Here is a 54,373-nt window from a genome sequence, read left to right as displayed (position 1 = left end):
CTTCGGCGCGCGTGGCGAGGCCTCAGACTGGCCGGATGCCTCGGCGAGGCCCTTGCGCTCCTGGTTCGCCGCCCAGGCGAGCCCGATGAAGGCGAGCAGCGCGAAGACGTACCACTGCAGCGCGTACGACAGGTGCGGACCCTCGTCGCGCTCGGGGCGCGGGGCCGCGAGCGGCGGCTCGCCCGCATCGTCGCCCGACTGCACGAGGATGCCGTACGCGCCCGTGTAGGCCGGCTCGCCGACGCGTTCGGCGAGTTCGTCGAGGTCGATCGTCGCGAACTCGATGCCCGTCGAGGTGCGACCCTCGATGCGCCCCTCGCCGGCCTTGAGACGGGCGGTCACCTCGACCTCGCCCGCGGGCGGCGCCGGGATCTCGCTCGGGCGTCCGTCGGAGTTCTGGGCGATCCAGCCGCGGTCGACCATGAACACGGTGCCGTCGTCGAGCTGGAACGGGGTGATCACCTGGAAGCCCGTGCTGCCGCCCATCGGCCGGTTCCGCACGACGACCTCTTCGGCAGGCAGGTACTCGCCCGAGATCGCGACGACCTGCCAGCGCTGGTCGACATCGAACTCCGCGGGGTCGGGGAGCGCCTCGGCGAGCGGGATCGGTGCGGCGTCGTAGTTCGCGTCGATGCGGGCGACCTCGGCGAGCGCCTCGGCGCGACGGTTGAGCTGCCACGTGCCGAGCGCCGAGCAGGCGATGGCGAAGATCACGGTGAGCGCGAGGTAGCCGGCCCAGCGCGGCGCGAGGAGGAAGCGCCACTCGTTCATGCGCCGGCCTCCGCAGCAGAGTCCTCGGACGAGGCGTCGAACGGCGCGACGGCGACCGGGAACGACCGGGCCTCGAGGAAGCCGCGGAGGTAGTCGACGTGTTCGTCGCAGGCGAGCCACGTCTTGCCGCGGTCGCCCGTGTGGATGCGGGGGTTGCGCCAGTCGATGCGCCACAGGGCTGCCTCGCGGCATCCGGATCGCGAACACGTGCCCTGCTCGGGCGCGCCGCCCAATCCGCCGATCATGCGGCTCCTCGCTCGTCGTCGCGACGGTCGGTGGTCTCGGGGCCGCCGGGAGCGGCGGTCGGCGGGGGAGTGCGACGCACGAGGCCGCCGGGGCGGAGCACCCGGTTGGTGCGTCTCGGGCTTCCGACGTTCGCGAGGACGACCGCGAAGTAGGGGAGGAAGATCGCACCGGCCGCGCACACCGCGAGCCACCAGCCGTCGACGAAGAGCATCGCGACGATGCAGAGCACGCGGATCGACATGGCGATCGTGTACTTGATCATGCGCGAGCGCCGCTCCGCCTCGGGCGAAGGCGGCAGCGTGGTGATCGACTGCTGCTTCATGCTGGTCGCCGCAGGCCTGGCGGCGCTCCTCTTCACCTCAAGCCTACGTCGATTCCGGGCCGTCGGATGCCCCGTGGAGCGAGCATCTATGCTGGGACGGGCCGCACGGCCGAACCTGCAGAAACGGAGTCCAGAATGACGACGAGCCGCACCGTCCTCGTGACCGGTGGCAACCGTGGCATCGGCTACGCGATCGCCCGCGAGTTCCTCGCGCAGGGGCACCGCGTCGCGGTGACCGCCCGCTCGGGCGAAGGCCCCGAAGGCTCGCTCACGGTGCGTGCCGACGTCACCGACTCCGAGTCGGTCGACCGTGCGTTCTCCGAGATCGAGGCCGAGCTCGGCCCGGTCGAGGTCGTCGTGGCGAACGCCGGCATCACGCGCGACATGCTGCTCATGCGCATGAGCGACGACGACTTCACGAGCGTCGTCGACACGAACCTCACGGGCGCGTTCCGCGTCGTCAAGCGCGCCTCGAAGGGCATGCTCAAGGCGAAGTTCGGCCGCATCGTGCTGATCTCGAGCGTCGTGGGCCTCTACGGCTCGGCGGGGCAGGTGAACTACTCCTCGTCGAAGGCCGGCCTCGTCGGCATGGCCCGCTCGCTCACGCGCGAGCTCGGCGCCCGCAATATCACCGCCAACGTCGTCGCGCCCGGGTTCATCGAGACCGACATGACCGACGAGCTGCCCGAGGCGCAGCAGGCCGAGTACAAGAAGAACATTCCGCTCGGCCGCTTCGCCTCGCCCGACGAGGTCGCGCGCGTGGTCGCGTGGCTCGCCGACGACGACGCGGGCTACATCTCGGGCGCCGTCATCCCGGTCGACGGCGGCCTCGGCATGGGGCACTGACCCGAAGCGAGCTCTGACGTCCGAGGGCCGGCACGCGACCACGCGTGCCGGCCCTCCGGCGTCTGCCCGCGGCAGCTTGCGGGCTGAGTCAGCCGCGCAGGCCGAGCACCGCGAGCACCGCGCTGAGGTCGGGGCGGTCGATCGCGAGATCGGCCTGCGCCCGCACCACGGGCTTCGCGCAGAACGCGACGCCGAGTGCGGCGCGATCGAGCATCTGCAGGTCGTTCGCGCCGTCGCCGACGGCGACGGTGCGGCCGAGCGGGATGCCGCCGACCAACGCCCACTCCTCGAGCGCCGTCGCCTTCGCCCCGGCATCGATGATGGGGCCGTCGACGCGGCCGGTGAGCCGCCCGTCGGCGGTCTCGAGGCGGTTGGCCCGGCAGAAGTCGAGGCCGAGACGGTCGGCGAGCGGGTCGAGCAGCTCGTGGAATCCGCCGGAGACGACGCCGACGAGCCCTCCTGCCGCGTGCACGCCGTCGATGAGCTCCTGGACGCCGTCGGTGGGCGTCATCCGCTCACGGGCGGCGGCGAGCACCGCCGCATCGAGTCCGGCGAGCGTGGCGACGCGTTCGCGCAGGCTCGCGGCGAAGTCGAGCTCGCCGCGCATGGCACGTTCGGTGACGGCGGCGACGTGCTCGAGACTGCCCGCCTCCTCGGCGAGCAGTTCGATCGCCTCCTCGCGGATGAGGGTCGAGTCGGCGTCGAGCACCACGAGCGGGCCGCGCGAGCGGCCCGGGGCGGCGGGGCTCACGCGGTCGCCCGAACGCGCGAACCCTTGCCGACGACCGTGATGCCGCTGTCGGTCACGATGAAGCCGCGGGCGAGGTCCTCGCTGCGGTCGACGCCGATTCGCGCCCCCGCCTCGACGACGACCTCCTTGTCGAGGATGGCCCGCTGCACCGTCGCCCGGGCGTCGATGCGTGCGCGATCGAAGAGGATCGAGTCCGAGACGTGCGCACCCGAGCCGACGACCGCCCACGGGCCGATCACGCTGCGCTCGACGTGCGCCCCCGAGATCACCGAGCCGAGCGACACGATCGAGTCGATGACGGTGCCGAGCGTGCCGCGCGCGTCGCGGGTGAACTTCGCCGGCGGCGAGTTCAGCTGCTGGCTGAAGATCGGCCATTCGCGGTTGTAGAGGTTGAAGACCGGCATCACCGAGATCAGGTCCTGGTGCGCCTCGAAGAACGAGTCGATCGTTCCGACGTCGCGCCAGTAGTAGCGGTCGCGATCGGTCGAGCCGGGGACGTCGTTCTGCTGGAGGTCGTAGACGCCGGCGTCGCCCTGCGCGACGAACGCGGGGATGATGTCGCCGCCCATGTCGTGGCTCGAGGAGGCCTGTTCGCCGTCGCGGAGCACCGCGTCGATGAGTGCGTCGGCGTCGAACACGTAGTTGCCCATCGAGGCGAGCACCTCGCCGGGGGAGTCGGGGAGCCCGACGGGGTCGGTCGGCTTCTCGAGGAAGCGGTGGATGCGCCCCGGCCGCGCGGGGTCGACCTCGATCACGCCGAACTGGTCGGCGAGCGCGATCGGCTGGCGGATCGCCGCGACCGTCGCCGACGCACCCGATTCGACGTGCGCGTCGATCATCTGCGAGAAGTCCATGCGGTAGACGTGGTCGGCGCCGACGACCACGATGATGTCGGGCCGCTCGTCGTAGATCAGGTTGAGGCTCTGCAGGATCGCGTCGGCCGAGCCGGAGAACCAGCGCTTGCCGAGCCGCTGCTGCGCGGGCACCGAGGCGACGTAGGAATTCAGCAGGCCGTTGAGCCGCCAGGTCTGGGAGACGTGCCGGTCGAGCGAGTGCGATTTGTACTGGGTCAGCACGACCACCTGGCGCAGGCCCGAGTTCAAGAGGTTCGAGAGCGCGAAGTCGATCAATCGGTACTGCCCGCCGAACGGCACCGCCGGCTTGGCCCGGTCCTCCGTCAGGGGCATGAGTCGCTTGCCCTCACCACCTGCGAGGACGATTCCGAAGACCTTGCGCGCAACCATGAGGCAACTGTAACCAGCCGACGCGACTTTCCCGCGTTCGGGTTTCGGTCCGTGTCCTCCACCCCTGCGCTACCGTTGCCTGCATGCGCGTCGACCTCCTCACCCGTGAGTATCCGCCCGAGGTGTACGGCGGTGCCGGGGTGCACGCCGCAGAGCTCGTCCGCGCCCTGCGTGCCAGCATCGACGTGCGCGTCCGGTGCTTCGGCGCACCCCGCGACGAGCCCGGCACGCAGGCCTATCCGACCCCGAGCGCGTTCGACGAGGCCAACCCGGCGCTCTCGACGATGGCCGTCGACCTGCTGATGGCCGGCGACGCCGCCGGGGCCGACCTCGTGCACTCGCACACCTGGTACGCGAACTTCGCGGGCCTGACCGCCAAGCGCCTGCACGGCGTCCCGCACGTCGTGACCGCGCACAGCCTCGAGCCGCTGCGGCCCTGGAAGGCCGAGCAGCTCGGCGGCGGGTACCGACTGAGTTCGTGGGTCGAGCGCACCGCCTTCGAGGACGCCGACGCCGTGATCGCCGTGAGCGAGGGAATGCGACGCGACATCCTGCGCGCGTACCCCGCCCTCGACCCGTCGAAGGTCGACGTCGTCGTCAACGGCATCGACCTCGCCGACTGGGCGCCGTTGCACGACGACGCCGCGGTGCGCGCGCTCGGCGTCGACCCCGAGCGCCCCTCCATCGTGTTCGTCGGTCGCATCACCCGGCAGAAGGGGCTGCCGTACCTGTTGCGCGCGGCGCGGCTGCTGCCGCCCGAGGTGCAGCTCGTGCTCTGCGCCGGCGCACCCGACACCGACGAGATCATGGCCGAGGTCACCGCCCTCGTCGACGGCCTCCGCACCGAGCGCGACGGCGTCGTCTGGATCGACCGCCACCTTCCCCGCCACGAGCTGACCGCCCTGCTCACCGCGGCCACGACCTTCGTCTGCCCGTCGATCTACGAGCCCCTCGGCATCGTGAACCTCGAGGCGATGGCCTGCGGGGCACCGGTCGTGGGCACCGCGACCGGCGGCATCCCCGAGGTCGTCGACGACGGCGTCACCGGCGTGCTCGTGCCCATCGAGCAGGCCGACGACGGCACCGGCACGCCGCTCGACCCCGAGCGATTCGTGCGCGACCTCGCCGACGCGCTCACCCGCGTCGTCGCCGATCCGGCCCGCGCGGCCGAGATGGGCGCCGCGGGGCGCCGCCGCGCCGAGACGCACTTCGCGTGGGACACGATCGCCGCTCGCACGATCGAGGTGTACGAACGGGTGCTCGCGCGCTGATCGGGCGTGCGCCCCGTCGCGTGCGTCAGGCGGGCCTCCGGCTCCCGATAGCATTGACGCATGGCGAGTGCGAGTACGGTTCTGCAGTTCCGCGACGTGTCGGTGGTTCGTGACGGCAACACGATCCTCGACGCGGTGACGTGGAGCGTCGCCTCCGACGAACGCTGGGTGGTGCTCGGCCCGAACGGGGCGGGCAAGACCACGCTGCTGCAGATCGCCGCCGCGGCCATGCACCCGACCTCCGGCAAGGCCGAGGTCCTCCAGGAGGCGCTCGGCAAGGTCGACGTCTTCGAGCTCCGCCCGATGATCGGCTTCGCCTCGACGGCGATGGCGCGTCGCATCCCGCGCGATGAGACCGTGCTCGACGTCATCCTCACCGCCGCGTACTCGGTGACGGGCCGCTGGAACGAGGAGTACGAGAACATCGACCTCCGCCGCGCCGAGCGCGTGCTGAAGGAGTGGGGTCTCGACGGCTTCTCGGGCCGCCGCTTCGGCAGCCTCTCCGACGGCGAGCAGAAGCGCGTGCAGATCGCGCGCTCCGTCATGACCGACCCCGAACTGCTGCTCCTCGACGAGCCGGCGGCGAGCCTCGACCTCGGCGCACGCGAAGAGCTCGTCGGCCTCCTCGGCGGCTACGCCGCGTCGCCGGCGTCGCCCGCGATCGTCATGGTCACCCACCACGTCGAGGAGATCCCCGTCGGGTTCACCCACGCGCTCCTCGTCAAGCAGGGCGGCATCGTCGCGGCCGGTCCGCTCGCCGAGGCGCTCACCGCCGAGAACCTGAGCTCGACCTTCGACATGACGATCGAGCTCAGCGAGCGCGACGGCCGATACGCCGCGCGCGCCGTCTGAGAAGTTCTCCCTCCGATTCTGCTAAACTCGTTAGCTGGCCCTACGGCCAACATGCTTTCCCGCAGCTGAACGGCACCGCGAAGTGCCGCGTTCGCGCGGCGGGAGCTCCACAACCATCGTCCGCTCTCTCAATCGAAATCCAAGGAAGTCTCCATGAAGACCGACATCCACCCCGAGTACAACGCCATCGTCTTCCGCGACCTGGCTTCGGGCGCCACGTTCCTCACGCGTTCGACCGCGACGAGCGACAAGACGATCGAACTCGACGGTGTCACCTACCCGGTCATCGACGTCGAGATCTCGAGCGAGTCGCACCCGTTCTACACGGGCAAGCAGCGCATCATGGACTCGGCCGGCCGCGTCGAGAAGTTCAACCAGCGCTTCAAGGGCTTCGGCAAGTAATCCAGCCGAACCGAAGGGGCGGGCGACGCGAGTCGCCCGCCCCTTCGTCGTGCCCGGACCCGGCTGGTACGGTCGCCGGATGACCACGCGCGAATCCGACGGCCGCCGAGCCGGAATGCCGACGCTCGGCGACGGCGACGGCGACCGCGTGCGAGTGCGAGCCTTCGGGCCGCAGGATGTCCCGCTCATCCTCGAGGCGGCCGACGATCCGATGATCCCGCTCGTCACGACCGTGCCGCCGGTTGCCGACCCGAGAACGGCGAGGGGGTACCTCTCGCGGCAGGCGCGCCGGTTCGCGCGCGGCGAGGGCTACTCGTTCGCGATCGCCGACCGCGACGACAACGCCCGCGGACAGATCGGCCTGTGGCCGCGTCGCGACGACCGTGGGCGAGCGGGCATCGGCTACTGGCTGGCGCCGTCGGCGCGGGGGAGAGGCTTCGCGTCGGCCGCGGTCCGGCTCGTCGTCGACTGGGCCTGGACGCTCGGCACGATCGAGCGGCTCGAGCTGTTCATCGAGCCGTCGAACACCGCCTCGATCGCGGTCGCCGAGTCGACCGGCTTCGCCCGCGAGGGGCTCCTGCGGTCATGGATGCCCGTCGGCGGAACCCGACGCGACATGCTCGTGTACGCCTGCGTCCGCGATCGAGACGGGAACGGGCCAGCTCAGCGGACCGGCCACGCCCCCGAGGTCGTGAACTCGGGCTCGCCGTTGCGGCGGCGCCACGACTGGTAGCTCTCGGCCTGCTCGCGGCACCAGTCGACCTGGCGGGCGTGCAGCTCGGCGACGGCGATGGTCGCGAGCTCGGGGTGGGTGCGCGCGATCGCCTGCGCGACACGCCCCGCGGCGATCGCGTCGGCGCCGGCGTTGTGGGCATCCTCGAGCACGACCCCGTAGTGCTCGGCCGCGGCCGAGAGGGTGCGCTTGCCGCGACGGTACTTGTCGACCGCCTTGTCGATGACGAGCGGGTCGATGACCGGCCCGGGGCCCGGCAGGGGAGCGAGGCCGTACCGGGAGGCCTCGCGCTCGAGGATGGTGAGGTCGTAGGCCGCGTTGTAGGCGACGATCGGCAGGCCGCGGGCGGCGGCATCGGCGAGCGCCGCGATGATCTCGGCGACGGCGGTGGCCGCCGCCTGCCCCTCGAGACGGGCGCGCTCGGTCGTCACGCCGTGGATGAGCGAGGCGGCCGTCGGGATCTCGATGCCCGGGTCGACGAGCCACTCGCGCTGCTCGAGCACCTCGCCGTCGGCGCCGAGCACGCCGACGTGGGCCGTCACGATGCGGCTGACGTCGACGTCGATGCCGGTGGTCTCGAGGTCGAAGACGGCGAGGGTGTTCGCCCACAGGGCGGCATTCGTGGCATCCATGTGCGAAAGGCTATGCAGCGCCACCGTCATCGCCGCGGTGGCGCGGCGCGTGTCCGCGGCATCCGCGACGCGGCGACCCCCGCGGGGCTTCCGTGCAGGCGGGATCCGTAGAATGGCGGGGATGATCGATTCGCCCTACGCCGCCGCGCTCGCCCGCATCCCCGTCAGGGCCCACCGGGTCGACGTCGACGGTACCGAGACCGCATGGTGGGAGTACGGCGAGGCGGATGCCCCCGTGCTCGTGCTCGTGCACGGCTTCCGTGGCGACCACCACGGCCTCGAGCCGGTCGTGGCGCAGCTGCCCGGCTACCGGATCATCTCGCCCGACCTGCCCGGCTTCGGCGAGTCGGCGACCTTCGTCGACCGCGAGCACGACATCGACGGTTACGCGCGCTGGCTCGGCGCCTTCATCGCGGCCGTCGGCATCGAGGGCGACTACGACCTCCTGGGGCACTCGTTCGGGTCGATCGTGTCGTCGGCGGCCGTCGCGGGCGGGCTCGCCCCGCGACGACTCGTGCTCGTGAACCCGATCGGCGCTCCGGCGCTGCAGGGCCCCCGCGGCGTCATGACCCGGCTCGCGGTGCTCTACTACCGCGCCGCCGCCGCACTGCCCGAGAAGGCCGGCTTCGCGCTGCTGCGCAACGGCGTGGTCGTGCGCGTGATGAGCGTGACCATGGCGAAGACCGGCGAGCGCGACCTCCGCCGCTGGATCCACGACCAGCACGACCGGTACTTCTCCGACTTCGGCGACCGCGACCAGCTGCTCGAGGCGTTCCGGGCCTCGGTGAGCCACGACGTGAGCGAGTACGCCGAGCGCATCGCCGTGCCGACCCTGCTCGTCGCCGCCGAGCGCGACGACGTGACGCCGATCGAGGCGCAGCGTCGCCTCGTCGGCCGGTTCCCAGACGCGAAGCTCGAGGTGATCCCCGAGGTGGGGCACCTCATCCACTACGAGACCCCCGGCGACGCCGCCGCGCGCATCGGCCGCTTCCTGCGCACGGAGTCGCACGCATGAGGGTCGTCGTCGACTGCCGCTACACCCGCATCGGGCACCACGACGGCATCAGCCGGTTCACCGCGGGTCTCGTCACCGAGCTCGCGAAGCTGCACCCCGTCACGATGCTCGTGAGCGACCACCGCCAGCTCGACATGCTGCCCGACTTGCCGTGGCAGCTCGTGAGCGCGCCGACGAGCGCCCGCGAGCCATTCGTCGCCCGTCAGGTGCGCCGCCTGCGTCCCGACATCGTGTTCTCGCCGATGCAGACGATGGGCTCGATGGGCCGCGACTACCGGCTCCTCCTGACCCTGCACGACCTGATCTACTACGAGAACCGCACGCCGCCGCGCGATCTGCCCGCACCCGTGCGCCTGCTCTGGCGGCTCTACCACCTCGCGTGGTGGCCCCAGCGACTGCTGCTCAACCGGGCCGACGCCGTCGTCACCGTCTCCGAGACGACGGCGGGGCTCATCCGCGAGCACCACCTCACCGACCGTCCCATCACGGTCGTCTCCAACGCCAGCGACGACCTCGGCGTGCCCGAGCTGCCGCGCGTCCGCCCCGACGGCCATCGGCTCGTGTACATGGGCTCGTACATGCCGTACAAGAACGTCGACACGCTCGTGAAGGCCGTCGCGGCACTGCCCGACCACGAGCTGCACCTGCTCAGCCGGATCGGCCGCGAGGAGCGCGAGCGGCTCACACGGCTCGCCCCCGAGGCGCGGCTCGTCTTCCACGACGGCGTCACGGATGCCGCGTACGCCGAGCTGCTCGCGGGCGCCACCGCGCTCGTGCACGGCTCGAAGGCCGAAGGCTTCGGCATCCCGCTCATCGAGGCGATGCGCCTCGGCACGCCCGTCGTCGTGAGCGACATCCCGATCTTCCGGGAGATCGGCGGCGACGCGGCGCTGTACTTCGACCCGGGTGACGCCGACGACCTCGTGCGGGCGCTCGGCGACCTCGAGTCCGACGACATCTGGCAGGAGCACTCGGCCCGTTCGGTCGAACGCGCCGCGCAGTACACCTGGGCCGGGTCGGCGGCGACCCTGCTCGAGCTCATGCGGCGCACGGTCGCCGAGCACGGCGGGCGCAGGGGACGCGCGGGGCGCCGACGAGGCTGACGCGCCCGCGTCCGCGCCGCGCCGGCCTCAGGACTCGGTGCCCGTGAGCCGCTCGGGCTCGACGAGCTCGAGCGCGCCCGCGGCATGGCGCAGCAGGTGCACCGAGCCGTTCGTGATCGCGTAGCCCGCTCCCGGCAGCGTCCAGTCGCTGAGCTCGAGGATGAGCGAGTGGATGACGCCGCCGTGCGAGACGACGACGACGCTGCCGCCGGGGTGGGTCGCCGCGATCTCGTCGAGCGCGGCGCTCGCTCGCGCGATGACGGTGGAACGGGGCTCGAGCCCCTCGATCGTCGCCGCCTGCGCCTCGACCGCCATCCGGCCGGCGTGGTCCAGCCCCTCGAGCACGCCGTGGCTGCGCTCGGCGAGCGAGGGCATGAGCTGCGGCGCGGGCAGCTCGAGCACCCCGGCGATGATCTCGGCGGTCTCGGCCGCCCGCGAGAGGGTGCTCGCGTAGACGGCGTCCCATTGGTCGTCGGCGAGCCGACCGCCCGTCTCGGCGGCCTGTGCGCGCCCGGTGTCGTTCAGCGGGATGTCGGTCATGCCCTGGATGCGACGCTCGCGGTTCCACTCGGTCTCGCCGTGGCGGACGAGGGCGATCAGCGTCGGTTCGGGGTGGCGCGGGGCATCCGTCATGTCGAAGACTCTCGCATGTCGCGTGCCCGGTTCACGAACCGAGCGCCTCGGCGAAGGCGGTGAGCGTCTCGCTCGCACCGGCGTCGATCTTGACGGCCGCGCGGGAGTCGCCCTTCGTGACCCCGCGGTTCACGACGACGATCGGGAGCTTCCGCCGTCGCGCCTGCTCGATCAGCCGCACGCCCGAGTTCACCACGAGCGAGGAACCGGCGACGAGGAACACGTCGGCCCCCGCGACGAGGGAGGCGGCGGCCTGGAAGGTCGGCGCCGGCACGAACTCGCCGAAGAAGACGACGTCGGGCTTCAGGATGCCGCCGCAGACCGTGCACACGGGGATGACCATCGACTCGACGTCGTCGACGACGACATCGCCGTCGGGCGCCTGGCGGATCGACTGCTCCAGGTCCAGCCCCGGGTTCAGCAGGGTGAGCTCCTCCGCGACGGCCTGTCTTGCGTAGTGCTGGCCGCAGTCGAGGCAGACGACGCGGTCCATGCCGCCGTGGAGCTCTACGACGTGACGGCTGCCCGCCCGCCGGTGCAGCCCGTCGACGTTCTGCGTGACGACGCCCGTGACCGCACCCGCCGCCTCGAGCGAGGCGAGCGCGAGATGCCCGGCGTTCGGCCGGGCGCTGCCGAAGTGCCGCCAGCCGAGGTGGCTGCCGGCCCAGTAGCGCTTCCGCGCGTCCTCGGAGGCGAGGAACCGCTGCACGGTCATTGGCGTGCGCGCCGGTGCACCTTCGCCGCGGTAGTCGGGGATCCCGGAGTCGGTACTGACCCCCGCCCCGGTCAGCACCGCGATGCGCGCCCCGCGCATGAGTTCGATCGCCTCCCGCACCAGTTGCCCGGTGCCGGGCGTCGCGTCGATTCCGATCTCCACGGGAGCTCCATTCAGACGAGGTTGACCCGATTGTAAACACCGTCGTTTTCCGGTTTGTTTCCGAGGCTGGCACTCTTGAGGGGAGGAGAACCATGCACATCGAACGAGTCCGCGACGCGGCATCCGATTCCGTCGCCGACTACGCACGGCTCACCGACGTGACCCTGCGGAGTGCGCAGGAGCCCGAGCAGGGGCTGTACATCGCCGAATCGGCGAAGGTCATCGGCCGCGCGATCGCCGCCGGACACCGACCCCGCTCGGTGCTGATGGAGGAGAAGTGGCTCGCCGGGCTCGAGCCCGTGCTCGCCCCCTTCGACATCCCCGTGCACCTCGCCGACCCCGCGCAGCTCGAGGAGATCACCGGCTACCGCGTGCACCGGGGCGCCCTCGCGGCGTTCGAGCGGCCCGAACTGCGCGATCCGGCCGAGCTGCTCGCGAACGCCCGCCGCGTGGTCGTCCTCGAGGACATCGTCGATCACACGAACGTCGGCGCGATCTTCCGCTCGGTCGCCGCGCTCGGCGCCGATGCGGTGCTCGTGACGCCGCGCTGCGCCGACCCGCTGTACCGCCGGAGCGTGCGCGTCAGCATGGGCACGGTCTTCCAGGTGCCGTGGACGAGGCTGCCCGAGTGGGGCGAGGCCTCGGCCCTCCTGCACGGCGCCGGGTTCACGACCGCGGCCCTCGCGCTCGCCGACGACGCGGTGCCGCTGCGCCGGCTCGCCGCCGACCCGCCCGAGCGGCTCGCCCTCGTGTTCGGCGCCGAGGGCGACGGGCTCAGCCGCAGCGCGCTCGAGGCCGCCGATGCGGTCGTCACGATCCCCATGCGCCACGGCGTCGACTCGCTGAACGTCGCGGCCGCGGCCGCGGTCGTGCTCTACGCCCTCGCCCTGCCGGAGGAATCGACCCCGTGACCGACACGATCGCGCCGACCGGCGCCCCGAACCCGACCGACTCGAACGAGCGCCGGCGGGTCTACCGGCGCCGCCGCATCGTCGTGTTCGGCAGCCTCGCCGTCGTGATCGCGCTGCTCATCGGCGGAGGGGTCTACACGGCGAACGCACTCGGCGCCCCAGTGCCGGCCGCCGCGCCCGAGATCGAGCAGCCCGCCCCCGTCGTCGCCGCGCCGCAGGCGCTCGCGCTGCCGGGGTTCGGCGGCTACGCCGTCGGCGCAGTCGGCTTCGACGGGCTGCTCGCCGCGGGCAACGCCGATCAGCAGATGGCCTCCGCGAGCATCACGAAGGTCATCACCTCGCTGGTGATCCTCGAACAGCACCCGATCGCCGCGGGGGAGAACGGCCCCGACATCGGGTACACCGACGCCGATGTCGACATCTACTGGGACATGATCGCCCAGAACGGCTCGGTCGCCCCCGTCGAGGCCGGCGCGACGCTGAGCCTCCGCGAGAGCCTCGAGGCGCTGCTGCTGCCCTCGGGCAACAACTACGCCATCTCGCTCTCGAACTGGGCGTTCGGCTCGGAGCAGGGGCTCGTCGACGCCGCGCGCACCTGGCTCGATGCCCACGGGCTCGTGAACACGCGCATCGCCGACGCGAGCGGGCTGTCGCTCGAGAACGTGTCGACGCCCGCCGACCTCGTGAAGCTCGGCGAGCTCGCCCTCGCCGAGCCCGTGCTCGCCGAGATCGTCGCGACCCAGCAGGTCGACATCCCCGAGCTCGGCACCCTCGAGAACTCGAACAAGCTGCTCGGCACGCACGGTGTCGACGGCATCAAGACCGGCACCACCGACGATGCCGCGAACCTGCTGTTCTCGGCCGACTACGCGGTCGGCGACACGACCGTGACCGTCGTGGGCGTCGTCCTCGGCGGCGAGAACCACGCGATGCTCCGCGAGGCGATCGCGAAGCTGCTCGACAGCGTCGCGCCCGGATTCCACCAGGTCACGCCGCTCGAGTCGGGGCAGGAGCTCGCGAACTACGACACCCCGTGGGGCGACACCGCGCGCGCACGGGCCGACCACGGGGCATCCCTCGTCGTCTGGAGCGACACCCCCGTCGAGGTCGAGGTGCATGCGGAGCCGCTCACCCTCGCGAACAAGGGCGAGGAGGTCGGCACCGCCGTCGTCCGGGCGGGCGCGCAGGAGATCGTCGTGCCCCTCGTGCTCGACGCCGAGATCGACGATCCGGGCACGTGGTGGCGTCTCTCGAACCCTTCGGGGCTCGAGCCCGCGACCGCTCAGCCGGGCAGCGAGTAGGGCCCCGCGTCGGGCCGCTTCGGCGAGATCAGGTCGCCCGACGACTGGTGGCGGATGCGCCGCACCACCCACGGCACGAGATACTCGCGCGCCCAGGCGAGGTCTTCCACGCGCGCCTGACGCCAGGTCGTCGACGGCAGCGGCTCGGGCTTCAGCGGCTCGAGCGCGTTGTCGACGTTGAGGGCCGAGAGCACCATGCGGGCGACGGTGTGATGGCCGAGCGAGTTCAGGTGCAGGCGGTCGGGCGACCACATGCGCTGGTCCTGGACCTCGGTGAGGGCCCACTGGTCGGCGACGATGCAGTCGTACTTCGCGGCGATCGTGCGGAGGTTCTCGTTGTAGATGGCGACCTTGCCGCGGATGCCGCGGAACACGGGGGAGAAGCCGACGTCGACGCCCGTGAACAGCACGATGGTGGCGTGGTCGCGCGAGAGCCGCTCGATCGCGTACTCGAAGCGCGCGGCGATCTCGTCGGGGTCGGTGCGCGGGCGGATGACGTCGTTGCCGCCCGCCGAGATCGTGATGAGGTCGGGCCGCAGCGCGAGCGCCGGTTCGAGCTGCTCGTCGATGATCTGCTGGATGAGCTTGCCGCGCACCGCGAGGTTCGCGTACGCGAAATCCTCGGTGCCCTGCGCGAGCACCTCGGCGACGCGGTCGGCCCAGCCGCGGTGCCCGCCGGGGACGGAGGGCTCGGGATCGCCGATGCCCTCGGTGAACGAGTCGCCGATGGCGACGTAACGCGACCAGGGATGCTGCTGGGTGACCATCACTCCATTCTGCACAACGTGTCGGTTCGAGGATGTCGCAGGGCTCCGCTACCCTCGAATCCAGTGAGTACAGCGACACCATCCGGGGCCCATCCGGGCACCTCGGCGGCCGAACACCTCTCACCGTCGTTCCCCGAGCGTGCTGCCTGGGGTACCGCGTCGAAGCTGCGGGCCTGGCAGGCCGAGGCGCTCGAGCAGTATCTCGACGAGCTTCCGCGCGACTTCCTCGCCGCGGCCACGCCGGGCGCCGGCAAGACGACCTTCGCGCTCCGCCTCGCCGCCGAGCTCCGCGGTCGGCGCGTCATCGACCGCATCACGGTCGTCGCGCCCACCGACCACCTGAAGCGGCAGTGGGCCGATGCGGCGGCCAGGGTCGGCATCCGGCTCGATCCCGGGTTCCGCAACGCGCACGGCCGCTCGGCGCGGCACTATCACGGCGTCGCCGTCACGTACGCGCAGGTCGCCATGCGGCCCGCGCTGCACCGCGAACTGACCCTCTCGGGTCGCTCGCTCGTCATCCTCGACGAGGTGCACCACGGCGGCGACACGCTCTCGTGGGGCGACGCGATCCGCGAGGCGTTCGAACCGGCGACGAAGCGGCTGTCGCTCAGCGGCACCCCGTTCCGCTCCGACACCGCCCCCATCCCGTTCGTCGAGTACGAGCCCGACGCGCAGGGCGTGCGGCTCTCGAAGACCGACTACAACTACGGCTACGGACGGGCGCTCGCCGACGGCGTCGTTCGCCCCGTCATGTTCATGGTCTACGCCGGGCACATGCGCTGGCGCACGAAGGCCGGCGACGAGATGGAGGCGAAGCTCGGCGAGGACAACACGAAGGACATCACGTCCTCGGCGTGGCGCACGGCGCTCGAGCCGAGCGGAGAGTGGATCCCGGCGGTGCTGCGGGCCGCCGACCGACGGCTGACCGAGGTGCGCCAGTCGATCCCCGATGCGGGCGGGCTCGTGCTCGCCACCGACCAGACGGTGGCGCGGGCGTATGCCGACATCCTGCAGCAGATCTCCGGTGAGCCGGTGACCGTCGTGCTCTCCGACGACAAGGAGGCCTCGGCGAACATCGAGGAGTTCGCGGGCAACACCCGCCGGTGGATGGTCGCGGTGCGCATGGTGTCCGAGGGCGTCGACGTGCCACGCCTCGCCGTCGGGGTGTACGCGACGAGCTCCTCGACGCCGCTGTTCTTCGCCCAGGCGATCGGGCGCTTCGTGCGGGCCCGCCGACGCGGCGAGACCGCCTCGGTGTTCCTGCCGAACGTCCCGGTGCTGATGTCGCTCGCCGCCCAGCTCGAGCGCGAGCGCGACCACGCCCTCGACCGGCGCGGCGGCGCCGACGCCGACGACGACGGCCTGGACGACAGCCTGCTCGAGTCGGCGAACCGCGAGGAGCGCGCCTCGGAGGAGATGGAGTTCGGCACCTGGGAGGCGATCGGCTCCGACGCCTCGTTCGACCGGGTCGTGTTCGACGGCACCGAGTTCGGCACGCTCGCCGAACCCGGCAGCGACGAGGAGTTCGACTTCATCGGCATCCCCGGGCTGCTCGAGCCCGAGCAGGTCTCCGAGCTCCTGCGCCACCGGCAGGCGCGGCAGGCGCGCCGGGCGGGGGAGCGGCGCAAGCACGCGGCGGCGTCGCAGGCCGACGGCGAGGGCGACGGCGGGTCGGCCGAACCGGTCGCACTGTTCCGCACCCTGAAGGAGCAGCGTTCGCTGCTCAACAGCATCGTCGGGCTCTACGCGCGGCAGAGCGGCCAGTCGCACTCGAGCGTGCACGCCGAGCTGCGACGGGCGTGCGGCGGCCCCGAGGTCGCGCAGGCGACGGTGACGCAGCTGCAGTCGCGCATCGAGCTCGTGCGGCGACGACTCTCGGGGCGATGATGGTCGCGTGAAGATCAACGGGTTCGCCGACGTGTGCCTGCGCACGCTGATGCTGCTGGGCGCCCAGCAGGGCGAGCAGCTCACGAGCCGCGAGATCTCCGAGCGCATCGGGGTGCCGTACCACCACGTCTCGAAGGCCGTGCTCGAACTGCGCCGGCGCGGCGCCCTCGAGGTCGCACGGGGCCGCATGGGCGGAGCCCGCATCACGGAGGCCGGGCTCGCGCTCAGCGTGGGCGCGCTGCTGCGGTCGCTCGACGGCCACCAGGATCCCGTGGACTGCATCACGAGCGACGGCGCGAGCTGCCCGCTCATCGCGGGGTGCCGGCTGCGATCGGCGCTCCACCGCGCCCGTGAGGCGTTCTACGCGACCCTCGACGGGCTGACGGTCGAGTCGCTCACGGCGAGCCCGTCGCTCGTCTCGCTGCCGCTGCCCGGCGTGCGCGAGGCATCCGGCGGCGCCTGATTTGCACCCGCATTTCTACAGGGTGTAGAACTGTTCTCGGAATCTCGCATATCAAATGCCAGATACGACCGTTCCGAGGAGAACCATGCTTTCCGAGCAGTCCCGTCCCGTCATCGAAGCCACGCTGCCCGTCATCGGCGGGCGCATCGGCGAGATCACGCCGAAGTTCTACGCCCGCCTGTTCGCCGCGCACCCCGAGCTGCTCGACGGGATGTTCAGCCGGGCGAACCAGCAGAACGGCACCCAGCAGCGGGCCCTCGCCGGCAGCATTGCCGCCTTCGCCTCGCACCTCCTCGCACACCCCGACACCCTCCCCGAGGCGGTCCTCTCGCGCATCGCGCACAAGCACGCCGCCCTCGGCATCCCCGAGTCGGGCTACCCGATCGTCTACGAGCACCTGTTCGCCGCCATCGCCGACGACCTGGGCGACGCCTGCACCCCCGAGGTGGCCGCCGCCTGGACCGAGGTGTACTGGCTCATGGCCGACGCGCTCATCGCGATCGAGCGAGGCCTGTACGCCCGCCAGGCGAACGACGTCATGTGGGCCGAATGGCGGGTGACCGCGAAGGAGGCCGCGGGCGCCGGTTCGATCACCTTCCGCCTCGCGCCCGTCGACGAGACGCCCGTCACCCGGGCGACGCCCGGCCAGTACGTCTCGGTGCGCGTGCAGCTCGCCGACGGGCTCCACCAGGCGCGGCAGTACTCGCTCTCCGATCGCGTCGACTCGCTCACCGAGCGTGTCTTCACGACCAAGCTCGACGAGGGCGGCGAGGTCTCTCCGTTCCTCCACGGACACGTGAACGTCGGCGACGTCGTCGAGCTCTCGAACCCGTACGGCGACATCGAGCTCGACGACACCGACGCCCCCATCGTGCTCGCGACGGCCGGCATCGGCTGCACGCCGAGCGCCTCCATCCTGCAGTCGCTCGCGGGCTCGGCGTCCGAGCGCCGCGTCCTCGTGCTCCACGCCGAGCAGCGGGCCGAGAACTGGGCGCTCGAGGCGCAGATGCGCGAGGCCGTCGCGGCGCTGCCGAACGCGGAGCTCCGCCTCTGGCTCGAGGAGCCCTCGTCCGCCGCCGACGCGGAGAGCGGCTTCATGAGCCTCGACGGCGTCGAGATGCCGGCCGGCGCGAAGCTCTACCTCTGCGGTCCGCTGCCGTTCATGCGCTCCATCCGCTCGCAGGCGATCGCCGCGGGCGTCCCCTCGACCGACATCCACTACGAGGTCTTCGGACCGGACGTCTGGCTCGCCGCCTAGGCGACCGGCGACCGAGGGGCGCCGGCGGCACGTTCGTGCCGTCGGCGCCCCGCTCGGCGTTCACGGGATGCCTCGCCGCGCGCGAGGGAGGCGCGGGGCATCCGCGGCCGGGGATACCATGGCGCCCATGGCTCGCCGCACCCGGGTGCTCGTCATCGCGATCATCGTCTCGTTCATCGCGTTCCTCGACGGAGCCGTCATCAACGTGGCGCTCCCGTCGCTGGCCGAGGAGCTCGGCGGCGGGCTCGCGCTGCAGCAGTGGGCGGTCGATGCGTACCTGCTGACGCTCGGCGCGTTCATCCTGCTCGCGGGATCGCTCTCCGACTCGTTCGGGCGGGCGCGCATGATCCGCATCGGGCTCTACGGCTTCGGCGTCACCTCGATCGCCTGCGCGATGGCCCCCGACGGCGTCTTCTTCGTGGTCGCCCGTGCGTTCCAGGGTGCCGCGGGCGCCCTGCTCGTGCCGAGCTCGCTCGCGCTCATCGTCGCGACGTTCCCGCTCGCCGAGCAGGGGAAGGCGATCGGCCGCTGGACGGCGTGGACGACGGTCGCGTTCCTCATCGGGCCGCTCTTCGGCGGGCTGCTCGTCGACCTCGTGTCGTGGCGGCTCGTGTTCTGGATCAACCTGATCCCGATCGTCGTCGCGCTCGTGATGCTGCGGGGCATCACGAGCGATGAGCCCGCCTCCGAGCACGCCCCCATCGACTGGATCGGCGCCGCGCTCTGCGTCGCCGGCCTCGGCGGCACGGTGTTCGCGCTCATCGAGGGCGAGCGCCTCGGCTGGGACTCGCCGCTCGTGCTCGTGCCGCTCATCGGCGGGGTGATCGCGCTCGGGCTCTTCATCTGGTGGGAGCGCCGCACACCGCAGCCGATGCTGCCGCTCAGCCTCTTCAAGGCCCGCAACTTCGCCGCAGGCAACCTCGCCACGCTCTTCATCTACGCGGCCTTCTCGCTCGGACCCTTCGCGATCACGATCTTCCTGCAGGAGTTCGGCGGGTTCAGCGCCACTGCCGCGGGTCTCGCGACCCTGCCGCCGACGATCATGCTCGTCCTCCTGGGCTCGTGGTTCGGCGGGCTCTCGACGAGGTTCGGCCCGAGGATCTTCATGACTGCGGGGCCGATCGTCGTCGCCGTCGGGTACCTGCTCACGCTCGCCGTGACCGAGGAGGTCGGCTTCTGGACCGAGCTCCTGCCCGGCATCGTCGTCTCGGGGCTCGGCATGGCGATCACCGTCGCCCCGCTCACCGCGGCCATCCTCGGGGCCGTCGATCCCGCCAGGGCGGGCATCGGCTCTGCCGTCAACAACGCCGTCGCACGCATCGCCGGACTCGTGGCGATCGCCTCGATCGGCGTCATCGTCGGATCGACGCTCGACGTCGACGGTTATCACCGGGCCGCGATCGCGACCGCGGCCCTCCTCGTCGTCGGGGGAGTCGTCTCCTGGCTCGGGATCCGCAACCCGCCTCAGGCGGCGCGGGTCGAGGAGCCCTCGTCGGCGTCGCCGGCGGACTGACCGGCGTCGGTGCGGTCTGCACGGTCGGCGCCCGAGGTCGTCCCCGCTGCATCGAGCGCAGCGAGGAGATCGGCCGCGAGGTCGTCGACGTGCTCGAGTCCGATCGAGAGGCGCACGACCGCGTCGCCCGGCTTCGCGGCGCCTGCGACGGGGCGATGTGTGAGCGAAGCCGGGTGCTGCACGAGCGAGTCGACGCCGCCGAGCGAGACCGCGTGGGTGACGAGCTCGCACGACTCGGTGAACCGTACCGCGGCATCGAAGCCGCCGGCGAGCTCGAGCGCGATGATCGATCCCGGCCCCTCGAGCTGCGTGCCGAGGAGACCCTGCGGGTCCTGGCCGGGCAGCCCCGGATAGTGCGCGCGGGCGACCGCGGGATGCCTTGCGAGGCGCCCGGCGAGCTCGCGCGCGGTCTCCTGCTGGGCGCGCACCCGCAGCGGCAGGGTGCGGAGCCCGCGGTGCAGGAGATACGCGGCCATCGGGTGGAGGAGACCGCCGGTGAGCGCCCGCACCCGGCGTAGTCGCTCGACCCAGTCGCGGTCGGCGGCGACCACGCCGCCCATGACGTCGCCGTGGCCGCCGAGGTACTTCGTCGCGCTGTGCAGCACGAGCGTCGCGCCGTGCTCGGCGGGCCGCTGCAGCACCGGGGTCGCAAAGGTGTTGTCGACGAGCAGCGGAACCTCGCCCGCGGCGTCGGCGAGCCGGCTCAGGTCGACGAGCTCGAGCGTCGGGTTGGCGGGGGTCTCGACGACGACCAGCCCGGTCTCGGGGCGGATCGCGTCGGCGACCTCGTCGACCGTCGCCCAGGTCACCTCGGTGCCGAGCAGGCCGCTCTCGAGCACGTGGTCGGTGCCGCCGTAGAGCGGGCGTACCGCGACGACGTGCGGCTTGCCTGCAGATGCGGTCGCGATGAGCACCGCGGCGAGCGCGGCCATGCCGCTGCCGAAGGCGACGGCGCCGTCGGTGCCCTCGAGCCCGGCGAGCGACTCCTCGAAGCGGGCGACCCCGGGCTGCCACAGCCGCTGGTACACCGCCGAGCGTCCCTCGCCGAGGTCGTGGCCGGTGGCGAGCTCCTCGTAGGAGAGCCCCCCGGTCTCGACCGAGCCCAGCGGGTTCGTGGTCGAGAAGTCGATGACGGGAACGTGGGATCCGCTCTCTCGGACTCCGCTCATACCGCCGTGGACGGCGCGGGTCTCGAGGTGCGACGACGATGTCTGCATGGCTCGCACTGAAGCAGATTCTGCTGAATCTCTCAACTCAGCCTGCACGATCATTGCGATACTCTGGATGCCTCGCAGAATCTGCAGAATCGATCCGCTTGGAGTCCACACATGGCGCAGAAACCCGAACTCGATCGCGTCGACCGCGCGCTGCTCCAGGCACTCTCCACGAACGCCAGGGCCTCGGGCGCCGCGCTGGCCGCCGAGGTCGGCGTCGCCGAGTCCACCGTGTCGCTCCGGCTGCGTCGCCTCCAGGCACTCGGCACCGTGCGCGGCTACCGCGTCGAGGTCGATCTCGCCTCGCTCGGGGTCTCGCTGCAGGCGCTCATCGCGGTGCGGCTCGTGAAGCACGACCGCAGCGAGATCGACGCGTTCCGCTCGCAGGTGCCGCACCTGCCCGGTGTGCTCGGCGTGTTCCACATGGCGGGCGCGGAGGACTACCTGCTCCACGTCGCCGCGCGCGACGCCGAGGAGTTGCGCGAGTTCGTGCTCTCGCACCTCACCGGCCACCCCGCGGTCGCCCACACCGAGACGAACCTCATCTTCGAGCACGTCGACGGCGACGGCTGGAACAAGCTCGTCGGCTGACCGCGATCCTCGCGGGTCGATCATCGGCTTGCAGGTTCGCTGTTCGGAGCGTGCTCGTTCGGCGCTCCGAAATGCTGTCAATCCGGGCGAATCGGCCTGCTCGGCCCCGTGGCGCCCGATAGCGTGAACGTCGGCCGTGAGCGCGGCCGCGCACTGGCGCGGGTACCCGGCGGCCTCCCCATCCACCGGTGCGCCCGCGAGACGGAGGAGAGCACATGACCGACGAGCAGCCGCAGGGCACCCCGGCCGAGCGCGACCGCTGGCGCCGCTACCTCGCCGCCGAGCGCGCCGAGGCCGCCGTCTACCGCGAGCTCGCCGCCCGCCGCGACGGCGAGGAGCGCGAGATCCTGCTCGCCCTCGCCGCGGCAGAGGGCCGCCACGAGGCGCACTGGCTCCGCCTCCTGGGCGGCGACGACCGCGGGGTGCCCCGCGCCGACCTGCGCACCCGGATGCTCGCCTCGCTCGCGCGCCGTTTCGGCTCGATCTTCGTGCTCGCGCTGGCACAGCGCGCCGAGGCCCGCTCGCCCTACGCGAGCGACCCGCACGCGACGCCGGCGATGGCGGCCGACGAGCGCATCCACGGCGAGGTCGTTCGCGGGCTCGCCGCACGGGGTCGCCGCAGCCTCGCCGGAACGTTCCGCGCTGCGGTGTTCGGCGCGAACGACGGCCTCGTCTCGAACCTCGCGCTCGTGCTCGGCATCGGTGCGACGGGCGTCGCCCCGGGAGTGGTGCTCTTCACCGGCATCGCGGGCCTCCTCGCCGGCGCGCTCTCGATGGGGGCGGGCGAGTACGTCTCGGTGCGTTCGCAGCGGGAGCTGCTCGAGGCATCCGCCCCCGACCCGACCGCCCGCGAGGCGCTGCCGCACCTCGACGTCGATGCCAACGAGCTCGCCCTCGTCTACCGGGCTCGCGGCATGGGCGAGCAGGAGGCGGTCGAGCACGCCGCGCTCGTCGTCGCTCGCGTGCAGGCCGCCGAGCAGGTGCACGCGCCGACCGACGCGCTCGCGGTCGCCGAGCACGACGACGAGGCGGTCGGCACGGGCATGTCCGCCGCGATCTCGAGCTTCCTGTTCTTCGCCTCGGGCGCGCTCATCCCGGTGCTGCCCTACCTCTTCGGCCTGACCGGGCTCGCCGCGATCGTCACCGCGACCGTGCTCGTGAGCATCGCGCTGCTCCTGACCGGCGCGACCGTGGGTCTGCTCTCGGGCGCCTCGCCGCTCAAGCGCGCGTTCCGGCAGCTCGCGATCGGCCTCGGGGCCGCGGCGGTCACCTACCTGCTCGGCCTCGCGTTCGGCACGAGCCTCGCCTGATCGCCCGTCGGCATCGATGCCGGCACGCGCCCGGGCCCGTCGGCCGGAGGTCCGTAGCCCAGCGGAGTGGCGACGATCGTCAGACTCGCGAGCAGCGCGAGCACGGTGCCCACTACGCACAGTCGCACGGCGACGACCGACGCTCGTACGCCTGAGCGCCGCCGGGCGAGCGCGAGCAGCGCGAACCCGGCAAGGCCCCCGGCGGCATTCGTGATCACATCGGTCGTATCCGTGCTGCCGACGGCGAGCGTGTACTGCAGCGTCTCGAGGGCGAGACTGACCGCCGCGGTGATCGTCGCCGCCCGCCACCACCGCCACGTCGGCCGGAGGAGGCCGAGGTAGACGCCGAACGGCACGAAGAACGCAATGTTCGCGAGCACCTCGCGGGGTGCGCTCGCCCCGAACTCGGCGGTGTCGGCGAACGGCACGAGCTTGATCACGCGGCGCGATCCGCCCCCGATCCACGGCGCCTCGAACTTCCACAGCACGATCCACACGAGCAGCGCGAGGTAGCTCGCGAACAGCACGATCACGAGCGCGCGGGTCGAGGGCCGCAGCCGGGATGCCTCGACGTCGCGTGCGGCCGGGTGGCGCGTCGTCGTCGTGGTCATCGCTGCATCCGGGGATCCTCGGTGGGGTCGGCGTAGGGCTCGGGGCATCCGTCGTCGACCGCCTCTGGGCGCAGCTCGAAGTGCCACGATTCGTTCGCGTAGATCTGGCAGAGGCCGTAGGCGGCCCCGTGCTCCGAGAGCCACGTCGTCGCCTCCCACCAGCCGAGGTCGATCGCGTCACCCTGCACGTGCGGCGAGGTCGCGGCGGTGGCGACCCATCGTGCCGCCTCCTCGGCCGAGCCGTACTCGGCGATGGCGTCCTGCAGCAGCTCGTCCTGGTACTCGGCCGATCGCCAGCCGCTGTTGACGACGAACGCGATCCCGGCGGCCTCGGCGTCCGTCGCCGCCCGGCGGACGGCGTCGAGGAGCGCGGGGTCGAGATTGGCGATCGCGGCCTCGCCGTCGTCGAAGACGGTCACGCCGCCGCCGAGGCGACCGTCGCCCGGAAGCGGTGCGGCTCCGGCACCGGTACCGGTACTGGCGAGCGGATCCCCGCCGGTCACCGGCGTCGCCGACGACGGCGGTTCGCCGAGCGAGCCGACGATCGCCGTCACGAGCAGCGCGGTGGCGATCGCGAGGGCGAGCATGATGAGCAGGGCGAACGGGCCGGCGCGACGGGTGCGGCCGGCGCGGTTCGCGGAGGTCTCGGGATGGAGCTTCGAGGTCATGCGCACCAGCCAACGCGAGGGCGTGTTGCCGGAGCGTATGCCGATTCGCATACGCGGGCGATATGCGCCGCCTCGTACCATCGGAAGCGTGCGCGTGCTGATCGTCGAGGACGAACCACTCCTGGCCGGGGCCATCCGCGACGGGCTGCGGCTCGAGGCGATCGCCGCCGACATCGCCGGCGACGGCGACACCGCCCTCGAACTGCTGAGCGTGAACGCCTACGACCTCGCCGTGCTCGACCGCGACATCCCCGGTCCCTCGGGCGATGAGGTGGCCCGACGCATCGTCGCGTCCGGCAGCGGAATCCCGATCCTCATGCTGACCGCGGCAGATCGGCTGGACGACAAGGCCTCTGGGTTCGAACTCGGCGCCGACGACTACCTCACGAAGCCCTTCGCGCTGCGCGAGCTGGTGCTGCGCCTGCGTGCCCTCGATCGCCGTCGAGCGCACAACCGGCCGCCGGTCCGCGAGATCGCCGGTCTGCGGCTCGATGCGTTCCGCCGCGAGGTGCACCGCGACGGGCGATACGTCGCGCTCACCCGCAAGCAGTTCGCGGTGCTCGAGGTGCTCGTCGCAGCTGAGGGCGGCGTGATCAGCGCCGAGGAGCTGCTGGAGCGGGCGTGGGACGAGAACGCTGACCCCTTCACCAATGCGGTTCGCATCACCGTCTCGGCGCTGCGGAAACGACTCGGGGAGCCCTGGCTCATCGCCACGGTGCCCGGCGTGGGCTATCGCATCGACACCGGTCGGGCCACCGGCGACCGGGCGGGCGACGAACCCGCCGAGCATGGGGGCGGATCGCATGGATAGGGCGCCCGGAATCAGCGTGCGGCTCAAGCTCACCCTGAGCTACGCGGGGTTCCTCATGGTCGCCGGCGCGCTGCTGCTCGCCGTGGTCTGGGCGTTCCTCCTGCGTTACGTGCCGGCCGAGGCGATCGCGACCATCGGCGGCTTCGTGCCGGGGCGTGACGACCTCATCCGCGCCTTCGCTCCGGCGGTCGCCTGGGCGCTGCTCTTCCTCCTCGTGCTCGGGCTCGCCGGCGGCTGGTTCCTCGCCGGTCGGATGCTCGCTCCGCTGCGCCGCATCACGAGGGCCACGCGGCGGGCCGCGAGCGGCTCGCTCTCGCACCGCATCGAGATGGAGGGACGTGACGACGAGTTCCGCGAGCTCGCCGACAGCTTCGACGCGATGCTCGCGCAGCTCGAGGCCCATGTCGACGAGCAGCGTCGCTTCGCCGCGAACGCCTCGCACGAGCTGCGCACCCCGCTGGCGATCACCCAGACGCTCCTCGACGTCGCCCGCGACGATCCGCAGCGCGACACCGCGGCGCTCATCGAGGGGCTGCAGACGGTCAACACTCGAGCGATCGACCTGATCGAGGCGCTGCTCATGCTCAGCCGCGCAGACCAGCAGTCGTTCGCCAGGGAGTCGGTCGATCTCTCGCTGCTCGCCGAGCAGGCCGCCGAGACCCTGCTGCCGCTCGCCGAGCAGCGCGGCATCTCGCTCGAGGTCTCCGGCGAGGTCGCCGTCGCCCTCGGCTCGCCGGCGCTCCTGCTGCAACTGACGACGAACCTCGTGCACAACGCGATCGTGCACAACCTCCGTGCCGACGGCACCGTGCAGGTCACGACCTTGTCGCGCACGGGGGAGGCGGTGCTCGTCGTCGAGAACACCGGCGAGCCGCTCGATCCCACGCTCGTCTCGACGCTCACCGAACCGTTCCGCCGTGGCGGCGACCGCATCAGGACCGACCGCAGCGGCGTCGGTCTCGGCCTCGCTATCGTGAAGAGCATCGTCCGGGCGCACGGCGGCTCCCTCGCCCTCGCGCCTCGCGAGGGCGGAGGGCTTCGCGTGGTCGTGACGCTGCCCGCCGCATCGTGACCTGTTGACCCGTCCGCCTTCGAGGAGGCCCATGACCCGCCCCGTCGCCCTCATCACCGGCGCCGGCCGTCGCAACACGATCGCCTGGGCGATCGCGACCGCCCTCGCCGCCGACGGCTGGGACATCGCGTTCAGCCACCTCGGCGACTACGACCGGCGGATGCCCCTCGGCGGCGACCCCGATCGCGACCCCGCCGCGCTCGAGGCCGAACTGCGGTCGTTCGGAGCCCGCGCGATCGCGCTCGACGCCGACCTCGCCGACCCCGAGGTGCCGGCACGTCTCGTCGCGCGGGCGGCCGAGCTCGGCCCCATGCGCGCGCTCGTGCTCTCGCACGCGCAGAGTGTCGACTCGGGCATCCTCGACACCTCGCTCGAGAGCTTCGACCGGCACTTCGCCGTCAACGCGCGCGCCGCGCTGCTGCTCGTGCAGGCGTTCGCCGAGCAGCTGCAGGCCGTGGCCGACGGCGGCGCTGCCGCCGACGAGGGCGGCGTCCGTGGCGGCAGCATCGTCGCGCTCACGAGCGACCACGTCGTCGGCAACGTGCCCTACGGCGCGTCGAAGGGAGCGCTCGACCGCATCGTGATCGCCGCGGCCCGCGAGCTCGCCCCGCTCGGCATCACCGCGAACCTCGTGAACCCGGGTCCGGTCGACACCGGCTGGATGGACGAAGCGACGCGCACGGCGCTCACCGCCCAGCAGCCCACCGGGCGGCTCGGCACCCCCGAGGACGCCGCCCGGCTCGTGCGATTCCTCGTCTCGGACGAGTCGCGGTGGGTGACCGGCCAGCTCATCCACAGCGACGGCGGCTTCTCGATCTGAGATCGAGCCCGCCGAGCCGTGACGGAGTCGTCTCCGCTCCGTTCGCGAGGGTTCAGGCGGGCGTCGTGACGAAGTCGATGAGCTCCTCGACCCGGCCGAGCAGCGCGGGCTCCAGGTCGCCGTAGCCGCGCACCTGCCCGAGGATGCGCTGCCAGGCGCGGGCGATGTCGGCCTGATCCTCGTGCGGCCAGCCGAAGGCCTCACAGATGCCGTGCTTCCACTCGGTGCCGCGCGGGATCGTCGGCCACTCGGTCTTGCCGATGCGGGCGGGCTTCACGGCCTGCCAGATGTCGATGTACGGATGCCCCACCACGAGCACGTGCGCGCCGTGCGGGCCGCGGGCGACGGCATCGGCGATTCGTTGCTCTTTCGAGCCGGGCACGAGGTGGTCGACGAGCACGCCGACTTTCCGGCCGGCGCCGGGGCGGAATTCCGCGAGGGTCTCGGGCAGCACGTCGACGCCCTCGAGGTATTCGACGACGACGCCCTCGACGCGGAGGTCTGCGCCCCAGATCTTCTCGACGAGTTCGGCGTCGTGCCGACCTTCGACGAAGATGCGGCTCGGCAGGGCGACCTTCGCGGGGGAGGACTCGGCGACGAACGAGCCCGAGGCGGTGCGCAGCCGGCCCGTCGGCGCCTTCGGCTTCGGCGCGACGAGCTGCACGGCACGGCCGTCGACGAGGAAGCCATGGCCGAGCGGGAACATCCGGTGCTTGCCGAACCGGTCCTCGAGGGTCACCGTTCCCTTCGCGACGCCGATCACGGCACCGCAGAAGCCCGACTCGGCGAGTTCGACGACGAGCTCGCGCTCGGCCTCGACCGTGGGGATCACGGTGCGGCCCCGGGCGCGCCAGTCGCCCGAGAGCACGTCACCGCCGTAGCGGTCGGTCGGGTCGTGGTCGAAGGGAGGCGTTGCGGGCACCGCACGAGGCTATCGGAGGCCGGGCCGGGTCCTCGTGCGACACGAGCGGGTGCGGGCAGGCCGGCCGGCGGGGTTCACCGGAAGTCGCGCGACCGCGAGGGCGCGGCGACGGTGAGCGACTCGAAACGGTCGACGATGAGGTTCGTCACCCCCTCCTTCGAGCGCTCGAGGATGCCGCGCACCACCATCGCGGGCGCCTCCCGGGCGATGCGCCGGTACCGGTTCCAGACGCCGACGCCGGCGATCACGTTGAGGGTGCCCGATTCGTCTTCGAGGTTCAGGAAGGTGATGCCCGAGGCCGTCGCAGGGCGTTGCCGATGCGTCACGACCCCGCCGACCTCGATCCGTCGACCCGACTCGACGTCGCGGAGGCGGTCGATGCGGATCGCCCCGCGCTCGTCGAGCCGCTCGCGGATGTGGCGGATCGGATGGTCGTCGGGGGAGATGCCGGTCGACCAGAGGTCGTAGACGACCTGCTCGGCCGGCGAGAGCATCGGCAGGAGCGGCGGCTGCACCACGACGACCGAGCCCGGCAGGAACTCCGCTCGATCCTGCGCCGCCTCGCCGGCGAGCCACAGCGCCTCGCGCCGGGCGAGCCCGAAGCCGTCGAAAGCGCCGGCCGCGGCGAGGGCCTCGAGCTGCTCGGTGTCGAGACCGGCCCGCCGCGAGACGTCCGCCATGTCGCGGTACGGGCCGTGCGCCTCGCGCTCGTCGACGATGCGCTGCGCCACCTGCTCGCCGATCGCCTGCACATCGGCGAGGCCGAGCCGCACGGCGAAGGCGCCATCGCGCCGGTGCTCGGCCGAGCGGTCGGGCGCCTCGCGATCGAAGTCGCCGATCGGCGGCTGCTCGGCCTCGGTGCAGCTGCGGAGCCCCGTCGGCGGGCGGCGGACGTCGCGGGGCGACCACGTGGCATCCGCCCCACTACCGGCGCCGCCCGAGCCGCCCGCCGGCTCGAGCACCTCGAGCCCCGCGTGCGCGCCCGAGCGCAGCACGTCGGGGCGCAGCACCCGCACGCCGTGCCGCCGCGCGTCGGCGGTGAGCGTCTGCGGCGAGTAGAAGCCCATGGGCTGCGCACGCAGCAGCGCCGCCAGGAACGCGGCGGGGTAGTGCAGCTTCAGCCACGAGCTCGTGTAGACGAGCAGCGCGAAGGCGAGGGCGTGGCTCTCGGCGAAGCCGAAGTTCGCGAAGGCCTCGATCTTCGCGTAGATCGCCTGGGCGTCGTCGTCGGAGATGCCGTTGGCCGCCATGCCCTCGAAGAGCTTCGCGCGCAGCTTCGAGATCTTCTCGACCCCGCGCTTGGACCCCATCGCCCGGCGCAGCAGGTCGGCGTCGGCGGCCGTGCAGCCGCCGACGGCGACCGCCATCTGCATGAGCTGCTCCTGGAAGAGCGGCACGCCGAGGGTGCGTTCGAGAACCGGCTTCAGATTCGGGTGCAGGTAGCTGACCTCCTCCTCGCCGGTGCGGCGGCGGATGTACGGGTGCACCGCGCCGCCCTGCACCGGGCCGGGCCTGATGAGCGCGATCTCGACGACGAGGTCGTAGTACCGGCGCGGCTTCAGCCGGGGGAGGGTGCCCATCTGCGCACGGCTCTCGACCTGGAAGACGCCGATCGAATCGGCACGGCAGAGCATGTCGTACACGGCGGCCTCTTCTTTGGGAATCGACTGCAGCTCCCATACCTCGCCCGTGTGCTCGCGCACGAGGTCGAAGGTGTACTGCAGGGCGGCGAGCATGCCGAGCCCGAGCAGGTCGAACTTCACGAGCCCCATCCAGGCGCAGTCGTCCTTGTCCCATTGCAGGACCGTGCGGTTCGGCATGCGGGCGTGCTCGATGGGGCAGACCTCGCCGACCGGCCGGTCGGTGAGCACCATGCCGCCCGAGTGGATGCCGAGGTGCCGCGGGAAGCCGAGCACCTGCTCGGCGAGCGCGATCACCGGTGCAGGGATGTCGTGGTCGTCGGTCTCGACGACGGCGCCCCAGCGTTCGACCTGCCGCGACCACGCGTCTTGTTGCCCGGTGCCGTAGCCGAGCGCCTTCGCCATGTCGCGCACCGCGACCTTCGGCCGGTAGCTGATCACGTTCGCCACCTGCGCGGCGTTCTGCCGGCCGTACTTCGCGTAGACGTACTGGATGATCTCCTCGCGCCGGTCGGAGTCGAAGTCGACGTCGATGTCGGGCTCCTCGTCGCGCAGCGCCGAGAGGAAGCGTTCGAAGGGCAGGTCGAACTTGATCGAGTCGACGGCGGTGATGCGCAGCGCGTAGCAGACGGCCGAGTTCGCGGCAGACCCGCGCCCCTGGCAGAGGATGCCCCGCCGCCGGGCCTCGCTCACGAGGTCGTGCACGATCAGGAAGTAGCCGGGGAAGTCCTTCTGCTCGATCACCGCGAGCTCGTGCTCGAGCCGCGCGCGCACGTGGTCGGGCACCCCGGGGTAGAGCTCGGCGGCGCCCTGCCAGACGAGTTCGCGCAGCCAGCTCATCGAGGTGTGCCTCTCGGGCACCTCTTGTCGGGGCAGGCGCGGACGGGCGCTGCGCAGGGTGAAGCCGAGCTCGTCGGCGAGCACGACCGAGTGCCCGACCGCGCCCGGGTAGCGGGCGAAGCGGGCCTGCATCTCGGCGCCGCTCCGCAGGTGCATGCCGTCGGAGGCCGGCAGCCACCCGTCGAGCTCGTCGAGGCTGCGCCGGGCGCGCACCGCGGCGAGGGCGTTCGCGAGCCGGTGCTCGGGCGGGGTCGCGTAGTGCACCGCGTTCGTCGCGAGGAGCGGGAGCCCCGCCCGTTCGGCGAGCCCCGCGAGCACGTCGTTCGCGCGCTGGTCGGCCGGAGCGCCGTGGTCGAAGAGCTCGACCACGACCTGCTCGGGCCCGAAGAGCGCGATCAGGCGGTCGAGCTCGCGCCACGCGGCGTCGGCGCCGCCGTCGTGGAGGGCGCGTCGCACCGCGCCCTTCCGGCAGCCGGTGGGGATGACCCATTCGCCGCCCGCCTGCTCGGCGAGCGCCTCGAGCTCGTAGACCGGACGGCCCTTCTCACCGCCCGCGAGCTGCCCGGCGGTGATCGCCGAGGCGAGCCGGTGGTAGCCCTCCTCACGGCGGGCGAGCACGAGCAGGTGCTCGCCCTCGGGGTCGGCGGCGCCCATCTGCGGAGCGCTGAGCCCGAGCGAGAGCTCGGCGCCGAAGACGGTGGTGAGCTCGGGGAAGCTCTCGGCCGCCTCGGCGAAGCGCACGATGCCGTAGAAGCCGTCGTGATCGGTGATGGCCATGCCCGAGAGGCCGAGCCGATGCGCCTCCTCGACGAGCTGCTCGGGCGCCGAGGCGCCGTCGAGGAAGCTGTAGTTGGAGTGCGCGTGCAGCTCGGCATAGGGCACCACCGGCCCGTCGGGCGAGGCGAGCCCCTCGCTCGGACGGTACGGCTGGCGCTTGCGACTGAACGCCGGGCCGTCGCCGCCGTCGGCGATGAGCTTCGACGCGCCCGGGTTCGGGCGACGCCGGTCGGAGAGCGTGCGCTCGAGCTCCGACCAGGGGATCTCGGGGTTGTTCCACCCCATCAGTCGTACCTCGCCTCGGCCCACCAGCCCTCGTCGTCGCGCACGAGCAGCCACGCGCAGCCGTCGTGGTCGACGATCTGGAAGCGATGCACCCGGCGGGCCCGATCGGCGTCCCACCAGCGTTCGACGACGGGCCACGGCCCCGCCCACGCCCGCACCTGCTCGGAGGCGCCGCGGCCGACCGCGAAACGCTCGGGCGGGGCCGAGATCGCTCCACGCTCGTCGATCGCGACGGGGGCGCCGGCCGCGTCGAGCAGGGCGACCGGATGCCGCTCGCGGAACACGCTCGCCGGTGCGAGTGCGGGCAGGCTGCCGGGCCACGGCGCCTCCCGGTGCTCGGGTGCACGATCGCCCCACGGCACGAGCACCTGTCGGTCGGCGAGCATGCGACCGCCGCCGACCGCCGCCGTCACCACCCCCTCGTGCCCGAGCATGCTCTGCACGCGGGTCAGCGCGTGGTGCACGCGCTCGTCGGGCCCCTGGCCCCAGAGCCCGGCCTCGTGGTTCGCGGTGCCGTCGACCCGCTCGGGGATCACCCGCAGCTTCGTGATCGGCGAGGCGAGCCCGGTGTCGGCGGTGCCGGCGCCCTGCAGCTGCCAGCGCACCCGGTCGACCACGTCGGCCGGAGTGAACCAGCGCGGGTGCAGCCAGCTGCGGGCGGAGTGCCCGCCACGTTCGTCATCGAGCTCGACCCGGATGGCCGTGCACACGAGCCGCGCGGCCCGCATGCGGTCGATGAACTCTTCGGCGCGCACCCGGAACGCGAAGGCGAGCTGGTCGATGCGGTCGAGCGGCGGTTCGAACTCGGCGGCGATCTCGAACTCGGGCGGCGGGGTGCGGGCCGCCACCCCCGTCGACTCGCGCCCGGCCGCCCGGTCGTGGCCGAAGGCGCCTGCGGCGCCGAAGCGCCGGCGCACGTCGCCTTGCGGGAGTGCCGCGAACTCGCCGAGCGTGCGCACGCCGAGCCGGTTGAGCAGTGTGCGGGTGCGATCGTCGACGACGAGGCCGACGGGCAGCGGCGCGAGGAACTCGGCGGAGCCCCCGGGCGCCACGATACCCACGGGCGAGGAGCGCACGGCACGCGCCGCCTGCTCGGCCGCGAAGGGGCCGTCGGCGATGCCGACCCGGGCGCCGGCCACCCCGAGCCGCTCGACGGTCTCGAGGAGGGCCCGCGCCGCGGCATCCTCACCGCCGTAGTACCTGGCCGGCCCGCGGGCGCGCATCGCGAGCGTGCCGGGCCGCACGACCTGCACCCCTGGGACGGTCTGCTCGACCTGCCGCACCACCGGTTCGAAGGCGCGCACGTCGAGCACCGGGTCGTACGGCAGCACGGTGATCGCGGGGGAGCGGTACTGCGCCTCGCGCAGCCGCAGCCCTCGCACGACCCCGTCGCGGCGGGCGGCCGCCGAGCACGAGTGCACCGCGCCGCCCTCGGTGAGCGCGAGCGGCGCCGCGGGGTCGAGCCCGGCCTCGCGGGCGGCCGCGAAGACGGGCCAGTCGGGGCACCAGAGCACGATCGCGCGGGCGGGGGAGACGGCGGTCATGCCGGCCTCGCGAAGTCGGCATGGATCACGGGCGCGAGCCGCGATGCCGCGGCGACGGGATGGGTCGGGCCGACCTCGCCCGAAGCGTCGTCGGCCACCGCGAACCCGAGCGCACGATCGGGCAGGCGCAGCCGCGAGCGTCGCCGCTTCGCGAACCCGCCCCGGCCGGCGGCGCTCACGACGACCTCGCGCTCGTCGAGGAGGCCGTGCCCCAGTTCGAGGCCGTGCCATTCGCTCAGCTCGACGCCGAGGCTCGCGTCGGCGCCGGGCCAGGCGCCGGCGGCGATGAGCGTGGCGCCGCGCTCGCGCAGGCGGGCCGCGAGCCGCGACGCCTCGGCGGGAGCGACCCGCTGGGCCGGTCGGACGGCGACGACGGGGATGACGTCGGCCAGGGCCGCCACCACCGCGAGCCACTGTCGCCCGGGCTCTGGGACGAGCACGAGCCGCTCGAGCTCGATGCCGAACCGGGCGGCCGCCTCGACGCCGAACTCGGGCATGCCGACGACGGCGACCCAGCGCCCGCTCGCCGAGGGGGTCGCGAGCAGGGCCATCACGAGGGTGGTCGAGCCCTGCGCCTCGACGACGGTGCCCTCGCGCAGGCTGCCGCCCGGCAGGAGCCCCGCGAAGGCCGGGTGGGTGGGCACCGCGCGGGTCTCGAGCCGGGTGGACTGCATGCCCTGGATGCGCGCCTGCAGCTCGTCGACGCGCTCGAGGCGAGCGGTCGGGGAGTGGAGCGGAGCAGCCAGTGTCACCACCTCAGTTTCGAACAAATGTTCGAATACGGCAAGTCGGATGCACCGTCCGTCCACCCCGCTCGGATGTCGGCGGCGCGGGGTAGCCTGACGCCATGTGCGGACGCTTCGTCATCTCCGATACGGCCCCCGACCTGGTGGCGCTCTTCGACATCGACACGGTCGGCGAGGGGCTGCCAGAGCCGAGCTGGAACGTGCGGCCGACCGAGCAGATCCCCGTCGTCATCGAGTCGAACAAGGAGGGGCCCGTGGTGCGGCGCCTCGAGTCGGCGCGCTGGTCGCTCGTGCCCTCGTTCTCGAAGGAGCTGAAGCTCAAGTACCCGACCTTCAACGCCCGGTCCGAGGGCGTCGCGACCTCCTCGGCGTTCCGCGCCTCGCTGCAGGGCAAGCGGGCACTCATCCCGGCCGACGGTTACTACGAGTGGCACACCGTCGGCAAGCGCAAGACGCCGTACTTCATCCATGCCGACGACGGCCCCATCGCCTTCGCGGGGCTGTATTCGTGGTGGCGCGATCGCACGAAGGCCGACGATGACCCCGACCGGTGGGTGCTCACCGCGACCATCATGACCGCCGACGCGACGGGCGGGCTCGCCGACATCCACGACCGCATCCCGGTCATGCTGCCGCCCGAGTTCTGGTCGACCTGGCTCGACCCCGAGACGAAGGGCGATCAGTCGCTCGTCGACCAGGCGGTCGCCGCGTCACGGCCGATGGTGCCCGAGCTGCGATTCCACGAGGTCGCCCCGCTCGGCGACAACGGCCCCGAGCTCATCGAGCCGGTCGAGCCGAGCGAGACGCTGTGACCTGAGGCGGCATGGCGACCTGCGGCGGTGCACCCGACCCCTGAAACGCGAGAAGGCCGGATCAGAATCTGATCCGGCCTTCTCGACACAAGCGTGCGCGAGGGGGGACTTGAACCCCCACGCCCGTTAGGGCACTAGCACCTCAAGCTAGCGCGTCTGCCATTTCCGCCACCCGCGCTTGTGTCTCTCCGCTGATCTCTCAGCGGCCGTAGAAGAGATTAGCACGGTTTCAGAGGCCGTTTTGACCAAACGGCGCCCTGTGCTCGCTCGCCCCGGTGAAACCCCGGATGGCACCCCGAAAAACCGGTTCCGAACCACCTTCTCAGCCGTCTGGGGCACGGAACGAGGCCAGCGACTAGCGTGGAGCGCATGGTCGAGGCATCCGAGAAATCAGCGACGAACCCCGTGACGATCCCTGCGGGGACGGAGCTCGACGAGACGGCGGTGATCGCCCGCGACCTGATCCGCTTCGACACCTCGAACTACGGTTCGGGCCGGGCCAACGGCGAGCGCGAGGCCGCCGAGTACGTCGAGGCGAAGCTCGCCGCCCTCGGACTCGCCCCGCAGCTGTTCGAACCCGAGCCCCGCCGCACGAGCGTCGTCGCGCGCGTGCCCGGCCGCAATCCCGAGAAGCCGGCGCTCGTCGTGCACGGCCACCTCGACGTCGTCCCCGCCGACGCCCGCAACTGGAGCGTCGACCCCTTCGCGGGCGAAGTCCGCGACGGCATGCTGTGGGGCCGCGGCGCGGTCGACATGAAGGACATGGACGCGATGATGCTCGCCGCCCTCGGCGACATCCTCGGCTCGGGGCGCCTGCCCGAGCGCGAGCTCGTGTTCGCGTTCTTCGCCGACGAGGAGGCCGGCGGCGGTGCCGGTTCGAGCTGGCTCGTCGACCACCACCCCGAGCTCTTCGCGGGGGCGACCGAGGCCATCAGCGAGGTCGGCGGCTACTCGATCACCGTCGGCGGCCGGCGGGCGTATCTGCTGCAGACGGGGGAGAAGTCGCTGCTCTGGATCAAGCTCGTCGCCCGCGGTGTCGCTGCGCACGGATCCCGCCGCATCCGCGACAACGCGATCACGCGCCTCGCCGAGGCCGTCGCCGTGCTCGGACGCACCGACTGGCCGATCCGGCTCACCGACACGACGCGCGAGCTCCTCGGCGAGATCGCGGGCGTGCTCGGCGTCGACCCCGAGCAGGTCTCGCCCGACGAGCTCGCCCTCGCGACCGGCTCGGCCTCGGGGTTCATCACCGCCACGCTGCGCACGACCTCCAACCCGACGCTGCTCGAGGCGGGCTACAAGCACAACGTCATCCCCGACCGCGCGGAGGCGCTGATCGACATCCGCACCCTTCCCGGCGAGGAGGAGGCGGTGCTCGCCGAGGTGCAGGCGCTCGTCGGCGACGACATCGAGATCGAGATCGTGCATCGCGACGTGGGGCTCGAGAGCTCGACCTCGGGCAGCCTCGTCGACGCGGTGAAGCGCTCGCTCGAGGCGCACGATCCGGGCGCGCCGGTGTTCCCCTACCTGCTCTCGGGCGGCACCGACAACAAGGCGCTCAGCCGGCTCGACATCGCCGGGTACGGCTTCGCCCCACTGCGGCTGCCCGAAGGCTTGGACTTCCCTGCGATGTTCCACGGCGTTGACGAGCGGGTGCCGCTCGACGCACTAGTCTTCGGGAGGCAGGTCCTCCGCGACCTGCTCCTCGAGTACTGACCGGCCCGTCGACGGCCGAAGCAGAGATCCGCCGCGCGCGGAGACGGAAGGCGACAGCAACCACGTGATCGAAGCGCTCATCCTCGGACTCGTCCAGGGCCTGACCGAATTCCTCCCGATCTCCTCGAGCGCCCACCTGCGCATCCTCGGGGAGTTCCTGCCCGGCGCGCAGGACCCGGGGGCGGCGTTCACCGCCATCACGCAGCTCGGCACCGAGACGGCGGTCGTGGTCTTCTTCTGGCGCGACATCGTGCGCATCATCTCGCACTGGTTCGGCTCGTTCACCGGTCGCGTGCCCCGCAACGACCCCGACGCGCGCATGGGCTGGCTCATCATCATCGGCTCGATCCCGATCGTGGTGTTCGGCATCCTCTTCCAGGACGCGATCGAGTCGACGCTCCGCTCGCTCTGGATCACGGCGACGATGCTCGTCGTCTTCGGCATCATCCTCGGCCTCGCCGACTGGGCCGGGGCGAAGCGCCGCAAGCTCGACCAGCTCACATACCCGCACGGCGTGCTCTACGGCTTCGCGCAGTCGCTCTCACTCATCCCGGGCGTCTCGCGGTCGGGCGGCACGATCACGATGGGCCTCCTGCTCGGCTACGAGCGCGCCGCGGCCGCCCGCTACGCGTTCCTCCTCGCGATCCCCGCGGTGTTCGGCAGCGGCTTCTTCCAGCTCGTGAAGAGTCTCGACGAGCCCACGGTCTACGGTCCGATCGAGACCGCGGCGGCGACCCTCGTCGCGTTCGTCGTCGGCATCCTCGTGATCGCGTTCTTCATGAGCTGGATCTCGAAGCACAGCTTCCTGCCGTTCGTGATCTACCGCATCGTGCTCGGCGGCGCGCTGTTCGCCATGCTCGCCACCGGCGCGATCCAGGCTTGAGCGACCGACGCGGTCGACCGGGGCGGCGCGGCCGCGTCAGCTGGGCATCCGTCAGCGCGAGGTGCGGTCGGGCTCGGCCGTCTGCGCGCCTCCGTCAGGGTGCGGCCGGGCCGCCGCGCCCGTCGGCGCGCCCCTCGGGGCCGTCGCCGCGGCGACGGAGGTAGCGCTCGAACTCCTGCGCGATCGCCTCGCCGCTCGCCTCGGGGGCGTCGACCGCGTCGCGGGCCTGTTCGAGCTGCGTGATGTAGCCGGCCATCTCCTCGTCCTCGGCGGCGAGCGCGTCGACGCCGGCCTCCCACGCCTGCGCGTCGACCTCGAGGCTGCCGCGCGGGATCGAGAGCCCGGTGAGCTCCTCGAGCTTGCCGAGCAGCGCGAGCACGGCCTTCGGCGACGGTGCGTTGTGCACGTAGTGGGGGACCGAGGCCCAGAGGGACACGGTCGGGATGCCCGCGCGCTCGGCCTGGTCGGCGATCACGCTGAGGATGCCGACGGGACCCTCGTACGTCGAGCGCTCGACGCCGAGCGCACTGCGCACCTCGGGGTTCTCGCTCGAGGCGAAGACGGTCAGGGGGCGCGTGTGCGGGGCGTCGGCGAGCATCGCGCCGAGCAGCACGACGCCGTCGATGTCGGCGGCGAGCGCCGCGTCGACGAGCTCGGCGGCGAAGCCCTTCCAGCTGCGCGCGGGCTCGGCGCCCATGAGCACGTGCAGTCCGGATGCCCCGGGGCCGGTCACCGGGTCGTCGAGATCACCCCGGCCGCTGGGGCCGAGGATCGCCGCGCCCGGCCATTCGAGCTGTCGGGAGCCGTCGTCGGCGGTGACGATCGTGGGGCGCGTGAACTGGTAGTCGAAGTAGATCTCGGGATCGACCGCGGCGATCTCGACGAGGCCGAGCCGCTCGCTGAGGAGCTTCGCTGCTCCGGTCGCCGCCTCACCGGCGTCGTTCCAGCCCTCGAAGGCGACCACGAGCAGCCTTCGACCTTCGAATCCGGCCGGCTGATTCACTGCTGGTGCCCCGCTTCCCGCCCCGGACGCCCGGGGTCCTCTCCACAATAGGGCGTGCCCGTAGACTTGGGGGTTGTGACCACACGACTGCCTGCCGCCGCCCTCTGGGACATGGACGGAACCCTCGTCGACACCGAACGCTACTGGATGGCCGCCGAGGAGGAGCTCGTCGAGGCCTTCGGCGGCAGCTGGAGCCACGAGGAGGCGCTCGCCCTCGTCGGCAGCGGCCTCTGGGAGTCAGCCCGGGTCTTCCAGGCGAAGGGCGTCGACCTCGACGCCGACACGATCGTGAACCGCCTGACCGGCCGCGTCAGCGAGATGCTCGTCGAGCACGGCGTGCCGTGGCGCCCGGGCGCCCGCGAACTGCTCGAGGCGCTGCGCGAGGCATCCGTGCCCACCGCGCTCGTGACCATGTCGCTGCGCTCGATGGCCGACGAGATCATCTCGGCGATCCCGTTCACGGCCTTCGACGTCATCGTCACCGGCGACTCGGTCGAGCACGCGAAGCCGCATCCGCAGCCGTATCTGCAGGCCGCAGACCTGCTCGGCGTCGACATCGCCGACTGCGTCGCCTTCGAGGACTCGCCCGCGGGGCTCACCTCGGCCTTCACCGCCGGTGCCGTCGCCGTCGGCGTCCCCAACATCCTCGAGCTCGACGACGTGCCCTCGACGGTCATCTGGCCGACGCTCGAAGGCGCGACCGTCGCCGACGTCGCCGCGCTCCTCACCGCAGAGGAGGTCGCACGATGAATGCGAGCCGTGGCGAGCAGAGCGGGCCGTTCCGCGTCGGCGACCGGGTGCAGCTCACCGGCCCCAAGGGCCGCATGCACACCATCACCCTCGAGCCGGGCCAGATGTTCCACTCGCACAAGGGCCTCATCGCGCACGACGACCTCATCGGCCTGCCCGACGGCTCGGTCGTCGCGAACCAGGTCGGCATCGAGTACCTCGCACTTCGCCCGCTGCTCAGCGACTTCGTGATGTCGATGCCGCGCGGTGCGGCGATCGTCTACCCGAAGGACGCCGCGCAGATCCTCGCGCAGGCCGACATCTTCCCGGGCGCGACGGTCGTCGAGGCCGGCGTCGGCTCGGGCGCGCTCTCGCTGTGGCTGCTCCGCGCGATCGGCGCGAACGGGCGGCTCCACTCCTTCGAGCGGCGCGACGACTTCGCCGAAGTCGCCCGCGGCAACATCGCGACCTTCCACGGCGCCGTGCCCGAGAACTGGTCGATCGGTCTCGGCGACCTCGCCGAGGTGCTGCCCGAGACGGTCGACGACGGCAGCGTCGACCGGGTCGTGCTCGACATGCTCGCGCCGTGGGAGTGCCTCGACGCCGTGTCGGCCGCTCTCAAGCCCGGCGGCGTGCTGCTCTGCTACATCGCGACCGCCACCCAGCTCTCGCGCGTCGCCGAGGCGATCAGGGCGACGGGGGAGTACACCGAGCCCCAGTCCTCCGAGACGATGGTGCGCGGCTGGCACGTGCAGGGCCTCGCCGTGCGCCCCGATCACCGCATGATCGCCCACACCGGCTTCCTCATCACGGCCCGCCGCCTCGCGCCCGACACCGTGCTGCCCGAGCTCAAGCGCCGCCCGTCGAAGACCGAGTTCAGCGCCGAGGACGTCGAGGCGTGGACACCCGGCGCCCTCGGCGAGCGGCAGGTCAGCGACAAGAGCCTCCGCAAGCGCGTGCGCGCGGCCGGCGCCGCGGCCCGGAAGGCCGGTTCCACCGGCCCAGCCGACGAGAACGAACCGTCCGACTCGGACGGGTAGGCTTTCAACGCCCCTCCGCGACCCATCGAAGAATCGAGGATCAGTGCGCTCGTCATTCGCGCTCATCGCCACGGCCGGCCTCGTCGCCGTCGCCCTCACCGGCTGCACCGCCCCGGCGCCCGCGCCCGAGGCCTCCACGGGCGGCTCGTCCGAGCTGGTCGAGGCGACCGGTGAGTTCGGCTCGGCGCCGAAGGTCGACTTCCCGACGCCGCTCATGCCGAGCGAGACGGAGTGCACCGAGATCGTCGAGGGCGAGGGGCCCCTCCTCACCGAGGGACAGATGGCCCTCGTCGGCCTCGCCGTCTACAACGGCGCGACCGGTGACGAGCTCCAGGTCACCGGCTTCGGCGATGAGGACGCGGTGCCGCTCACGGTCTCCGACACGACGCTGCCCGGCCTGAAGAAGGGCCTGACGTGCGCCCGCGAGGGTTCGCGTGTCGCCGTCGTCGTCCCCGAGAAGGACGGCTTCGGCCCGAACGGCAACCAGTCGATCGGCATCGCCCCGGGCGACAGCCTGGTCCTGGTGCTCGACGTGCAGCAGGCGTTCCCGTCGCGTGCCGACGGCGCCGTGCGCCTCAGCCGCGACGGCTTCCCCGCGGTGGTGCTCGCTCCCGACGGTCGCCCCGGCATCACGGTGCCGAAGAACGACCCGCCCGAGCAGACCGAGGTCGAGGTGCTGAAGGAGGGCTCCGGCGAGGTCGTCGAGTCCGGCGACACGGTGGTCGTGCAGTACACGGGCGTCCTCTGGGACGACAACAGCGTGTTCGACTCCAGCTGGGAGAACGGCAGCCCGGTGACCTTCACCGTCGCCGAGGGCGAGGGTGCGCAGGTGATCCCGGGCTTCTCGAAGGCGATCATCGGCCAGACCGTGGGCTCCCAGGTGGGCGTCATCGTGTCTCCCGAAGACGGCTACGGCGACCAGGCGAACGCGAAGATCCCCGCGGACTCGACCCTCTTCTTCGTCGTCGACATCCTGGGCGTGCTCTGATCACGCCTGCGCGGCCGGCCGGCGCGAGCGTTTCAGTATGATCGCTCGTGTGGCCGGGGGAGAGCGCAGGGGCGAAGTGAAGGTACCGGTCGAGGACCGACTGTTCAGTCTGGTGCTGGCGCTGCTGGCGACCGAGACGGGGCTCCTGAAGTCCGAGATCCTCTCGACCGTTCGCGGCTACGCCGAGCGCTTCGACGCCTCGGGTGCGAACGCGAACCTCGAGCGCCAGTTCGAGCGCGACAAGGACGACATCCGCGAGCTCGGCATCCCGCTCGAGACCGTCGAGTCGCCCGACCGGCCTGGCGACAACCAGGCGCTGCGCTATCGCATTCCGAAGGGGCAGTACGAACTCCCCGAAGAGGTGCGGTTCACGCCCGACGAGCTCGCGCTCCTCGGCCTCGCGGCCGAGGTCTGGCGCGAGGCATCCCTGTCGGCCGATTCGCAGCGTGCGCTCACGAAGCTGCGCTCGCTCGGCATCGAGCCGCACGAGCCCGTGATCGGCTATGCGCCGCGCCTGCGGGTGCGCGACGCGGCGTTCGAGCCGTTGCGCCAGGCCCTCGACCGCCGGCAGGCGGTGCGGTTCCGCTACTTCAAGCCGGGCGAGCAGGCGCCGCGCCAGCGCACGGCCAACCCGCTCGCAGTCGTGCTGCACGAGGGGCGCTGGCACCTGCACGCCTTCGACCTCGACGCCCAGGAGCCCCGCACCTTCCTGCTCTCGCGCATCGTCGGCGAGGTGACCACGGTGCCCGGCTCGAGCTTCGACGCCCCGCCGCCCGGCATCCAGGACCAGGTGATCGCCGACCTCAGCGCGCTGCGCCTCGCGAACGCCGCCGATCTCGCGGTCACCGCGGGCAGCGACGCGGAGGTGCGCCTCGGCAAGCGGGCCTCGCTGCGCGACGAGGACGCGGGCGTCATCCGCCTCCACTACACCGACGCCGCCATCTTCGCCGACGAGCTCGCGGCCTACGGGCCCGAGGTCCGGGTGCTCTCGCCGAGCTCGCTCCGCGACGCCGTCCGCGCACGGCTCCGTGCGGTCGCCGAGGCCCATCGCGAAGGAGACATCCGATGAGCGCGAAGCGCGCACGCCCGCTGAAGGCGCCCGACAAGCTCGTCTTCCTCCTGTCGTTCGTGCCGTACCTGCTCGAGCAGCAGGTCGTCGACGTCGACGAGGCCGCCGCGCACTTCGGCATCGGCGCGGAGGAGATCCGCGATGCCGTGCGACTGATCGCCACCTCGGGGCTGCCCGGCGCGACCGGCACCTACCAGCCGAACGACCTCTTCGACATCGACTGGGACTCCTTCGAGGACGACGACGTGATCGTCATCGTGCACCACGTCGCGATCGACGACGCGCCGCGGCTCTCCGCGCGCGAGGCGTCCGCGCTCATCGCGGGCCTCCAGTACCTCTCCGCACTGCCCGAGAACGCCGGGAGCGCCTCGCTCGCCGCGCTCATGCAGAAGCTCACCGCGGGCGCCTCCGCCGCGCCGAGCCGCCTCGCCGTCGCGGAGTCCGAGGCGGACGCCTCGCTCGCGCGCATCCGCGAGGCCGTCGCGGGCGGCCGCCAGCTCGAGTTCGACTACCGCAACGCGCTCGGCGTCGCCGGGCGTCGCCGGGTCGACCCGCTGCGCATCCTCTCGCAGGACGCCGACTGGTACCTGCAGGCGTACTGCCACACCCGCGAGGACGTGCGCAACTTCCGCGTCGACCGCATGAGCGACCTCGTCGTCTCCGAGGTGCCGATCGACCAGCACCCCGAGCGCGAGGTGCCCGACACGCTCTTCCAGAGCTCCGAGTCCGACTTCGACGTCGTGGTGGATGTCGCGCCCGAGGCGCTGCCGCTCCTCGCCGACTACCTCGCCGACTCGACGACCGCCGAGGTCGACGGGCGCCTGCGGGTGACCCTGCGTCTCGCGCACGTGCACGGCCTCAAGCGGCTCGTGGCCGGCCTCCCCGGCCTCGTGACGGTCGTCGGGCCTCCCGAGGCGCGAGCGGCGGTCGCCGGATGGGCCGAGGCGGGTCTCGCGGGCTACGTCGATGCCGAGGCATCCGCGCTCACGGACGACCCGCCGAACTGATCCCTCCGACGCGACGCGCGGGCATCCGTCCACAGGAGTGGACGGACGGAAACCTCCGACAGGTAGACTGTCGCCAACATCCCCCGAGAAACGGACGAATACCTATGTGGCAAGGCTTCACCGGTTGGCACGCGCTGATCATCCTCGTGGTCATTCTGCTGCTGTTCGGCGCCCCCAAGCTTCCGGCGCTCGCCCGCAGCCTCGGGCAGTCGATGAAGATCCTGAAGACCGAAGTGCGCTCCGACAAGGGCGACGGCGACGCAGCCGCGCCTGCTGACGAGCAGACGAAGTCCGAAGAGCCGGGTTCCGGCAAGAGCGCCTGACCTCGATGACCGCGGTGAAGGATCGCGGAGAGAAGAACCGCGAGAAGCGGATGTCGCTCGGCGCGCATCTCATCGAGTTGCGCAAGCGGCTGTTCATCTCCGCGATCGCGATCGTCGTCGGCATGGTCGCCGGCTGGGTGCTCACCGACCTGTACGTGTGGGACGCCATCCAGGAGCCGGTCGTCCGCGTCGCCGAGGCGCGCGGGCAGGACGCCGAGACCGCGATCGTCTTCCCGACGATCTCGAGCGCGTTCGACCTGCGCCTGCAGATCGCGCTGACCCTCGGCCTCGTGATCTCGAGTCCGGTCTGGCTGTATCAGATCTTCGCGTTCCTGGTGCCAGGGCTGAACAAGAAGGAGCGCAGCTTCACGCTCGCGTTCTTCATGACGGCGATCCCGCTCTTCTTCGCGGGCTGCGCGGCCGGCTGGTTCGTGCTGCCGAACATCGTGAAGCTGATGACGAGCTTCGTGCCCGAGGGCGCGATGTCGCTGCTCACCGCGAAGGAGTACATCGACTTCGTGCTGAAGCTCGTCGTGGCGATCGGCATCGCGTTCGTCGTGCCGGTGTTCATCGTGCTGCTGAACTTCGCGGGCGTGATCAGCGCCGCGTCGATCATCAAGTCGTGGCGCGTCGCCATCCTCGTGATCGTGCTGTTCACGGCGATCGCGACGCCCTCGGCCGACGTGGTCTCGATGTTCATGCTCGCCATCCCGATGATCGGCCTGTACTTCGCGGCCTGGTTCATCGCGAGCCTGCATGATCGCCGTGTCGAGCGCCGCAACCGCTTGGAGTTCGGCGACGCTGTCTAGGCTGGAGGGGTGATGAGCCTCTCGCCGGCCGAGCGCTACGCGCTGTCCCGCCAACAACGCCGGCAGCCCCGGCTCGCCGAGTTCGCCGCGTCGGTGCGATTCGACCTCGACCCGTTCCAGCGCGCCGCCTGCGCCGCGCTCGACGAGGGACGCAGCGTGCTCGTCGCGGCCCCGACCGGGGCGGGCAAGACGGTCGTGGCCGAGTTCGCGGTCTACCTCGCGATGCAGGAGCCGGGGGCGAAGGTCTTCTACACGACGCCGATCAAGGCACTCTCGAACCAGAAGTACCAGGAGTTCGTCGACGCCTGGGGCGCCGAGAACGTGGGCCTGCTCACGGGCGACACGAACGTCAACTCGGGCGCACGCATCGTCGTCATGACGACCGAGGTGCTGCGCAACATGCTCTACGCCGAGTCGGCGCTGCTCGATCGCCTCGCCTACGTGGTCATGGACGAGGTGCACTACCTCGCCGACCGCTTCCGCGGCGCCGTGTGGGAGGAGGTCATCATCCACCTCCCCGAGGCGGTGCGGCTCGTCTCGCTCAGCGCGACCGTGTCGAACGCCGAGGAGTTCGGCGACTGGCTGCAGGCCGTGCGCGGCGACACCGACGTCATCGTGTCGGAGGATCGGCCGGTGCCGCTCGAGCAGCACGTGCTCGTCAAGCAGAAGCTCGTCGACCTCTTCGACTCCTCGGGGCAGGCCGCGACCCATCGAGTGAATCCCGAGTTGAAGCAGCTGGCGCGCATGGGCGGCCGCTCGATCTCGCAGCGTTCGCAGCGGGGGCGGCGGGGCGGCGACCGCGGCCGCTTCCACCAGGGCGGGCCCGGCTCGGGGCGCCTCGATCGCCCCGAGGTGGTCGCCCTGCTGCAGGGCAAGAACCTGTTGCCGGCGATCGTGTTCATCTTCTCGCGCGCCGGCTGCGACCAAGCGGTGCGCCAGGTGCTCCGCTCGGGCATCCGGCTGACCGAGGCGCACGAACGCAGCGAGATCCGCGCGATCGTCGAAGAGCGGGCGAGGATGCTCCGTGACGAGGACCTCGCGGTGCTCGGCTACTGGGAGTGGCTCGAGGGACTCGAGCGCGGCGTGGCCGCCCACCATGCGGGCATGCTGCCCGCGTTCAAGGAGATCGTCGAGGACCTCTTCCAGCAGAAGCTCGTGAAGGTGGTCTTCGCGACGGAGACGCTCGCGCTCGGCGTGAACATGCCGGCCCGCTCGGTCGTGCTCGAGAAGCTCGAGAAGTTCAACGGCGAGGCGCGCGTGCCGATCACCCCGGGGGAGTACACCCAGCTCACCGGGCGCGCCGGCCGGCGTGGCATCGACGTCGAGGGGCACTCCGTCATCCAGTGGGTCGACGGCCTCGATCCCGAGTCGGTGGCGGCACTCGCCTCGCGGCGCAGCTATCCGATGAACTCGAGCTTCCGGCCGACGTACAACATGGCGGTGAACCTCATCGACCAGTTCGGGCGCGACCGCACCCGTCAGATCCTCGAGCTCTCCTTCGCGCAGTTCCAGGCCGACCGCGCCGTCGTCGACCTCGCCCGGACCCTCCGCAAGCAGGAGGAGTCGATGGCGGGGTTCGAGGACGCCATGCGCTGCCACCTCGGCGACTTCGCCGAGTACGCGACGCTGCGCCGCGAGATCGGCCGACTCGAGCGGCAGTCGTCGAAGGGCAACCCGTCACATGCGCAGCGCGAGCGGATGCAGCGAGAGCTCGTCGCCGCGCGCAAGGCGCTCCGCGCCCACCCATGCCACGGCTGCGCCGAACGCGAGCAGCACGCGCGCTGGGCCGAGCGCTGGTGGCGCCTGAAGCAGGAGCACGACGACCTCCTCCGGCAGATCCGCACGCGAACCGGCCAGGTCGCGAAGCGCTTCGACAAGGTCGCCGAGGTGCTGACGAAGCTCGGCTACCTCGAGCGCGACGCGAAGGGCGCGGTGGTCTCGACGCCGGCGGGTCGCATCCTGAAGCGCATCTACGGCGAACGCGATCTCCTCGTCGCCGAGTGCCTCCGGCACGGGTTGTGGGACGGGCTGGATGTCGCGGGGGTGGCCGCGATGGCTGCGTCGCTCGTCTACGAGCCGCGACGCGACGATCGCAACGTCGACTTCCGGCTGCCCCGCGCCGGCTTCCGCGAGGCGTTCGATCGCACGCTCGACGTCTGGAGCGAGCTCGACGACCTCGAACGCGACCATCGCCTGCCGGGCAGCGACCAGCCGTCGCCGGCCCTCGCCTCGGCGATGCACTCGTGGGCGCGCGGCGGCGACCTCGGCGGGGTCCTCGAGGACACCGAGCTCGCAGCAGGCGACTTCGTGCGGTTGACGAAGCAGGTCGTCGACCTGCTCGACCAGATCTCGATCGTGGCCGACGCCGAGCTCGGCGCCACGGCGCGCGCGGCGATCGATGCCGTCCGTCGCGGCGTCGTCGCCTACGGCACGGTCGTCTGACGCCCCGCCCCGCGCTCGTGACGCGCCGGTGCGTCGCCTAGGCTGATCTGGTGCCCGAGAGCCCCACACGTCGCCTCCTGCCGCTGCCACTCTGGGCGGCCGTGCTCGCCGCCGCGGTGGGCGGCTCGGTCTACGACCTGGGATTCCCCGGGCTCGGCATCTGGCCGCTCGCCTTCGTCGGCATCGCGCTCGCGCTCCTCAGCCTGATCGGTCGACGAGCCTGGGGCGCTGCGCTCGTCGGGTTCGTCTTCGGGCTCGCGTTCTACCTGCAGCAGGTGTCGTGGACCTCGCTCTACCTCGGCCCGATCCCGTGGCTCGCCCTGTCGTTCCTCGAGTCGCTCTTCGTGGCGGGCGGGGCGGTGCTCATCACGCTCGCCTACCGCTGGGTGCCGCGGGCGAACGATTCGCGCTGGGTCAGACTGATCGTGCTGCCACTGCTCGTGGCCGGGCTCTGGATCGTCCGCGAGACCGCCAACGGCACGCTGCCGTACGGGGGATTCCCCTGGGGGCGCGCGGCGCTCAGCCAGGCGGAGAGCCCCTTCGCCGAACTCGTCTCATGGGTGGGGTCGACCGGCCTCGGGTTCGTGATGGTCGCGATCGTCGCCGGCGTCATCGAGTGGGTGCGGCTTCGCGGATGGCGCGACCTCCGCACCGCGGTGCCGGTCGCCGCGCTCCTCGTGGTCGCCGTCGTGCTGCCCGCGTGGCCGACGACGCCGGTCGGCGAGCTCCGCGTCGCGAGCGTGCAGGGCAACGGCCCCTCGGGCTACTTCGACGAGCGCACCCAGGGCGATGTGCTCGCCGCCCAGCTCGAGGCGACCGAGCCGATCCTCGGCGAGGAGGGCGTCGACGTCCTCCTCTGGCCCGAGGGCGGCTCCGACATCGACCCGACCCGCAGTGAGGCGGCGGCCGAGGTGTTCGACTCGCTGAGCACCGCTCTCGACGCACCGGTCGTGCTGAACACCGTCACGGTGCGCGGCGAGGAGTACTTCAACACCTCACTGCTCTGGCGCGCGGGGGAGGGCGCGGTCGACAGCTACGACAAGCGGCATCCGGTGCCGTTCGGCGAGTACATCCCCGACCGCTGGTTCTACGACGCGATCGTGCCGAACCTGACCGGGCTGGTGCAGCGCGGGTACTCGCCCGGCGTGAACCCGCCGGTGTTCGATCTCGGACCGGCCGTCGCCGGCCTGGCGATCTGCTTCGACGTCATCTACGACGAGGTCATCTGGGAGGGTGCGCGCGACGGCGCGGAGGTCTACCTGTTCCAGACGAACAACGCCGACTTCCGCGGCACCGACGAGAACCAGCAGCAGCTCGCCATCGCCCGGCTGCGGGCGATCGAGACGGGGCGCTCGGTCGTCAACATCTCGACGGTCGGCACGAGTCAGGTCATCGATCCGACGGGTCGGACGATCGATGCGCTGCCGGCAGACGAGCCGGGCGCGATGGTGACCGATGTCGAACTGCGCCAGGGCATCACCCCGTCGGTGGCGCTCGCCGGATGGGTGCCGATCACGATCGTGCTCGCGGCACTCGCGGGCCTCATCGCGGCAGGCGTGCTCGCGACGCGTTCAGGTTCGCGTCGGGAATCGCGCGACTGAGGGTTCGGCGCTGAGCGCCCGGCTCAGGCGCCGATCTTCTGCTGGCCGCGACGGGCGCGCAGGTAGGTGAGGCGCTCCTCGAGGAGCTCCTCGAGCTCGGCGCGCGTGCGGCGCTCGAGCAGCATGTCCCAGTGGGTACGGGCGACCTTCTCGCCCGAGCGGTCGATCTCGACCGGCTTCGAGTCGACGAGGAGCGTGGCGGCGGCACCGCACTGACGGCACTCCCACGTCTCGGGGAGTTCGGCGTCGGCAGAGAAGGTCATGACCGTCTCGTGGCCGCAGGCCTCGCATCGATACGTGTGCTCCGCACGGTCGGCGAACACCACGCCGTCTTCGCTCTGCAGGCTCTGTGCGCCGATTCGCATGCCTCGAAGGCTCCGGTCCGCCATGGTGTTCTCCCTTTACTCGATCGTCTGACATTGTCAACGATCAAGCTGGGCGTTCCCTTTCCGCCGCCTGAGGTTTTGCGGGGAATTCTCAGCTTCGAGCGGCGATGACCTGCATCGCGAGGTCGGCCCGGTCGGTGACGAGCCCGTCGACGCCGAGTTCGAGGAGCCGCGTCATGTCGGCGGGGTCGTTGACCGTCCAGACGTGCACCTCGGCACCGACGCGGTGGGCGAGGTCGACGAGGGGACGGGTCACGAGGTGAACGGGCCCGCTGCGCTCGGGGATCTGGAGTGCGAGCCCACCGTGGAGCGCGCGGGTCGCGGACGCCGGGGAGCGGAGGAATGCGGCGCTCCGGAATCGGAGCACACCCGTGCCGCCGACCGAGGTCACCGCGCCGGGAACGAGTCGGGCCAGCCGCTGCCGGCGTCGCTCGGAGAAGCTCGTCAGCAGCACCCGGCCGGCCGCCCCGGTGCGCGCGATCGCGGCGATCGTCGGCTCGACCGCCGCCTCCTCCTTCACGTCGATGTTGAACCGGGCGTCGGGGAACGCGTCGAGGGTCGCTTCGAGCGAGGAGAAGCTCTGTCCGTGCCCGAGGTCGATCCGGCCGAGCTCGTGCACGGTCAGTTGCCCGACCGCCACCTTCCGCCCGGCGACACGCTCGAGCGACGGATCGTGCGACACGACCGCGACCCCGTCGTGGCTCGCATGCACGTCGGTCTCGAGGTAGCCGGCACCGACCGCGATCGCCTTCGCGAACGCGAGCAGCGTGTTCTCTGGTGCGTCGACCGCGAGGCCCCGGTGCGCAAGCACGCGGGGCCTCGCGGGTTCGAAGTACGTCGAAGCCACTCCGCGACTCACGCCTGCGGCGGGAACGTGCCGGGCGGCGCCACCGGCGGAGCGGCGGCTGCGGTGGGCGCAGCCCCGCTCGCAGGCGCGGCGCCCGCGGCCGGGGGAGTGAAGGCCCGGCCGATGCCCTTGAGCGCCTCGGTCAGCTCGCTCGGGATGACCCAGAGCTTGTTCGCGTCGCCCTGCGCGAGCTGCGGCAGCATCTGCAGGTACTGGTAGCCGAGCAGCTTCGGGTCTGGGTCGCCCTTGTGGATGGCGTCGAAGACCGTGAGGATCGCCTCGGCCTCGCCCTGTGCGCGCAGCACGGCGGCCTTCGCGTCACCCTCGGCCTGGAGGATCGCGGCCTGCCGCTGCCCCTCCGCGGTGAGGATGGCGGACTGCTTGGTGCCCTCGGCCGTGAGGATGAGCGCACGGCGGTCTCGTTCGGCGCGCATCTGCTTCTCCATCGAGTCCTGGATGGAGATGGGCGGGTCGATCGCCTTGAGCTCGACGCGCGACACGCGGATGCCCCACTTGCCGGTCGCCTCGTCGAGCACGACGCGCAGCTGTCCGTTGATGTTGTCGCGAGAGGTGAGCGCCTCCTCGAGGTTCAGCCCGCCGACGACGTTGCGGAGGGTGGTGGTCGTCAGCTGCTCGACCGCGCCGAGGTAGTTGGCGATCTCGTACGTCGCGGCGCGGGCATCGGTGACCTGGAAGTAGACGACCGTGTCGATCGAGACGACCAGGTTGTCCTCCGTGATGACGGGCTGCGGGGGGAACGAGACGACGGTCTCGCGCATGTCGACCAGGGGGCGCAGCCGGTCGATGAACGGCACGAGGATGTTGAGGCCCGGCGTGAGCGTCTTGTGGTAGCGGCCGAGGCGTTCGACGACGCCCGCGTAGGCCTGGGGGATGATTCGGACGGATCGCGCGATGACGACGATCACGAAGATGACGATCGCGATGACGACGATCGTCACGATGATGCCGGAAATGTCCATTACTCGGCCGAACTCCTCTCTACCGGCACGACGACGGCCGTCGCACCATCGATGCCCGTGACGAGCACGCGCCCGCCGACCGCGACATCCGCCTGCTCGGTCGCCGGTGACAACCGTGCCGTCCAGGTCTCGCCGTTCTGCAGCCTGACCTGCCCGCCGGCTGCGCCGACCGTGTGCACGACCGTGCCCTCGGCGCCGATCAGCGCGTCGATGTTGCTGCGCGCCGGGTCGGAGCCCCGTCTGAGCGCGCGGAGCAACGGCGGCCGCAGGACCAGGATCAGGGCGACCGCGACGACCGCGGCGATGACGAACTGCGCCCACCAGGGGATGCCGAAGAGCCCGGACAGGAGTCCGGCCACGCTGCCGAGCGCGAGCATGAGGAAGGTCATCTCGAGCGTGAACACCTCGATCGTCGCGAACGCGAGAATCAGCACGAGCCAGGCGATCCACGCGTACTGGGTCAGCACATCCAAATCGGGTCTCCTTCGCACGCGGGTCGGCTGATTCGAAACTAGCAGTGCCGGGAGCGGCATGGGGGAGTTGATAGTCTCGGTTCGCTGCGGCGACGCTCGTGCGCCGGCCCGCTCTGAACTTCGAGGAGACCTCCAGTGACCAACCCTCTCGCCCCCGGCTCGCTCGCCGGCCGCGTCGCGCTCGTGACCGGATCGTCGCGCGGAATCGGTGCCGACACCGTCCGTTCCCTCGCCGCAGCCGGCGCCTCGGTGGTCGTGAACTACCGCAGCAAGGCACCGCGCGCCGACAAGGTGGTCGCCGAGATCGTCGAGGCCGGCGGCACTGCGATCGCCGTCGGTGCCGACCTCACCGACCCCGAGTCGGTCGCCGCGATGTTCGAGCGCACCGTCGCCGAGCTCGGCCCGATCGACGTGCTCGTCCTGAACGCGTCGGGCGGCATGGAGACCGGCATGGGCGAGGACTACGCGATGCGCCTCAACCGGGACGCGCAGGTCAACGTCGTCGACGGGGCGCTGCCGCACCTCGCCGACGGAGCGCGCATCGTCTTCGTGACGAGCCACCAGGCCCACTTCATCCGCACCACGCCCACGATGCCCGAGTACGAGCCCGTCGCGCTCTCGAAGCGCGCCGGCGAAGACGCGCTGCGCGCCAAGCTGGCCGAGTTCGACGCCGCCGGCGTCGAGTTCGTCGTCGTGTCGGGCGACATGATCGAGGGCACGATCACGGCCACCCTCCTCGAGCGCGCGAACCCCGGCGCCATCGACGCCCGCAAGCAGGACGCGGGCCGCCTCTACAACGTGGCCGAGTTCGCCGCCGAGGTCGCGGCCGCGGTCGTCGAGCCCGTGCCGGCCGATCACACGCGCTACGTCGGGGATGTCTCGGGCTTCGCCCCCGAGGCCTGACGAACCCGTCGCGAACGAGAAGAAGGCCGGCCCCGGAGCATCCGGGGCCGGCCTTCTTCATCGCCGAGCGGCGATCGCTCAGGCGGTCGCGGCCGCGGTCGCGCCGCGCCCGAAGGTGAACGCGCGCACGATCTGCACGATGCCGAGCACGATGAGGGCGATGCCGATCAGCCACCAGAGCGCCACGACGTAGAGCGGCGAGAACAGGAGCACGAGGCCGGCGAGGATGCTGAGGATCGCGAAGAAGACCGCCCAGCCCTTCGACGGCGCATCTCCGAGCTGCACGAGCGCGACGACGCCCTCGACGATCCACAGCACGCCGATCAGGATGCCGATGAAGAGTCCGAGGAACGCGGTCGTGGCCGAGAGGTTCGCGAGGGCGAGGATGCCGCCGACGACGAACAGCAGGCCGAGGATGATGTCGAGCGCCCGTGCACCGCCCGAGATGCCCTTCGAGAAGATGCCGAGTCCGAGGTACGCGACACCCGCGATGAGGAAGTACACCGCGAGGATCGCCGCGAGGACGACGGCCGAGTCCTTCGGCCAGAACGTGATCAGGATTCCGACGATGAGCGCCACCACGCCGCTGATCCCGAGGGTCGCGCGAACGGTGTTGATCGCCGACTTCGAGAGCTCCTCGGAGTCGAGCGAGAAGGTGGCGAAGAGCCCGGTGCTCTGCGGGTTCGACATGGTGTGTCCTTTCATGGGCGAGTTGAGGCAAGGCTATGGCCGAATGCAAGCTGGGCAATGGATGTGAATGCGCGCGTCGCAATGCGACGGAGTGCGTCGGTATGCCGTCGAATCGCCGGTATCGCAGTGCGATCGGTCACGAATCGAGAAGCCGCGGATGCCTCGCAGGAACTACCGTGACGGCATGTGCCTCATCGTCCGCGCCCGTGAACTGCCCGCCGATCACCCCGCGTCCTCCGGCGGCGTGCCCTCGACGTCGCCCGACGATGTCGGTGCGAACTGCTTAGATCGAGTGATCGACCTCGAACAGGGTGGGCACGCGGTGCCGGCTGCGCACGTGCCAGACCCCCGACTCGCGATGGAGAACCGATGAGCACCGCCTCACCGCACCAGGCCGACCGCCACGATCTCATCCGCGTGCAGGGCGCGCGTGAGAACAACCTGAAAGACGTCGACGTCGAGATCCCCAAGCGACGGCTGACGGTGTTCACCGGGGTCTCGGGCTCGGGCAAGAGCTCGCTCGTGTTCGACACGATCGCCGCCGAGTCGCGGCGCATGATCGACGAGACGTACAGCGCGTTCGTGCAGGGCTTCATGCCGTCGGTGCCGCGGCCCGACGTCGACGTCCTCGACGGGCTCACCACCGCGATCCTCGTCGACCAGGAGCGACTCGGTGCGAACCCTCGTTCGACGGTCGGCACCGTGACCGATGCGAACGCGATGCTGCGCATCCTCTTCTCGAAGCTCGGCGAGCCGTACATCGGCGGCCCGACGGCCTTCTCGTTCAACATCCCGACGCAGAAGGCGAGCGGCGTGATGATCGGGCAGAAGGGCGAGAAGAAGATCGTGAAGGACGCGATCTACCTCGGCGGCATGTGCCCGCGCTGCGAGGGGCGCGGCTCGGTCTCCGACCTCGACCTCTCGCAGATCGTCGACGAGTCGAAGTCGCTCGACGAGGGTGCGATCATGGTGCCCGGCTACACGGCCGACGGGTGGATGGTGAAGGGCTTCTCGCAGTCGGGCTTCTATCCCGCCGACAAGCCGATCGACCAGTTCACCGAGAAGCAGCGGCACCTCTTCCTCTACGGCGAGGTCACCAAGGTCAAGATCAGCGGTATCAACATGACCTATGAAGGGCTGATCCCGAAGATCACGAAGGCGATGCTCTCGAAAGACCTCGACGCGCTGCAGCCGCACATCCGCGCGTTCGTCGAGCGCGTCGCGACGTTCGCGCGATGCCCCGAGTGCGACGGCACCCGCCTGACCGAAGGGGCCCGGTCGTCGAAGATCGACGGCGTCAGCATCGCCGACGCGTGCCGCATGCAGGTCACCGATCTCGCCGCCTGGGTGCGCGGGCTCGACCTGCCCGAAGCCCGGCCGCTGCTGTCGGCGCTCAGTGCGAACCTCGACGCCTTCGTCACGCTCGGCCTCGGCTACCTCAGCCTCGAGCGGCCGAGCGGCACGCTGTCCGGCGGCGAGGCGCAGCGCATCAAGATGCTCAGGCACCTCGGCTCCTCGCTCACCGACGTCACCTACGTCTTCGACGAGCCCACCATCGGGCTGCATCCGCACGACATCCAGCGCATGAACTCGCTCCTCCTGCAGTTGCGCGACAAGGGCAACACGGTGCTCGTCGTCGAGCACAAGCCCGAGACCATCGCGATCGGCGATCACATCGTCGACCTCGGCCCCGGGGCCGGCCGCAACGGCGGCGAGATCTGCTTCGAAGGCACGGTCGAGGGACTCAAGTCGAGCGGCACGCTCACCGGCCGGCATCTCGACGACCGCGCGACGCTGAAGGCGACGGTTCGCACCGCCGACGGGGCGATCGAGGTCCGCGGCGCCGACGAGAACAACCTCGAAGACGTCGACGTCGACATCCCCCTCGGGGTGCTCACCGTGGTCACCGGCGTCGCCGGTTCGGGCAAGAGCTCGCTCATCCACGGGTCGGTCGCCGGGCGCGACGGCGTCGTCTCGATCGACCAGGGCGCGATCAAGGGGTCGCGGCGCAGCAATCCCGCGA

The 54,373-nt window shown here is 71.6% G+C and carries 55 protein-coding genes and 1 tRNA gene (2 of these 56 cut by a window edge); 33 read left to right on the top strand and 23 right to left on the bottom strand.

The genetic code is table 11. The annotated features are described in order from the left end of the window. The 3 genes in view from ACFVAJ_RS14515 to ACFVAJ_RS14505 are tightly spaced (each overlapping or abutting the next) and all read right to left on the bottom strand, a layout consistent with a single transcriptional unit that may run on beyond the window. Window positions 1–771: the 5' portion of an SURF1 family protein gene (locus tag ACFVAJ_RS14515; protein ID WP_376945264.1), read on the bottom strand. Its footprint begins 69 nt before the window's first position; 771 of the gene's 840 nt are visible here — the first part of the coding sequence; the start codon lies at window positions 769–771; its stop codon lies off the left edge, out of view. After that, window positions 768–1,016 carry a hypothetical protein gene (locus ACFVAJ_RS14510; protein WP_376945262.1) on the bottom strand — a complete coding sequence of 83 codons (249 nt, stop codon included), beginning with the start codon at window positions 1,014–1,016 and terminating at the stop codon, window positions 768–770. Before ACFVAJ_RS14510 ends, ACFVAJ_RS14515 begins: the two co-directional genes overlap by 4 nt. Beyond that, window positions 1,013–1,339, bottom strand: a complete 327-nt coding sequence (locus ACFVAJ_RS14505) for a DUF3099 domain-containing protein (protein WP_376945260.1) — start codon at window positions 1,337–1,339, stop codon at window positions 1,013–1,015. The genes ACFVAJ_RS14510 and ACFVAJ_RS14505 overlap by 4 nt, the downstream gene beginning before the upstream one ends. A 135-nt stretch (window positions 1,340–1,474) precedes the next feature. Between ACFVAJ_RS14505 and ACFVAJ_RS14500 the strand changes: the two genes are divergently transcribed. Continuing rightward, window positions 1,475–2,185: a beta-ketoacyl-ACP reductase gene (locus ACFVAJ_RS14500; RefSeq protein WP_376945258.1), complete on the top strand. Its 711-nt coding sequence runs from the start codon at window positions 1,475–1,477 to the stop codon at window positions 2,183–2,185. Window positions 2,186–2,273: 88 nt separating this feature from the next. On the opposite strand, the gene serB is transcribed toward ACFVAJ_RS14500, so the two are convergent. Continuing rightward, window positions 2,274–2,936, bottom strand: a complete 663-nt coding sequence (gene serB, locus ACFVAJ_RS14495; RefSeq protein ID WP_376945256.1) for a phosphoserine phosphatase SerB — start codon at window positions 2,934–2,936, stop codon at window positions 2,274–2,276. Continuing rightward, on the bottom strand, window positions 2,933–4,180 hold the full coding sequence (gene glgC, locus ACFVAJ_RS14490; protein WP_376945254.1) for a glucose-1-phosphate adenylyltransferase: 1,248 nt from the start codon (window positions 4,178–4,180) through the stop codon (window positions 2,933–2,935). The genes serB and glgC overlap by 4 nt, the downstream gene beginning before the upstream one ends. A gap of 83 nt (window positions 4,181–4,263) precedes the next feature. On the opposite strand from glgC, the gene glgA reads away from it, so the two are divergent. From glgA to ACFVAJ_RS14470, 4 genes are all read left to right on the top strand, one after another. After that, window positions 4,264–5,451, top strand: coding sequence for a glycogen synthase (gene glgA / locus ACFVAJ_RS14485; RefSeq protein WP_376945252.1), 1,188 nt, complete (start codon window positions 4,264–4,266; stop codon window positions 5,449–5,451). Between the two features lie 60 nt (window positions 5,452–5,511). Beyond that, window positions 5,512–6,303 carry an ABC transporter ATP-binding protein gene (locus ACFVAJ_RS14480; protein WP_376945250.1) on the top strand — a complete coding sequence of 264 codons (792 nt, stop codon included), beginning with the start codon at window positions 5,512–5,514 and terminating at the stop codon, window positions 6,301–6,303. A gap of 153 nt (window positions 6,304–6,456) precedes the next feature. Continuing rightward, a complete protein-coding gene (locus ACFVAJ_RS14475) occupies window positions 6,457–6,705 on the top strand; it encodes a type B 50S ribosomal protein L31 (RefSeq protein ID WP_376945248.1) in 249 nt (82 codons plus the stop codon). A 79-nt stretch (window positions 6,706–6,784) separates the two neighbouring features. Then, window positions 6,785–7,438, top strand: a complete 654-nt coding sequence (locus ACFVAJ_RS14470; protein ID WP_376945246.1) for a GNAT family N-acetyltransferase — start codon at window positions 6,785–6,787, stop codon at window positions 7,436–7,438. On the opposite strand, the gene ACFVAJ_RS14465 is transcribed toward ACFVAJ_RS14470, so the two are convergent. Continuing rightward, window positions 7,369–8,070: a 3'-5' exonuclease gene (locus ACFVAJ_RS14465; RefSeq protein ID WP_376945244.1), complete on the bottom strand. Its 702-nt coding sequence runs from the start codon at window positions 8,068–8,070 to the stop codon at window positions 7,369–7,371. The two genes, ACFVAJ_RS14470 and ACFVAJ_RS14465, sit on opposite strands and share 70 nt — an antisense overlap. 121 nt (window positions 8,071–8,191) lie before the next feature. Here ACFVAJ_RS14465 and ACFVAJ_RS14460 point away from each other — a divergent pair, with 121 nt between their 5' ends. Both ACFVAJ_RS14460 and ACFVAJ_RS14455 read left to right on the top strand, forming a co-directional pair. Next, the gene (locus tag ACFVAJ_RS14460; protein WP_376945242.1) at window positions 8,192–9,085 is read left to right on the top strand and encodes an alpha/beta fold hydrolase; all 894 of its coding nucleotides are present in this window, start codon (window positions 8,192–8,194) and stop codon (window positions 9,083–9,085) included. Further along, on the top strand, window positions 9,082–10,188 hold the full coding sequence (locus ACFVAJ_RS14455; protein ID WP_376945240.1) for a glycosyltransferase family 4 protein: 1,107 nt from the start codon (window positions 9,082–9,084) through the stop codon (window positions 10,186–10,188). Before ACFVAJ_RS14460 ends, ACFVAJ_RS14455 begins: the two co-directional genes overlap by 4 nt. A 27-nt stretch (window positions 10,189–10,215) precedes the next feature. Here the strand turns inward: ACFVAJ_RS14455 and ACFVAJ_RS14450 are convergent, their stop codons facing one another. Further along, the gene (locus ACFVAJ_RS14450) at window positions 10,216–10,821 is read right to left on the bottom strand and encodes a histidine phosphatase family protein (RefSeq protein ID WP_376945238.1); all 606 of its coding nucleotides are present in this window, start codon (window positions 10,819–10,821) and stop codon (window positions 10,216–10,218) included. A 31-nt stretch (window positions 10,822–10,852) separates the two neighbouring features. After that, window positions 10,853–11,635, bottom strand: coding sequence for a Sir2 family NAD-dependent protein deacetylase (locus tag ACFVAJ_RS14445; RefSeq protein ID WP_376945836.1), 783 nt, complete (start codon window positions 11,633–11,635; stop codon window positions 10,853–10,855). A gap of 155 nt (window positions 11,636–11,790) precedes the next feature. Between ACFVAJ_RS14445 and ACFVAJ_RS14440 the strand changes: the two genes are divergently transcribed. Both ACFVAJ_RS14440 and ACFVAJ_RS14435 read left to right on the top strand, forming a co-directional pair. Further along, the gene (locus ACFVAJ_RS14440; RefSeq protein ID WP_376945236.1) at window positions 11,791–12,609 is read left to right on the top strand and encodes a TrmH family RNA methyltransferase; all 819 of its coding nucleotides are present in this window, start codon (window positions 11,791–11,793) and stop codon (window positions 12,607–12,609) included. Then, window positions 12,606–13,910, top strand: a complete 1,305-nt coding sequence (locus ACFVAJ_RS14435) for a D-alanyl-D-alanine carboxypeptidase family protein (RefSeq protein WP_376945234.1) — start codon at window positions 12,606–12,608, stop codon at window positions 13,908–13,910. Before ACFVAJ_RS14440 ends, ACFVAJ_RS14435 begins: the two co-directional genes overlap by 4 nt. Here ACFVAJ_RS14435 and ACFVAJ_RS14430 read toward each other — a convergent pair. Beyond that, window positions 13,892–14,677 carry an SGNH/GDSL hydrolase family protein gene (locus ACFVAJ_RS14430; protein WP_376945232.1) on the bottom strand — a complete coding sequence of 262 codons (786 nt, stop codon included), beginning with the start codon at window positions 14,675–14,677 and terminating at the stop codon, window positions 13,892–13,894. The two genes, ACFVAJ_RS14435 and ACFVAJ_RS14430, sit on opposite strands and share 19 nt — an antisense overlap. Before the next feature lie 63 nt (window positions 14,678–14,740). Between ACFVAJ_RS14430 and ACFVAJ_RS14425 the strand changes: the two genes are divergently transcribed. The 4 genes from ACFVAJ_RS14425 (at window position 14,741) to ACFVAJ_RS14410 (ending at window position 19,798) form a co-directional block, all read left to right on the top strand. Further along, the gene (locus ACFVAJ_RS14425) at window positions 14,741–16,564 is read left to right on the top strand and encodes a DEAD/DEAH box helicase (RefSeq protein WP_376945230.1); all 1,824 of its coding nucleotides are present in this window, start codon (window positions 14,741–14,743) and stop codon (window positions 16,562–16,564) included. A gap of 7 nt (window positions 16,565–16,571) precedes the next feature. Continuing rightward, a complete protein-coding gene (locus ACFVAJ_RS14420) occupies window positions 16,572–17,027 on the top strand; it encodes an RrF2 family transcriptional regulator (RefSeq protein WP_376945228.1) in 456 nt (151 codons plus the stop codon). An 85-nt stretch (window positions 17,028–17,112) separates the two neighbouring features. Then, window positions 17,113–18,285, top strand: a complete 1,173-nt coding sequence (locus ACFVAJ_RS14415) for a globin domain-containing protein (protein WP_376945226.1) — start codon at window positions 17,113–17,115, stop codon at window positions 18,283–18,285. A 127-nt stretch (window positions 18,286–18,412) separates the two neighbouring features. Beyond that, entirely contained in the window at window positions 18,413–19,798 is a 1,386-nt protein-coding gene (locus ACFVAJ_RS14410; RefSeq protein WP_376945224.1) for an MFS transporter, read from the top strand. Here ACFVAJ_RS14410 and ACFVAJ_RS14405 read toward each other — a convergent pair. Next, window positions 19,750–21,015, bottom strand: a complete 1,266-nt coding sequence (locus ACFVAJ_RS14405) for a trans-sulfuration enzyme family protein (protein ID WP_376945222.1) — start codon at window positions 21,013–21,015, stop codon at window positions 19,750–19,752. The two genes, ACFVAJ_RS14410 and ACFVAJ_RS14405, sit on opposite strands and share 49 nt — an antisense overlap. A 111-nt stretch (window positions 21,016–21,126) precedes the next feature. On the opposite strand from ACFVAJ_RS14405, the gene ACFVAJ_RS14400 reads away from it, so the two are divergent. Both ACFVAJ_RS14400 and ACFVAJ_RS14395 read left to right on the top strand, forming a co-directional pair. Continuing rightward, entirely contained in the window at window positions 21,127–21,603 is a 477-nt protein-coding gene (locus ACFVAJ_RS14400; RefSeq protein WP_376945220.1) for an Lrp/AsnC family transcriptional regulator, read from the top strand. Window positions 21,604–21,818: 215 nt separating this feature from the next. Then, entirely contained in the window at window positions 21,819–22,913 is a 1,095-nt protein-coding gene (locus ACFVAJ_RS14395; RefSeq protein ID WP_376945218.1) for a VIT1/CCC1 transporter family protein, read from the top strand. Here ACFVAJ_RS14395 and ACFVAJ_RS14390 read toward each other — a convergent pair. Both ACFVAJ_RS14390 and ACFVAJ_RS14385 read right to left on the bottom strand, forming a co-directional pair. Continuing rightward, window positions 22,874–23,524: a VanZ family protein gene (locus ACFVAJ_RS14390; protein ID WP_376945217.1), complete on the bottom strand. Its 651-nt coding sequence runs from the start codon at window positions 23,522–23,524 to the stop codon at window positions 22,874–22,876. The genes ACFVAJ_RS14395 and ACFVAJ_RS14390 overlap by 40 nt on opposite strands. Further along, window positions 23,521–24,192: a M15 family metallopeptidase gene (locus ACFVAJ_RS14385; RefSeq protein WP_376945215.1), complete on the bottom strand. Its 672-nt coding sequence runs from the start codon at window positions 24,190–24,192 to the stop codon at window positions 23,521–23,523. Before ACFVAJ_RS14385 ends, ACFVAJ_RS14390 begins: the two co-directional genes overlap by 4 nt. An 88-nt stretch (window positions 24,193–24,280) precedes the next feature. On the opposite strand from ACFVAJ_RS14385, the gene ACFVAJ_RS14380 reads away from it, so the two are divergent. Genes ACFVAJ_RS14380 through ACFVAJ_RS14370 form a run of 3 tightly spaced genes read left to right on the top strand, consistent with a single transcriptional unit; the run spans window position 24,281 to window position 26,895 of the window. Beyond that, on the top strand, window positions 24,281–25,003 hold the full coding sequence (locus ACFVAJ_RS14380; RefSeq protein ID WP_376945213.1) for a response regulator transcription factor: 723 nt from the start codon (window positions 24,281–24,283) through the stop codon (window positions 25,001–25,003). After that, window positions 24,996–26,075 carry a sensor histidine kinase gene (locus ACFVAJ_RS14375; protein ID WP_376945211.1) on the top strand — a complete coding sequence of 360 codons (1,080 nt, stop codon included), beginning with the start codon at window positions 24,996–24,998 and terminating at the stop codon, window positions 26,073–26,075. The genes ACFVAJ_RS14380 and ACFVAJ_RS14375 overlap by 8 nt, the downstream gene beginning before the upstream one ends. A 31-nt stretch (window positions 26,076–26,106) precedes the next feature. Next, window positions 26,107–26,895, top strand: a complete 789-nt coding sequence (locus ACFVAJ_RS14370) for an SDR family oxidoreductase (protein WP_376945209.1) — start codon at window positions 26,107–26,109, stop codon at window positions 26,893–26,895. 52 nt (window positions 26,896–26,947) lie between these two features. On the opposite strand, the gene ACFVAJ_RS14365 is transcribed toward ACFVAJ_RS14370, so the two are convergent. The 4 genes from ACFVAJ_RS14365 to ACFVAJ_RS14350 all read right to left on the bottom strand — a co-directional run bounded on the left by ACFVAJ_RS14365 (window position 26,948) and on the right by ACFVAJ_RS14350 (window position 33,655). After that, on the bottom strand, window positions 26,948–27,817 hold the full coding sequence (locus ACFVAJ_RS14365) for a DUF3097 domain-containing protein (protein WP_376945207.1): 870 nt from the start codon (window positions 27,815–27,817) through the stop codon (window positions 26,948–26,950). A gap of 74 nt (window positions 27,818–27,891) precedes the next feature. Continuing rightward, a complete protein-coding gene (locus ACFVAJ_RS14360) occupies window positions 27,892–31,359 on the bottom strand; it encodes an error-prone DNA polymerase (protein WP_376945205.1) in 3,468 nt (1,155 codons plus the stop codon). Next, a complete protein-coding gene (locus ACFVAJ_RS14355; RefSeq protein WP_376945203.1) occupies window positions 31,359–32,903 on the bottom strand; it encodes a DNA polymerase Y family protein in 1,545 nt (514 codons plus the stop codon). The genes ACFVAJ_RS14360 and ACFVAJ_RS14355 overlap by 1 nt, the downstream gene beginning before the upstream one ends. Continuing rightward, the gene (locus ACFVAJ_RS14350; RefSeq protein ID WP_376945201.1) at window positions 32,900–33,655 is read right to left on the bottom strand and encodes a hypothetical protein; all 756 of its coding nucleotides are present in this window, start codon (window positions 33,653–33,655) and stop codon (window positions 32,900–32,902) included. Before ACFVAJ_RS14350 ends, ACFVAJ_RS14355 begins: the two co-directional genes overlap by 4 nt. A gap of 95 nt (window positions 33,656–33,750) precedes the next feature. Here ACFVAJ_RS14350 and ACFVAJ_RS14345 point away from each other — a divergent pair, with 95 nt between their 5' ends. Beyond that, entirely contained in the window at window positions 33,751–34,461 is a 711-nt protein-coding gene (locus ACFVAJ_RS14345) for an SOS response-associated peptidase (RefSeq protein WP_376945199.1), read from the top strand. A 94-nt stretch (window positions 34,462–34,555) separates the two neighbouring features. Here ACFVAJ_RS14345 and ACFVAJ_RS14340 read toward each other — a convergent pair. Then, window positions 34,556–34,639 (bottom strand) — tRNA-Leu (locus tag ACFVAJ_RS14340). A gap of 191 nt (window positions 34,640–34,830) precedes the next feature. On the opposite strand from ACFVAJ_RS14340, the gene ACFVAJ_RS14335 reads away from it, so the two are divergent. Both ACFVAJ_RS14335 and ACFVAJ_RS14330 read left to right on the top strand, forming a co-directional pair. Further along, complete coding sequence (locus ACFVAJ_RS14335) at window positions 34,831–36,177, top strand: M20/M25/M40 family metallo-hydrolase (protein ID WP_376945197.1); 1,347 nt, start codon at window positions 34,831–34,833, stop codon at window positions 36,175–36,177. A gap of 64 nt (window positions 36,178–36,241) precedes the next feature. Continuing rightward, window positions 36,242–37,060 carry an undecaprenyl-diphosphate phosphatase gene (locus ACFVAJ_RS14330; protein ID WP_376945195.1) on the top strand — a complete coding sequence of 273 codons (819 nt, stop codon included), beginning with the start codon at window positions 36,242–36,244 and terminating at the stop codon, window positions 37,058–37,060. 94 nt (window positions 37,061–37,154) lie between these two features. On the opposite strand, the gene ACFVAJ_RS14325 is transcribed toward ACFVAJ_RS14330, so the two are convergent. Continuing rightward, window positions 37,155–38,030 (bottom strand): proteasome assembly chaperone family protein, encoded by an 876-nt coding sequence (locus ACFVAJ_RS14325; protein WP_376945835.1) that lies wholly within the window; start codon window positions 38,028–38,030, stop codon window positions 37,155–37,157. Window positions 38,031–38,138: 108 nt separating this feature from the next. On the opposite strand from ACFVAJ_RS14325, the gene ACFVAJ_RS14320 reads away from it, so the two are divergent. The 9 genes from ACFVAJ_RS14320 to lnt all read left to right on the top strand — a co-directional run bounded on the left by ACFVAJ_RS14320 (window position 38,139) and on the right by lnt (window position 48,071). Next, window positions 38,139–38,813: an HAD family hydrolase gene (locus ACFVAJ_RS14320; RefSeq protein ID WP_376945193.1), complete on the top strand. Its 675-nt coding sequence runs from the start codon at window positions 38,139–38,141 to the stop codon at window positions 38,811–38,813. Beyond that, window positions 38,810–39,832, top strand: coding sequence for a tRNA (adenine-N1)-methyltransferase (locus tag ACFVAJ_RS14315; RefSeq protein ID WP_376945191.1), 1,023 nt, complete (start codon window positions 38,810–38,812; stop codon window positions 39,830–39,832). Before ACFVAJ_RS14320 ends, ACFVAJ_RS14315 begins: the two co-directional genes overlap by 4 nt. Before the next feature lie 43 nt (window positions 39,833–39,875). Further along, the gene (locus tag ACFVAJ_RS14310) at window positions 39,876–40,820 is read left to right on the top strand and encodes an FKBP-type peptidyl-prolyl cis-trans isomerase (protein ID WP_376945189.1); all 945 of its coding nucleotides are present in this window, start codon (window positions 39,876–39,878) and stop codon (window positions 40,818–40,820) included. Window positions 40,821–40,896: 76 nt separating this feature from the next. Then, complete coding sequence (locus ACFVAJ_RS14305) at window positions 40,897–41,889, top strand: helix-turn-helix transcriptional regulator (protein WP_376945187.1); 993 nt, start codon at window positions 40,897–40,899, stop codon at window positions 41,887–41,889. Next, on the top strand, window positions 41,886–42,896 hold the full coding sequence (locus ACFVAJ_RS14300) for a helix-turn-helix transcriptional regulator (RefSeq protein ID WP_376945185.1): 1,011 nt from the start codon (window positions 41,886–41,888) through the stop codon (window positions 42,894–42,896). Before ACFVAJ_RS14305 ends, ACFVAJ_RS14300 begins: the two co-directional genes overlap by 4 nt. A gap of 104 nt (window positions 42,897–43,000) precedes the next feature. Then, window positions 43,001–43,219 carry a twin-arginine translocase TatA/TatE family subunit gene (tatA, locus tag ACFVAJ_RS14295; protein ID WP_376945183.1) on the top strand — a complete coding sequence of 73 codons (219 nt, stop codon included), beginning with the start codon at window positions 43,001–43,003 and terminating at the stop codon, window positions 43,217–43,219. Between the two features lie 50 nt (window positions 43,220–43,269). Continuing rightward, on the top strand, window positions 43,270–44,028 hold the full coding sequence (gene tatC, locus ACFVAJ_RS14290) for a twin-arginine translocase subunit TatC (protein WP_376945834.1): 759 nt from the start codon (window positions 43,270–43,272) through the stop codon (window positions 44,026–44,028). Window positions 44,029–44,040: 12 nt separating this feature from the next. Beyond that, window positions 44,041–46,470: a DEAD/DEAH box helicase gene (locus ACFVAJ_RS14285; protein ID WP_376945181.1), complete on the top strand. Its 2,430-nt coding sequence runs from the start codon at window positions 44,041–44,043 to the stop codon at window positions 46,468–46,470. 50 nt (window positions 46,471–46,520) lie between these two features. Continuing rightward, a complete protein-coding gene (gene lnt / locus ACFVAJ_RS14280) occupies window positions 46,521–48,071 on the top strand; it encodes an apolipoprotein N-acyltransferase (protein ID WP_376945179.1) in 1,551 nt (516 codons plus the stop codon). Between the two features lie 23 nt (window positions 48,072–48,094). Here lnt and ACFVAJ_RS14275 read toward each other — a convergent pair whose 3' ends face one another. The 4 genes from ACFVAJ_RS14275 to ACFVAJ_RS14260 all read right to left on the bottom strand — a co-directional run bounded on the left by ACFVAJ_RS14275 (window position 48,095) and on the right by ACFVAJ_RS14260 (window position 50,751). Then, a complete protein-coding gene (locus ACFVAJ_RS14275; RefSeq protein ID WP_022888234.1) occupies window positions 48,095–48,460 on the bottom strand; it encodes an RNA polymerase-binding protein RbpA in 366 nt (121 codons plus the stop codon). Window positions 48,461–48,548: 88 nt separating this feature from the next. Then, window positions 48,549–49,268 carry a glycerophosphodiester phosphodiesterase gene (locus ACFVAJ_RS14270; protein WP_376945177.1) on the bottom strand — a complete coding sequence of 240 codons (720 nt, stop codon included), beginning with the start codon at window positions 49,266–49,268 and terminating at the stop codon, window positions 48,549–48,551. A 44-nt stretch (window positions 49,269–49,312) separates the two neighbouring features. Further along, window positions 49,313–50,284, bottom strand: coding sequence for an SPFH domain-containing protein (locus tag ACFVAJ_RS14265; RefSeq protein WP_376945175.1), 972 nt, complete (start codon window positions 50,282–50,284; stop codon window positions 49,313–49,315). Further along, window positions 50,284–50,751: an NfeD family protein gene (locus tag ACFVAJ_RS14260; RefSeq protein ID WP_376945833.1), complete on the bottom strand. Its 468-nt coding sequence runs from the start codon at window positions 50,749–50,751 to the stop codon at window positions 50,284–50,286. Before ACFVAJ_RS14260 ends, ACFVAJ_RS14265 begins: the two co-directional genes overlap by 1 nt. Window positions 50,752–50,892: 141 nt before the next feature. Between ACFVAJ_RS14260 and ACFVAJ_RS14255 the strand changes: the two genes are divergently transcribed. Further along, entirely contained in the window at window positions 50,893–51,660 is a 768-nt protein-coding gene (locus tag ACFVAJ_RS14255; protein WP_376945173.1) for an SDR family oxidoreductase, read from the top strand. A 78-nt stretch (window positions 51,661–51,738) separates the two neighbouring features. Here ACFVAJ_RS14255 and ACFVAJ_RS14250 read toward each other — a convergent pair whose 3' ends face one another. After that, entirely contained in the window at window positions 51,739–52,350 is a 612-nt protein-coding gene (locus ACFVAJ_RS14250; protein WP_376945171.1) for an HdeD family acid-resistance protein, read from the bottom strand. A 157-nt stretch (window positions 52,351–52,507) separates the two neighbouring features. On the opposite strand from ACFVAJ_RS14250, the gene ACFVAJ_RS14245 reads away from it, so the two are divergent. Both ACFVAJ_RS14245 and ACFVAJ_RS14240 read left to right on the top strand, forming a co-directional pair. Next, complete coding sequence (locus ACFVAJ_RS14245) at window positions 52,508–52,723, top strand: hypothetical protein (protein ID WP_376945169.1); 216 nt, start codon at window positions 52,508–52,510, stop codon at window positions 52,721–52,723. Further along, a protein-coding gene (locus ACFVAJ_RS14240; RefSeq protein WP_376945167.1) for an ATP-binding cassette domain-containing protein crosses the window boundary here: on the top strand, window positions 52,720–54,373 show its 5' portion. The gene runs 707 nt beyond the window's last position; 1,654 of the gene's 2,361 nt are visible here — the first part of the coding sequence; its start codon is at window positions 52,720–52,722; its stop codon lies off the right edge, out of view. Before ACFVAJ_RS14245 ends, ACFVAJ_RS14240 begins: the two co-directional genes overlap by 4 nt.

Source organism: Agromyces sp. NPDC057679, from assembly GCF_042799635.1.
GTDB lineage: Bacteria > Actinomycetota > Actinomycetes > Actinomycetales > Microbacteriaceae > Agromyces.
The sequence above is the reverse complement of the archived record's forward strand: the minus strand, read 5'-3'. Positions and strand labels throughout refer to the sequence as shown.

Excerpts from the sequence above, each read along its gene's own strand:
- ACFVAJ_RS14510 (WP_376945262.1), bottom strand. The coding sequence starts at position 1,016 with ATGATCGGCGGATTGGGCGGCGCGCCCGAGCAGGGCACGTGTTCGCGA.
- ACFVAJ_RS14505 (WP_376945260.1), bottom strand. The coding sequence starts at position 1,339 with ATGAAGCAGCAGTCGATCACCACGCTGCCGCCTTCGCCCGAGGCGGAG.
- ACFVAJ_RS14500 (WP_376945258.1), top strand. The coding sequence starts at position 1,475 with ATGACGACGAGCCGCACCGTCCTCGTGACCGGTGGCAACCGTGGCATC.
- glgC (WP_376945254.1), bottom strand. The coding sequence starts at position 4,180 with ATGGTTGCGCGCAAGGTCTTCGGAATCGTCCTCGCAGGTGGTGAGGGC.
- glgA (WP_376945252.1), top strand. The coding sequence starts at position 4,264 with ATGCGCGTCGACCTCCTCACCCGTGAGTATCCGCCCGAGGTGTACGGC.
- ACFVAJ_RS14480 (WP_376945250.1), top strand. The coding sequence starts at position 5,512 with ATGGCGAGTGCGAGTACGGTTCTGCAGTTCCGCGACGTGTCGGTGGTT.
- ACFVAJ_RS14475 (WP_376945248.1), top strand. The coding sequence starts at position 6,457 with ATGAAGACCGACATCCACCCCGAGTACAACGCCATCGTCTTCCGCGAC.
- ACFVAJ_RS14470 (WP_376945246.1), top strand. The coding sequence starts at position 6,785 with ATGACCACGCGCGAATCCGACGGCCGCCGAGCCGGAATGCCGACGCTC.
- ACFVAJ_RS14465 (WP_376945244.1), bottom strand. The coding sequence starts at position 8,070 with ATGGATGCCACGAATGCCGCCCTGTGGGCGAACACCCTCGCCGTCTTC.
- ACFVAJ_RS14460 (WP_376945242.1), top strand. The coding sequence starts at position 8,192 with ATGATCGATTCGCCCTACGCCGCCGCGCTCGCCCGCATCCCCGTCAGG.
- ACFVAJ_RS14455 (WP_376945240.1), top strand. The coding sequence starts at position 9,082 with ATGAGGGTCGTCGTCGACTGCCGCTACACCCGCATCGGGCACCACGAC.
- ACFVAJ_RS14450 (WP_376945238.1), bottom strand. The coding sequence starts at position 10,821 with ATGACGGATGCCCCGCGCCACCCCGAACCGACGCTGATCGCCCTCGTC.
- ACFVAJ_RS14445 (WP_376945836.1), bottom strand. The coding sequence starts at position 11,635 with ATGCGCGGGGCGCGCATCGCGGTGCTGACCGGGGCGGGGGTCAGTACC.
- ACFVAJ_RS14440 (WP_376945236.1), top strand. The coding sequence starts at position 11,791 with ATGCACATCGAACGAGTCCGCGACGCGGCATCCGATTCCGTCGCCGAC.
- ACFVAJ_RS14430 (WP_376945232.1), bottom strand. The coding sequence starts at position 14,677 with ATGGTCACCCAGCAGCATCCCTGGTCGCGTTACGTCGCCATCGGCGAC.
- ACFVAJ_RS14415 (WP_376945226.1), top strand. The coding sequence starts at position 17,113 with ATGCTTTCCGAGCAGTCCCGTCCCGTCATCGAAGCCACGCTGCCCGTC.
- ACFVAJ_RS14410 (WP_376945224.1), top strand. The coding sequence starts at position 18,413 with ATGGCTCGCCGCACCCGGGTGCTCGTCATCGCGATCATCGTCTCGTTC.
- ACFVAJ_RS14405 (WP_376945222.1), bottom strand. The coding sequence starts at position 21,015 with ATGCAGACATCGTCGTCGCACCTCGAGACCCGCGCCGTCCACGGCGGT.
- ACFVAJ_RS14400 (WP_376945220.1), top strand. The coding sequence starts at position 21,127 with ATGGCGCAGAAACCCGAACTCGATCGCGTCGACCGCGCGCTGCTCCAG.
- ACFVAJ_RS14395 (WP_376945218.1), top strand. The coding sequence starts at position 21,819 with ATGACCGACGAGCAGCCGCAGGGCACCCCGGCCGAGCGCGACCGCTGG.
- ACFVAJ_RS14390 (WP_376945217.1), bottom strand. The coding sequence starts at position 23,524 with ATGACCACGACGACGACGCGCCACCCGGCCGCACGCGACGTCGAGGCA.
- ACFVAJ_RS14385 (WP_376945215.1), bottom strand. The coding sequence starts at position 24,192 with ATGACCTCGAAGCTCCATCCCGAGACCTCCGCGAACCGCGCCGGCCGC.
- ACFVAJ_RS14375 (WP_376945211.1), top strand. The coding sequence starts at position 24,996 with ATGGATAGGGCGCCCGGAATCAGCGTGCGGCTCAAGCTCACCCTGAGC.
- ACFVAJ_RS14370 (WP_376945209.1), top strand. The coding sequence starts at position 26,107 with ATGACCCGCCCCGTCGCCCTCATCACCGGCGCCGGCCGTCGCAACACG.
- ACFVAJ_RS14360 (WP_376945205.1), bottom strand. The coding sequence starts at position 31,359 with ATGGGGTGGAACAACCCCGAGATCCCCTGGTCGGAGCTCGAGCGCACG.
- ACFVAJ_RS14355 (WP_376945203.1), bottom strand. The coding sequence starts at position 32,903 with ATGACCGCCGTCTCCCCCGCCCGCGCGATCGTGCTCTGGTGCCCCGAC.
- ACFVAJ_RS14345 (WP_376945199.1), top strand. The coding sequence starts at position 33,751 with ATGTGCGGACGCTTCGTCATCTCCGATACGGCCCCCGACCTGGTGGCG.
- ACFVAJ_RS14335 (WP_376945197.1), top strand. The coding sequence starts at position 34,831 with ATGGTCGAGGCATCCGAGAAATCAGCGACGAACCCCGTGACGATCCCT.
- ACFVAJ_RS14315 (WP_376945191.1), top strand. The coding sequence starts at position 38,810 with ATGAATGCGAGCCGTGGCGAGCAGAGCGGGCCGTTCCGCGTCGGCGAC.
- ACFVAJ_RS14300 (WP_376945185.1), top strand. The coding sequence starts at position 41,886 with ATGAGCGCGAAGCGCGCACGCCCGCTGAAGGCGCCCGACAAGCTCGTC.
- tatA (WP_376945183.1), top strand. The coding sequence starts at position 43,001 with ATGTGGCAAGGCTTCACCGGTTGGCACGCGCTGATCATCCTCGTGGTC.
- tatC (WP_376945834.1), top strand. The coding sequence starts at position 43,270 with ATGTCGCTCGGCGCGCATCTCATCGAGTTGCGCAAGCGGCTGTTCATC.
- ACFVAJ_RS14285 (WP_376945181.1), top strand. The coding sequence starts at position 44,041 with ATGAGCCTCTCGCCGGCCGAGCGCTACGCGCTGTCCCGCCAACAACGC.
- ACFVAJ_RS14275 (WP_022888234.1), bottom strand. The coding sequence starts at position 48,460 with ATGGCGGACCGGAGCCTTCGAGGCATGCGAATCGGCGCACAGAGCCTG.
- ACFVAJ_RS14265 (WP_376945175.1), bottom strand. The coding sequence starts at position 50,284 with ATGGACATTTCCGGCATCATCGTGACGATCGTCGTCATCGCGATCGTC.
- ACFVAJ_RS14250 (WP_376945171.1), bottom strand. The coding sequence starts at position 52,350 with ATGTCGAACCCGCAGAGCACCGGGCTCTTCGCCACCTTCTCGCTCGAC.
- ACFVAJ_RS14245 (WP_376945169.1), top strand. The coding sequence starts at position 52,508 with ATGCCTCGCAGGAACTACCGTGACGGCATGTGCCTCATCGTCCGCGCC.